The organism is Bacillota bacterium (assembly GCA_030705925.1).
GTDB lineage: Bacteria > Bacillota > Clostridia > Oscillospirales > Feifaniaceae > JAUZPM01.
Map to the genome: position 1 here is coordinate 1 of JAUZPM010000011.1, position 44,126 is coordinate 44,126.

Genomic DNA, 44,126 nt, shown 5'->3' on the forward strand with positions numbered 1-44,126 from the left:
GAGTACGTAGACCCGTTTACGGGTAGCAAGTAACACACTTTTGCAAGTGGCAGACCGTACCAGCGCCTTGAGGCGCCGCCAGAAAAACAGGGCTTTGCCCGCATATGAAGAACCCCCGGCTTTGCCGGGGGGTAACTATTAATTTTTTTGTTCCTAGTTCTGATTCATTATTTTATAGAAAACAAGAAAAAAATACAATATTTTATCCTTATTTCTGCCGTTTTTGTATAAGTCATGTCATAAATGTCAAAAATTATTAATATGCATACCATAGAATAAAAAGCTTGAATAAATTATTTTTTGACAATTTTCGACACAAATTATTTGTATAATAAGAACGTCGGGGTGATGGTAATTTATGGATATTGTTTCTTGCAAAACATTTGATTCAAAAGTTATAGCAGGTCATACCGGAGTTGACATTCTGACGGATGTGGACGATATTTCAAATCTTATGCGTTATAAAAATACGATCAGCGGTGTAATTACTGATGAAAAAGGTCTGCTGTCACACAGTGTAATTTTTTTAAAGCAAATGTGTGCGTCTATTGCTGTCGTTGAAAACGATATATTGTCACGCATAAGAAACAGTGAAAGTCTTATTATAGACGGAAGACGTCATGTTATAATCATAAACCCCGATGAATCGCTGATGAACAGTGTAATTAATAAAGTACGACAACCTTTGGATATAAACAACATAACAACAAGTGACGGTATTAAAATATCCTTATCTGCAAGCGTGCTTACTTATAAGGACATAATAGAGGCAACTGACAAATTTCCAGTTGACATAGGTATGTGGCGCAGCGAAGGTATTTTGATAGGCGGAGAGGATGAAGAAAAGAGTTATAGATCGGCATTTGATCGTTGCCGCAAAATAAACGTGCGCTTATTTGATGTAACAGGTGACAAAACTGAGTTATGCAAAAACATTTCCCAGGATGAACTATGCGAAATGCAGATTAAAAAACTAATAGATGCCGCTCAGGGACGTATGTTTAATATTATTATACCAAATGTAGAAGACGAAAAAGATATACTTAATGTAAAACCAATGTTCCGTGGGAATGTTGGTTTTGGCGCAATGATTGAAACCCCTTCAGCAGTAATACTTTGTGATGATATCATGCGGCATTGTGCCTTTGTTAACATTGGGTTTAATGGATTGATGCGTGAATTTAAGAGCACCAGGGCAGCTGTTAAAGCGGCGCAGAGAGTTGCACTTGCCTCTAGAAAAACTGGTATTCCAGCCGTTGCATGCGGAATAAAGCTTTGTGATCCGGCATTTTTAAAATTGGTAATTGGTGCCGGGATCACTAAGTTTTGCTTACCTGAAACTGACTTTAACGATTTTGCCGCAGCTGCAAAAAGCATATCATATACTGAAGCTGTTATTCAAACTTCTTCATTCTTGGGAAGCTATTATGCCGCTCTTGCATAATTGACATTAGTATCAAACATTTCTATAATATCTCTAAAGGAATCTATTAGAGGGTAAATAAATGAAATTTTATAACTTAGCTGTAAGCAATATAAAAAGGTATATTGAAACAGAACCTGAAATAGGCATAGTATTGGGGTCGGGATGCGGTAATCTCGCAAAAGAGGCTGAAATCGCAGTTGAAATACCATTTGACGATATTCCGGGGTTCAAACCTTCAACAGCTCCCGGACACGAGGGAAAACTGGTATTTGGCAAACTGTCCGGTAAAGATGTTGTTTTAATGAACGGAAGACTTCATTTTTATGAAGGTTATTCCCCTCTTGATATTGTTTTTCCCATAAGAGTAATGAGGCTGCTTGGTGTAAAAACATTAATTTTAACAAACGCGGCAGGCGGGATAAATCCAAGCTTTTCACCCGGTAACCTTATGCTGATTACGGATCATATTAATTTTGCATTTCGCAACCCGCTAATTGGTCCTAATGCCGATGAATTCGGACCACGCTTTCCTGATATGAGTGATATATATACGCCCCGTTTGATTGAATTGTGCAAGGCTACCGCTGATAATTTGGGTATCTCTGTTAAAGAAGGCGTTTATATGTGGTTTTCAGGTCCCAGTTATGAAACACCTGCTGAAATAAAGATGGCACGACTTCTTGGAGCCGATGCCGTAGGCATGTCTACCGTCCCAGAGGCTATAGCAGCACATCATGCAGGTATGGAAATTTTGGCTATATCCTGTATAACGAATATGGGCACAGGAATATCGAAATATAAACTATCTCACAATGATATTACTAAAGCTGCTGAAAAAATTCAAAATGATTTTTCAAATTTAATTAAAAATACGATCAAAAATCTATGATTTTTTATCAAAACACAAAAACAATCGAAAGGCATATACTGTATCGAATGGTCTTTAGAAAGGAAGATAGTATATGCCTTTAATAGGAACTGAAATGTTTACACGGCTGCTGCAAACACGTCACCCCGATGCTGTGGCCGATATCTTGGGTAACCCTGAGTATGAGGATATAAGAGGTCAGGTTGACTTTTACGATGCCGGGAGAGGAACGCTTATAGTCGCTGAAGTATTTAATCTCCCAAAAACAGGAGCTGACGGCAAAGAATTAACAGGGATACATGGCTTTCATATTCACGAGGGCAGCAGTTGTACAGGCACTCCAGAACAGCCTTTTGCGGATACCGGAGGACATTATGACACCGATAGCCGACTTCATCCATTACATACAGGTGATATGCCACCTTTGTTTGCAAGTGACGGATATGCGTACTTAATTTTTTATACGACCAAATTTCGTCCTTTTGATTTACTGGGCAAAACTGTTATAATACATCAAAATCAGGATGACTTAACAACAAATCCTTCGGGGAATTCCGGCGAAAAGATTGCATGCGGTGTTATTAAACAAAATTTAAGGATATAATTATCTATATAAGTAAAGCTGCAGCATTTAAATGCTGCAGCTTTACTTGGTATTTGGGGTGGATAATATGAAAAGTGCTTTCCATATTTATATAATACACTTGGATTCTTAAATTAAAATGAAAAATTTGAAAATAATTTTTTAATATTTATAAAAAGGGCTGTGGTAAAAATTAAACTATTCTTCTAAACCTTTCAGCATTTCAATTTCATTTTTTTCAACATGAATGACTGCGTCTTTAATTACTTTTATATCTTCGCGCGAATAAATTTTAGGCGGCAACTCCGGTGATTTTTCAAGTCCTATCTTAATTACTCCCGTAATAGGATTAGCTTCAACTACAGTCCCGTTCCCATCAGGTGTACTGACAATAGCGCCGGCTTTTGGAGTAATGCGCAACAGTTCGTCGTATGCAGCCTGCTCATATTTAAGACAGCACATAAGTCTTCCGCATGTACCTGAAATTTTAGTAGGATTAAGCGAAAGCCCCTGTTCCTTTGCCATTTTTATTGATACAGGCTGAAATTCCCCAAGATGAGTAGCACAGCAAAATGGCTGACCGCATATTCCTACGCCGCCAAGCATTTTTGCCTCATCCCTAACTCCGATTTGTCTAAGCTCGATACGAGTACGGAACACAGATGCAAGATCTTTAACAAGATCTCTGAAATCAACACGTCCGTCAGCTGTAAAATAGAACAGGATTTTATTATTGTCAAATGTGTATTCTACGTCAACAAGTTTCATATCCAGTTTGTGATGTGCAATCTTTTCGAGACATATCTTAAAGGCTGAATCTTCTTTCTTTTTATTTTCTGAGGCATGTTCCAAGTCTTCTTGAGTGGCAAGCCTTAAAACCTTCTTTATTTCCCGGCTTGGGTCAGGCTCGATATCTTTTGAGGCGATAGCGACCTCACCCATTTCTATTCCACGTATCGTTTCAACGATAACCATATCACCTACGGAAAGAGGAATGCCGGCGGGATCAAAGTAGTAGAGCTTCCCAACCTTTTTAAATCTGACTCCGCATATAATCAATGTATTTCCTCCCAGCATTTTAAAAGCATATTCATTGCAACGACAGATAGCGAGGTATTGGTGTTTTCTGCGGTGTCCCTGCATTTATGAATTATGTCTATTATATTAAACAGATTGGCTCTTGTCAATTTCCTCGAATACTCTGTGAGTATTTGCCTGCTTTCAGGATGAAAAAGGTTACCATTACTCTGGCCCTTGATTTTTATCAGATCACTGCACCCTTTTATGATTGAGTCACAATATTGTAAAAAAGAAGTTCGGTTTTCGGTCATAGAGAGAATTCTCTGCAAAAATGTATATAAGTCACCAGAGACGGCGGCTTTAAAAAACCCAGGTGCAAAACCTGTCACCTTAGTATTCTCTAAAATATTTTCCGCTTCTCCAGGTGCGCCACCCGCAAAGGAGGAGGCATTTGAGATTAACTCTTTTGGATACTTGGATTCATATTTTTTATTAAGGAAAAGTTTTGTATCTTCAATGCTAGGTGATATGAAATTGATTATAGAACCGCGTGATTTTACAGTGGGAAGAAGTTTTTGGAGATTTTCAGTGACGAGAATAAATACGGCAGAAGAGGGCGGCTCTTCAAATATTTTAAGCAGAGCATTCTGAGCAGCAATAGTCATTTTATGTGCATCGCGTATAATAAATATTTTTCTTTTGCCCTCGCTTGGCATAATATATGCCTGAGAGCGAATCGATCGAATTAATTCGACCTTTATTGATTTTACATTATCCCCGGCATCCGTGACTAACATGTCAGGATGATTGCCGCTTGATACTTTTAAACAAGACGGGCAGTGACCGCAGGGCTTATTTTCATTATCGCATAATATCATCTGTGCAAAAAGTAAAGCCGTATTTGATTTGTAAAGTCCTGCCTGTCCGCTGAATATGTAGGCATGAGAAATAGTGTCCGTCCGAACCGCCTGTTCAAGACGGTCACGGACGGATTCGTTGCCAAATACATTTTCTGTCAGGATACTGTTCATTCGAACCCCACAAAGAAATTTTATAACTTCTCGAATCTTTCAACATCGAGCACAAAAACGGTTGCACCGCCAACTGTTACTTCTACAGGAAAAGAAGTGTACATTCCTAGACCATTGCCTGTAACAGCGGTTGGCATCACCTGTTTTCGCTGTTTGCTGTACTTTTCAATAATTTCAAGGGCTTTGTCAACCTTATCCTCTTCAATCCCAATGATAAACGTTGTATTGCCGCTCATTAGAAAACCGCCAGTTGTTGCAAGTTTGGTGACCTGAATGCCTTCCTTAGTCAAATGCTTCTGGACTGCGGAGCTGTCATCATTGTTAACAATAGCCATAATTAATTTCATTTTCAGCCCTCCTCGATAATTGTGATTTTATCTATAGTGCCTTTGCAATACTCAATAAATTCACGGGTAATTTTTTCACCGGGTGATATGAGAGGAATACCGGGGGGGTAAGGTATAACCGCTTTACCACATATTCTATCAAGCGATTCATTTAGCGGGATTTCTTTTTTAATAGGGGAAAAGTATGCAGCCCGAGGCGAAAGCACTTGCTCAAAACGCAAATCCGGGATTTCTTTATTTTTAGGAGATTCGGGAAGTTTATTAAGAATGGTGCATAACTGCCGTCCAAAATACTTTAGGCTTTCTCTATTGGTTTTGGGAGGTATGATTAGCACCATATAACGGTTATCTGCAAATTCTATAGAAATACCTTTTTTTAAGAGAGCGTCTGATGCAGTTTCTGCCGATAATTGTGTCATATTAAAATCAAGGGTTAAACGCCAGGGATCCAAATAAAATGAATTGTTTCTGCTTTCTTTTCCGCCGCATATGACACTGACTTTTGAATGCGACTCAACATATTGTCCTACTTCTTCGATATATGTTTTTACTTCATTAAAATCAACCGTGGCTTTCCCGCTTATTAGATAATCTGTGCAAAGATCAGCCGACATTGATATAAGATAAGAAGGACTTGATGATCCAAATAGAGACATCGCGGATTTAAGTTCTTCTGATGAAAAACGCTGTGAATGAAGCAAGGCTGCCCCCGTAAGGGCTGGTAAAGTTTTATGAAGCGAATCTATTACAATATCAGCGCCATTGAATAATGGATGAAGGTTTTTATCTAAAATTAGGTGTGAACCATGCGCATTGTCAACTACAAGAAGCGAATTATATTTATGACACACTTTTGATATTTCTTTGATATTACTTATTATACCATAATATGTGGGACTTGTAACGATTATGCAGGAAATGTTCGGCTTTTCCTTAAGCAAACTTTCAAGTTTCCCCGGGTCAATATAATTTAATACAGAATTTTTCTCAGCATCAGGGTAAATGTACACTGGCTTTTGATCAAGGAGAACCATTGTATTATAAACCGACTTATGGCATCTTCTGTCTACTGCAATCGTATTTCCCTGACCGCCTGCGAGCATTAGCGCAGTGTTTATGCAAAGCGTTGCCCCCCCGGCGGAAATAACGCTTGCTTTTGTGCCATAAAAATCTGTAATTTTACGTTCGCTTTGTTTTATAAAAGCTTTGGGATCATACAAATTATCCGTTAATGAGGTCTCAGTAACATCAAACGGAAGTATGCTGTCTAATTCTTTTAAAATATCTTTGGAATCGAGTCCGCCGTGTCCGGGCATGTGAAAACGCGTCTGCAAATTTTCATACTCTTTTAATGCATTGTAGATAGACATTTTTCCTCCGAATTCGAGCTATCTGTATTCGCGAGGTATTTCTGAACTGACCAGCATCGGACTGATATGACGGAAAATTGCAATATCTCCGGCGTTGCAGTTTATATCAGTAATATCTAATATTGTCCCGAGCATACATACCCTGCCCAGGGCATAGGCTTTCTTGCCATTTATTTCGCAGCTTAAAATTTCTCTTCGAAGCATCGCACAAACAGCACGGTAAACACCGCGTAAGCCTTCTTTGAAATTAAACGCATCTCCGGCTCTTTTAATATTAAGTCCGTCTGCATATCCGGCATCTGCGAGTGCGGTAACGGTCTCTTTTTTAGTTTTGAAAACATCTCCATATCCGACGTTATGACTGGGGGGCAGTTTTCTAATATTATCAATAGTGCATTCGAGATAGCCTACTGATTGCAATCCATACGTTTCTTTGAGAGGCAATTTGCCAACAAGGGCTGATCCTACTCTTACAGCATCCAATAATTTATCCTGATGTAAAAATACAGCACATGAATTTGCAATATGGCGCATGCCGGGATCTATATGACTCGACTGCAATTTGTTGCATATTTCAGTAAATAAATTATACTGCTTGTCCACAAGCTTAAAGTTTTTGGAGAAAGATGCATACAGATGACTGAATGTTCCAGTGATATTAATATATTTTAAAGATTTTATTAATGATATTACTCTGTCTATGTCTTCGGGCATAAAACCGTCACGACCAAATCCGGTGTCAAACAGCAGGTGGGCGGATATATTGACATTCGCCTCTGAAGCGGCTTTTTCCAGCTTTATAGCGCTGTCCTCATTTCCAATAGCAGCAGTAAGATTATATTTGAGTATACTATTAATCTCATCCTCAAGGCTGGTAGGAGTCAATACTAAAATTTCACACTCTATTCCTGCGTTGCGAATCGCTGCTGCCTCTGCTACTGTTGATACTGCAAGCATGTCGGCCTCTTTCTCAACAATACGAGCAAGTGGGACAAGTCCAAGACCATATCCGTTTCCTTTAACAACGGCTATAAGTTTTGCTCCGCAAGAGTACTTTTTGATTATGTCTATATTACTTTGAATCTTGTCGGTTTCAACGACAAGCCGTTTCATATTTTCTCCTCCCTATGCTGAGCGGAGTTCCTATTCTTAAGTTTATATCTTATTTTCGAAAAACGCTTAAAAGCATGTTCTCCTACGACAGTAAGTTTATTTATAAACGGGTTTAATACCAGATTCATTTCCCCCACAAACTCAGTAAATTCCCCGTTAAACCCTTTTTTAAAACGATATAAACCGTAGAGAGGATGAGTTTCATCTATAATTCCGGCGACGCCCCTAAAATCATAAATATTACATTTTAGTTCTAAAGCCCAATTTATCATTTCCCACTGCATCAGGTAATTAGGCATCACATTTCTATAGGCGTTAGACGAGGCACCATATAGATACCAGACCTTATCACCGTAATGAATCGCGATCGAACCGGATATAGGCTTATTATCGTGCATCATTAAGTAAAGTCTCATGTGCTCACCAAGTGCATCATACATACGCTCAAAGTATGAAAGAGGACGCGTAACGAAATCGTCTCTCATGCCGGTTTCAAGCATAAGGTCGTAAAAAGCCTTTAAATCTTCTCTGGTTCCTATTTTTGAAGTGACCCCATTCTTTATTGCCACTCGAATATTATATCTAGTTTTACTATGAAACTGAGCCATTACTTCGTCAGATGTTTTATCTTTGATATCTAGTCTAAATACGTACCGAGGTTGTATGGCATCAAACGTTTTGCTGTCTTCACGTATCGTAAAGCCCATTTCTTTCATTATATCGCTGAATTCATGATCTGAACTTTTTACATCAGGATCCATCTTGAAAATATAGGCGTGATAACGCTTTGCAAGTTCTTTCACACCTGCGATAAGCGAAGTTAAAACCCTTTTATCATGAACATCACAAACAGGCCCTCTTGGGGCGTACATAATAGAATAATTCATAAATGGTACTTTTCGTATTAAAATGCCCAGCGCACCGATAATTTCGCCATTTTCGTTTCGTTCGACAACAGCTTCAAATGCCCAGGCACTTTTCACTTTTGACCACATAATGCTTTGACAAAAATGCCCCTTGGGTGAAGTGGACACAAAGCTTTCATACTCTGCATATTGGTTTTTATTTAAAATCTCCGTTTAAGACCCCTCCTGCATTAGTAGTATACCAATTATAGCATAAATTTTCCTAACTACATAAATAAATTTAAATTCAAATCCCAGGCCCCCATTTTTTAAAAAAATTATTGACTAAATCTGGAAGTTATATTAAAATACATTCGAACATATGTTCTTAACAAATAGAATTTTGGGGGTGATGCAGTGTTTATGAAAACAAAGTGCATAATTTGTGGTAAGGATTTTGAAAAGAAAAGGTATGATATGATCTGTTGCAGCGTTAAATGTCGAAAAAAATTGTATAGAAACGAAAGCCAGTATAGCAATGTTGCATCACTAAAAAAAGAATGTTTTACAAGTTTATGGACTGCTTTTAAAAAAAGCAGCGGATATATTGCACTTGAAAAAGCACTTCTTATGAAAAAATCAGAATGCAAATGTTGTGTTTGGGGGGCAAGCGGTGTATGCATTCGACCGAAATGCAATAAGAAATAATGTCAAATTTTAATATAACGTGAATAATTACAAATTCAATTGACATAAAACCCTTAAAAATAGTAAAATAAATTATATATTTTTTTCAGTTCGGCATGCCGCCTGCCGTTTTCGCGGTAACCGCGAGTAATTACTTATTTCAATTTCAGCGGTTTTTGGAGTTTTATGAAATATAAAAATAAATGGGCAAAAAGGCCAAGGTTAGTTCGTTTGATTGCAATAATAGTAATCCTGCTTGTTGCAGTAACCGCTTTCGGAATAATAACATATAATTTGCTAAGCGCAGATGAATTTGTTAGAGTTCAGACAGCTAAAGAGACCGATATTGATTCAGAAGTTAAAGAAGAACAAATGGATATGCTGCCTGTTAACAGGCTTGAAAATATAAATAATAATATAACAGGTAAAATCGAATTAAAGGGAATTGTTCAAATTTCAAATGGCACTTCGGCCGCTGTATTAGATACGTCATACGGCGTTATATCAATCAGTGTGGGTGAAACCGTTGGGCAGATCAGTTTAGAAAGCGCAAGTGAAGGAACGGCGGTTTTTACAATAGGCGGTAAAAATGTACAGCTGACTTTAGACAATCCTGCCTATACTATTCCGGCGCAAAAGCAGGAGGCTGATGATGAGAAATAAATATATCTTTCGTTTATGCGCTTTGCTATTAGTCCTTTCTTTTTTATCAGTGACGTCTTATGCACAGTCTCAATATACTATTGAGAAAGGTGATACATTAGGAGGTATAGCGAAAAAGTTCGGGATTAAAGTTCAGGATATTAAAAATGCAAACGGGATTCAAAATGACAGTATTACTGCCGGCAAAATTCTGATCATACCAGATCCGGGAAGTACACCTACACAGGCACCAAGTGGTCAGCCGACAGGAGAGCAGGGCATTACCGCAAGCGCTAATATTAATGTTGAACCAGAGTCAGAGTCACTTGAGGATATTTCGATTGATTTTCGTAATACCGATATAAGAGATATACTAAATGTAATTTCGAATTTCTCCAATAAAAGAATTTTGTACATAGGTCAGCCTCAGAAAATTAGTATAACCGCCTCTGTTGTTTCTTATATAAAGGCATTAAATTTAATTACAGAAAAGGCGAATAATCTTTCCTATTTGGTTGACAATGATGTCGTTATTGTTGGCCCCAAGGACAGGCTTCAAAACACATTTATTTATGAAGAGTTAGCTACAAAACTAAAACTTTCGAACTTAAATGCTCAGCAGTTAATCGAGGTTACTGATTCGCTTGGAATCGAGACAAGAAGTGTTAAGGTTAACAAAAAAGATGCGCATATTTTACTTATAGAAGCTACACCTAGAAATATAGCATATGCAATGCTTGTTTCCAGGATGATCGATAAGAAAGAATACTTCAGTAAAGATGATAAAGGAAATTCTGTTTTAAATAAAGTTGAACTTAGTTTTAAAAATATTAATGCAAATGACTTTGAGGCAGTATTACAAAAATTAAATATTAAGGCAAGTATAGTGACAAAACCTGATGATCTGTCTTATGCAATGGCAGTAGGCAGCAAAGATACTATTACTGATGTTTCAAACATTTTTCAGAATCTTGAAACAACAAAAAATGATTCAGCTGAGTCAATGCTTGAGGTTAGTAAATACAAGCCGGAAAATATAAATGCAAAAGCTGCATATGATGCTGTATCAGCGAATACTTTCGGGGCGCATGTTATTCTTCAGTCGGGGACATCCCCTTCGGAATTATATATTGTGGGTACCCAGGATCAATGTCAAAATTGCATAGATGCATTAAAAGAGGCTGATATTGCAAGTACACCAAAATCATAAATTTTCAATATATTATAGGAGGAGCCTGAATTATCAGGCTTCAGCTTGTCGAAAAACTATGTTTTCGGCAAGCTGGCAGACATTGAAAAAGGACAAGCAGACGAAGAACAGGCGCTCGTCGCTGTATGCAGATACAGCAGGGCGCCTGTTCTGAAGAAAGCAAAAGCGCCCCGGTACGGGGACGCTTGAGCCATTCTTATTACTTATACGTAATCGCTTTTGCGGTGCGCGTACTTTTTCGACAGTCTGGAGCCTGAATTATCAGGCTTTTTTTCTTATTATAAACAAAAAAATAAATTACAATTGATTTTTTTTAATACTAATAATATAATGGAAAATATAATAATTTTTAAGGTGCAATAGCATCAAAATCATGGGGAGGAAAATTTATGAAGAAAAATCTATTAGTATTAACAGCACTAGTACTGGCACTCTCCCTTTTAGCAGGTTGCGCTTCAGGTGCGGCTTCAAAAGGAACTGACACTAATGCTAACAACAGTGCAAATACATCTAAAGCAATAAGCCAGGTTATGGTGGGAATTCTTGCTCCACTGACTGGAAACGTTGCAATTTATGGTACAGCGGCTAAAAACGGGGCTGTCCTGGCTTTTGATGAGATTAATAAGAATGGCGGCATAAACGGCGTACAGATTAAATATGACGTCCTTGATGAAAAGGGTGACGCCACAGAAGCAGTAAACGCTTATAATAAACTTGTAAGTGAAAAGATGGATGTTCTTCTTGGCGATGTAACAAGCAAGCCGACTATTGCAGTTGCAGATAAAGCAGCTACCGACAGAATGCCTATGGTTACAGCAACAGCAACTGCTCCTGATGTAACTACATATGGCGACAATATTTTCCGCGCATGCTTTATCGATCCTTTCCAGGGAAAAGTTATGGCAACATTTGCATCTGATAATCTTAAAGCTAAAAAAGTTGCTATAGTTTATAATGTATCTGATGACTATTCTTCCGGCGCTGCTGCATCATTTAAATCAACAGCAGAATCAAAAGGCATGCAAGTTGTTGCATACGAAGGTTATGGCAACGACGATAAAGATTTTAAGACACAGTTAACAAAAGTTCAGCAGTCTGGTGCAGACGCTTTATTTGTTCCTGATTATTATAATAGAGTCGCTTTAATTGGCGCACAAGCAAGAAGCGTTGGATTTGACAAGCCTCTCCTTGGTACAGATGGTTGGGACGGCGTTTTAAAAGTTCTTGATAAAGACGGTGCAAAAGCATTAGACAACTGCTATTTCAGCAATCATTACTTTAGTAAAGATACTGATCAAAAAGTTGTAAAATTCAACGAAGCTTATCAGGCAAAGTACAATGAAGCTGCAAATTCATTTGCTGCTCTTGGTTATGATGCTGCATACATAATAGCTAATGCAATTAAAACCGCTGGTACTACAGATAAAGAAGCTGTTATTAAAGCCCTTAAGAGCACTAGTTATGACGGCGTCACCGGCACTATTAAATATGGTAATAACGGTGATCCTATTAAAAATGTTACGGTTATAAAGATTCTGAATGACGACTACGTTCTTGAGACCAAAGTAAGCGCGTAATTTAATTACATATGGGCAGGCCTGTTTTGGTCTGCCCATATGTTAAATATTTTGCAAGCAAAGGGACTGTCCCGCCTGCTTGAACAATCAAACGGGGCGGAGAGTCGCTTTGCAAACCGCCGTAAGTAGCGGTTTTTTGATTTATGGTATCATAGGAGGATACAGTATGGGCTTTATTAAGCAACTGTTGAACGGTTTGCAGCTTGGAAGCATATATGCCCTTATCGCTATTGGTTATACCATGGTGTACGGCATTGTTCAGTTAATAAATTTTGCGCACGGCGATATAATTATGGTCGGTGGGTACATATGCATAATGCTTATTCCTATCCTTGCACAGTTTGGAATACCTGCATGGATAAGCGTTTTTGGTGCAGTTGTCTTGTGCGCCATATTAGGCGTTTTGATAGAAATTGTAGCTTATAAACCGCTTCGTAATTCGCCCCGTATGTCTGCTTTAATCACAGCGATCGGCGTAAGCTTATTTCTCGAAAATTTATTTATGCTTTTGTTTTCGCCTGACCCGAGAAATGTTCCCCAAATGTTTAATGTAACTATGCCGTCTATCGGGGGATTTAATTTATCATTTCCAACACTGATAACTATTATTGTCTCTGTTTTAATAATGATAGGGCTGCAGGTATTTATTAAAAAGACAAAAATCGGTAAAGCGATGCGCGCAGTTTCAGAAGATACCGATACGGCGCGTCTTATGGGTGTCAATGTAAATGCTACTATTTCGATAACATTTGCGATCGGTTCCGGACTTGCAGCCGTTGCGACTGTTTTATATGCATCGGCTTATCCGCAGATTGATCCTCTTATGGGTTCGTTTATTGGTATCAAAGCATTTATCGCTGCAGTTCTTGGCGGAATCGGCTTAATACCTGGAGCTATGGTGGGTGGTATCGTACTTGGTGTTGCAGAGAGCCTTGCGAAGGCGTATATATCATCACAGCTTGCTGACGCAGTCGTTTATGGAATTCTGATTATTGTGCTTCTTGTAAAACCGTCAGGTATTTTAGGTAAAAATCGCAGCGAGAAAGTGTAGGTGCAAATATGGATAAAAATAAATTATTTAAAATTGGAAAACCTGCTTCCTACATAATTAACGTGGCAGCGATTTTGCTTGTTTGGTTAATAATGCAGTCTTTAATAAGCGGAGGGCTAATTAACTCATACTATCAAGGCATTTTGCTTGTTATAGGCATTAATATTATTCTTGCAACAAGCTTGAACCTTGCGGTCGGTTTTCTCGGGGAAATGGCTTTGGGTCATGCTGGGTTTATGTCTGTCGGTGCTTATTCCGCAGCCTTATTAGCAAAAAATGCAGCGGCACTAGGCTTTGGGGGGCTTCCCAAGACTTCCTTGTTTTTTATCTCACTGATTTTTGGCGGATTAGTGGCGTCTATTTTCGGCATTCTTGTCGGTATTCCGGCTCTTCGTCTTCATGGAGACTATCTTGCAATCATTACTCTTGGCTTCGGGGAAATAATCAGAGTAATAATTGAAAATATGAAAATTACAGGAGGCGCTCGTGGCTTAAATAGAATCCCAAAGCTTGCGACTCCAAATACTGTATACATAGTTACAGTGGTTACAGTCATTATTCTATATATGATAATAAGGTCACGGCATGGACGGGCCATAATGTCGGTTAGAGATGATGAAATAGCAGCAGAATCGCTTGGCATACCATCGACTTACTTTAAGGTTCTGGCATTTGCGATATCTGCATTTTTCGCAGGAGTTGCGGGAGGCATTTACGCGCAATATATCGGAATTCTCGGAGCAAAGGTATTCGACTATAATAAATCGATTGAGATCCTGGTCACAGTGGTACTTGGCGGAATGGGGAGTTTCACTGGCTCTATTTTAGCAGCGATATTCCTTACGATTTTGCCGGAGGCTTTGCGTGAATTTGCATCGTACAGAATGGTTTTGTATTCTGCGGCTCTCGTGATAATAATGATATTTAAACCAACTGGCCTTCTCGGAACATATGAATTTTCACTTACAAGGTTAATAGAAAAAATAGTAAATTCAGTTAAACACAACAAAGATAATGGAACTCAAAGTAAAAAGGAGACGGACAGAAAATGAGTATTATTCTTGAAGTAAATAATCTGTCCGTGCAATTCGGCGGACTTAAAGCGGTTGAGAATTTTCAAATTGAGATTAATGACGGTGAGCTTGTTGGTTTGATTGGACCTAACGGCGCCGGAAAGACTACAGTATTTAACTTGTTGACAGGTGTTTATCAGGCTACTAACGGAGATATTTTTATTGACGGCAAACTTGTTAGAGGCAAAAAACCTCACCAGATTTCACGTTATGGGCTTGCACGTACTTTCCAGAATATAAGGCTTTTCAAAAAGATGAGTGTAATTGATAACGTTAAAATCGCATTTCATAAAAATATGCATTGTTCTTTGCCAGAAGCAATTCTAAGATTGCCGAGATACTGGAAAGAAGAAAAGCAAATGGATAATAAAGCGAAAGAGCTTCTTGCGGTTTTTGGACTGGAAAATTTATCTGACCAGCTTGCTGACAACCTGCCATATGGGCAGCAGAGAAAACTTGAAATAGCAAGAGCTCTTGCTACACAGCCTAAAATTTTATTGCTGGATGAACCAGCGGCAGGTATGAATCCTACAGAAACGCAGGATTTGATGAATACAATTAAATTTATACGCGATAAATTCGGGGTTTCAGTTTTGCTTATTGAGCATGATATGAATCTTGTAATGGGGATTTGTGAGAGGATAGTTGTGCTTGACTATGGTAATACAATCGCAATGGGCACTCCCGCTCAAATAGCTGCCGATCCTAAGGTTATCGGCGCATACCTAGGCAGTTAGGAAAGGAGAACGCTAATGCTTTCGGTTAAAAATCTAAATGTATATTATGGCGGGATTCATGCTATAAAAGATGTCAGTCTTCATGTAAATGAAGGAGAAATAGTGTCGTTGATTGGTGCGAATGGCGCCGGAAAAACGTCAACGTTACAGGCAATATCAGGTCTAATCAAGCCTAAATCAGGGGAGATTACTCTCCGCGATCATAATTTACTTGCGGTAGATGCTAGTAAAATTATAGGTTTTGGCATGGCACACGTTCCTGAAGGAAGGCGCGTATTTTCACAGCTGACCGTAAAAGAAAATCTTGAGTTAGGCGCCTATATTTTAAAGAATAAAGATGACGTTGAAAAAAATATGCTTGCAGTCTATAGAAAGTTCCCAAGGCTTAAGGAAAGACAGAATCAGCTTGCGGGAACGTTATCCGGCGGAGAACAGCAAATGCTTGCAATGGGTCGCGGGCTTATGGTAAACCCATCAATATTGCTTCTTGATGAACCTTCTATGGGGCTTGCACCTATTATAGTCAAAAATATATTTGATATTATTAAAGAGGTAAATAGCAGCGGGGTTACTGTTCTTCTCGTTGAACAAAATGCTAAAATGGCGTTATCTATAGCAAATAGAGCATATGTGTTGGAAACAGGCAGGATTGTAATGGAAGGCGTTGCAGATGAGTTGATGGAGAATGAAAAAGTTAAAAAGGCTTATCTAGGCGCGTAGTAATATTATTTATAAAAATAGATAATGGCACCGCTAAAACGGTGCCATTAATTTTAAAAAACTATTTAATTGCGACGTCCTGCCTAAGGCATTATAAGGTATTTGTTTAACTCGAGAATCAAGGGGTAATTATTAGAGTGCATTTATATATTTCAATAAAAAAGGTCTCACGCTTTAAACTCGAAGCATGAGACCTTTAGTTTTTTATTTAAGATTCACAATTACTTACTGCTGGGCGCGCTAGAATTGCCTGACGGTGCAGCTGGTGCGGAGCTACTTGCTGTGTTATTTGCATTTGCTGAACTATTAGCTGCAGGCTTATTAGCTGTACTTGATGTGCTATTTGCCGATGATGAAGCAGCCGCAGAATTTGAAGCAGCCGCGGAGCTTGATGAAGCAGGTGCTGAACTGCTTGCAGCCGCTGAGTTTGCACTTGAGGATGAGCTATTACTTGCTGATCCATTTGAATTATTGGCTGAATTTGCTGCTGCTTGCTGCTGAGCTTTATAGTTATCAATTATCTCTTTAAGATATTTTTCTTCAACAGATTTGTTTATAGAAACCTTGGGATTTTTAGCCTGTGATTGAACATATTGTTTTAATTTAAATTTCTGAACTTCACTTTTAACAGTAGCTTTTTGGCTGTCAAAGGTCGTGTCTGCGTCTATCGGGTAACGTTTTATAATGTGAAAACCAAATTGTGTTTTGCATCCTTTGATTTCATTTTCTTTTAAAGACAAGCTTGTCTCTGTAAAAATCGAGTCGTAGTTAGTTGTATATTTACTTAAAAAATAGCCGTCTTTTTGAGATGTACTTCCTGGGTCTTCGCTGTGTGTTGAAACGAGGGAATCAAAATTTTCTCCATTTTGCGCTTTTGTCAGCAGGTCATTATATGTTGCCTCTTTTTGCTTTACGGCAGATTCGTCAAGATCTTTTCCCGTTGTATTATCCTTTGTCTGTAGAAGTATATGTTTTACTCTGTAATAATCGCTTTTGAAAATCTCTTTAAGTTTTGCATCTGTAAGAGCCTCAACTGTACCTTTTTCGCCAAACAAGGAATCGGACAACTTGGTAACTTTTATATTATGTCTGTAGTATTCCTCAAGTTCAGACATTGTTAGCCCCTGCTCTTTTAAGGCAGCATCAAGGTTTGACTGACCCTTATAGTTATCGGCGATATTTGTAGTATATTGTCCAAGCGTTGTTCTATCTTTGTCGTCAAATGTTAAACCTGCAGTATCAAAATAAGTATCCTCAAGTGCATACTCTTTACCTAAATCATTTGCATAGCTGATAATAAAATCCTTATATGGCTTACCATCAACCTTGTCTGAATCAGTCATCTTATCAATAGATTTCAATAGTTTACTCTGTGCAACAGATATGCCTTCACTTAAAAAATTTGAATAAGCGAGTTTATTAATCTTGTAACCGTTGACGGTCATTGCCGGCGCTGAGCTTAATCCACAACCTGATAACAGAGTTGCAGAGACTACAGCAGCTGTTATCATAGAAATTGTTTTACTGGCTTTCATTTAATTTGTTACCTCCTAAAAATGTATAACAAAGTTATTATACGTTTATTTTAAAAGCATGTCTACATATATTTAAAAGAAATTGGGCAAATATACTAAAAAATGTTTATTAAAAGGCTGCTTTATTTATTAAAAGGTATTTTTATATGTCAATAGTTAATAATAAACTTACAACAAAATCTGCAGTAAAGAGGGAATATATGAAAGCAGTGATTATGGCGGGAGGGGAAGGCAGCCGCCTGCGTCCTATAACATGTGACACACCTAAGCCTATGGTTCCTCTGCTTGGGAAACCTGTCATGGAGTATATAATTGCCCTTCTCAAAAACAACGGAATTACAGATATAGCAGCTACTTTACAGTATTTACCACGCGTTATTACAGATTATTTTGATGATGGAAGCCGGTTTGGTGTTAATCTCCGCTATTTTATTGAAGAGAAACCTTTAGGAACAGCTGGAAGCGTTAAAAACTGCGAAACGTTTTTAGATGGAGATTTTCTTGTGATAAGCGGCGATGCAGTTTGTGATTTCGATTTAAAAAGCGCTATAAAATGGCACAAATCGAAAAATGCGGCAGTAACAATTGTACTGACCCATATCCATAATCCTCTTGAATATGGCGTTGTAATGACAGACGATACCGGCAAAGTAACACGGTTTGTAGAAAAACCCGCATGGAATGAGGTTTTTGCTGATACAGTTAATACAGGGATATATATAGTAAACTCTGATGTGCTTAATCTTATTCCTGGGGATACAGTTTTCGATTTTTCAAAAGATCTTTTTCCAAAGCTGATGAATGATGGAGTTTCTATTTATGCATATGACGCTGAAGGTTACTGGTGTGATATAGGCGATATAAACGCGTACACTGCCAGTAATATTGATTCGCTTAATGATAAGTTTAATTTATATACGAAACATGAGAATAATACAAATAAATTTAAGGGATGCAAAATTAATGAACCTGTCTATTTTGGCGATGGAGTCAATATAGGAGAAGGGTCGACAATAGGACCGAATGTCATAATTGGGGATTTCACCTCAGTCGGAAAGAATTGCAGGCTTTCCCATAGTATTATTCATAGTTATTCACGAATTGGAGACAACTGTGAACTACAAGGGGCTGTAACTTGCCACGCGGCAGTCTTAAAAAAGGGTGTTTCTTTACAAGAGGGCAGTGTAATCGGCGCAAACTGTATCATTGGGGATAATGTCCAAATAAATCCTAACGTAAAAATTTGGAATAATAAAACAATTCCTGAACACGCGCATATTACAACAAATGTCGTTTGGGGTAATTCAGGAAATAATTTATTTGATGAAGAGGAGATTGCCGGCGAGGCAGGAATCGATATAACTCCAGAGATGTGCTGTAGGCTTGGCGCTGCCCTAGCATCGCTGAAAAAGGGTTTTAAATGTGGAATTATGTGTGATGGTTCGGCCACCGCCCGTTTGATAGGTTCTGCCCTTGCATCAGGAGCATCATTTTCAGGAGCAAATGTTTTCAGATTGGGAAAAGGGTTTAGCGCGCTGCTTTCTTATAGCATACATGCTTATGGTCTGGATGGCGGGTTTTTTATCTCTGAACGTAACGGTTTATTGCATATTGAGATAAAGGGCGAAGACAGTATTAGTATTCCCAGATATATAGAACGCAAGCTTCAAAATGCTTTTTATAAAGATGACTTCTCAAGGGCATCGTATACAGATATTAAAGCAACGCAAAGTATAGACGGTATAGATTTACTTTATATAAATGCTTTAACAAAGTCGATAAATACACCTCTCGTAGGGGAAGTATATATAGGGTGCAAATCTCAGATTATCCGATCGACAATAGTCAAAGCGCTGACTGCATGTGGAATAATGATCTCTGAAACTGAAAAACTGGGTATTCCTCACTTTTATATTGACAATAGCGGCACGTGGTTGTCCGCAAAAGATGAAGAGCTTGAAGTGCTTTCTTCAGACTTTACGGGAGCATTAACTTTGTTATCTATTATCGAAAAAGGTAAGAAAAAAGTATCTTATTTTTACAATCGTCCTTCTGCTTTCGACAGAATTTGCGAAGAATACGGAGTTAAATATGAAAAAGTGCTAGTTTCACCAGCGGACAACTCCGATAAGAATGCACGGCACCATCTATATGATGAGCCGGCATTATACGATTCTCTATTTGCAGTAATGAGAATAATGGAATCACTTAGCAGAAATAAGATTTCTCTTAAAAAGTTCTCAGAACGTTTGCCGCGTTTCTTTATTAAAAAAGCAGAAGTATGGATTCCTGCAAATCGTAAATCTTATGTTATACGAAAACTGCAAAGTAAACTTGAGGGAAGCGCTGAGTTAATCGAAGGAATCCGATTTGAACAGAAAAATGCCGAGGTTCTTCTTGTACCCAAAAAAAAGGGAGGTTTTAATCTGCGAATTGAGGCTTCCAACACTGAAACGGCTGAGGAACTTTGCAATTTTTATAAACGGGAGATTTATCGTCTTGCAGATAATGCGGAGCCATAAGCTTGATTTAGTGAGGCTTGACAATATATACCGTTGTAGTTATAATTATTATCAATGTATTTGTTCGGATTTATTTTTTGTTTTATTTGATCGGAATCAACTAAACATTAATGGTGTTCTATAGGGGTCTTAAAAAACCCCTATATTTTGCTGCTGTGATTTACATATCATTGTAAATTTATTTTGAACGGGGGATTATATGGCTGAAATTTCGGCAAAAGAAGATATTGTTAAAAAGAAAAAAAATAATTACAGGTATTATAAACGAAAAAAAGTACAAACTGCTGAGACTGATTTAGTTAATGACAATATTAAATCACAAAAAATACAGAATACAGTAAAGCCTGCGCAAAAGCAAAATGCCAAGAATTCTAATGCTTCTAAAGGGCATAATGAGGATGTCACATTTAAAGAGAAACTACGCGTTATACCGCTTGGTGGCCTTGATGAAATAGGGAAAAATACAACTGTTTTGGAATACGGCGACGAAATGATAGTAATAGATGCTGGTTTAGCATTTCCAAGCGGAGATATGCTCGGGATAGATCTTGTTATTCCTGATTACAAATATCTGGTTAGTAATTATGAGAAAATAAAGGCGGTTATATTAACTCATGGACATGAAGATCATATAGGTGGATTGCCCTATCTTCTCAAACAGATAAATGTGCCTGTTTACGGAACAAGGCTTACTTTGGGAATCGTGCGTGCTAAACTTGAGGAGCATAAGCTTAAAAAAATTAAACTGCACGAAGTAAAAGCCGGTTCTACTATTACACTTGGTAAATTTAAAATTGAATTTATTCATACAAATCACTCAATTCCGGATTCAACAGCACTATCAATTACGACTCCTGTAGGAATTGTTATTTTTACAGGTGATTTCAAAATTGATACAACTCCTATAGACGGAGGAATGATCGATCTTGCCCGATTCGGAGAATTAGGTAAGAAAGGTGTACTTGCGCTATTTTCTGATTCAACAAATGCTGAACGGCCTGGCATGGCGATGAGCGAGAAGGTTGTTGGCGAGGCCTTTGACAACTTATTTAAAACTAATACTAAACGGATAATAGTAGCTACATTTGCTTCTAATGTCCACAGAGTTCAACAGGTCATTGACGCTGCAGTCAAATTCGGGCGAAAGGTTGCAGTTTCAGGCAGAAGCATGGTTAATATCATTAAAGTTGCTTCAGAGCTTGGCATGATGAATATTCCAGATGGGACAATGATTGACCTTTCAATGATTTCACGTTATACGGATGATAAATTGGTATTGATCACAACAGGCAGCCAGGGAGAACCTATGTCAGCACTTGCAAGAATGGCTTCCTCTGACCACCGTAACGTTGAAATAGGTCCGAATGACATGGTTATTATCTCAGCCAATCCAATTCCTGGTAACGAAAAAACAGTTTCAAAGGTCGTAAACGAGCTTATTAAACTTGTCGCGGAATTTATATCCGAAAGACTTCGCGAGATACATGTTTCAGGTCATGCTTGTCAAGAAGAGCTGAAGATGATGATATCACTTGTTAGACCGAAATTTTTCGTGCCGATACATGGTGAATATAAGCATATCTATAAGCATGCTCAGCTTGCAAAAAGGCTTGGTTACACCAATGATAATATTATAATGATGGAAACAGGAAAGGTATTGGAATTTACTGAAAGTACAGCAAAAATCAATGGCAGCGTTCCCAGCGGCGCAGTTTTAATTGATGGCCTTGGCGTGGGAGACGTTGGCAATATTGTCTTGCGTGATAGAAAATTATTATCTGAAGACGGATTGATAATAATTGTTGCTTCAATAGATGCGGCAACTGGGCAGCTTTTAGCAGGCCCCGATATTGTATCACGTGGGTTTGTTTATGTGCGTGAAGCTGAAGATATGATAGAAACAGCACGTAAAATAGCAAGAGATATTTTTGAAAAATACGAAAAAAATTATACACGCGATTGGCAGGCACTTAAAAGTGAAGTGAAGGATGAACTATCGCGGTATCTTTATTCGAAAACCAAAAGAAGCCCTATGATTTTACCTGTTATTATGGATATTTAAAAGGTGGCCTAAAGCCATCTTTTATTTAAATTTTGATGTTTTTTCTATTTTTCGAAATTAAAAAAATATTATTTCAATATAATAAATACCATGATATAATACTATATTAATCACACAACGTATTTGGAGAGTGAACATTTGGAAAAGACAGATAACAGATATCAAGGGATTGCAGTATTTGCATCTATTTTTTATATTATTGCCTGCCTTATGATCATAATGCCCGGAACGCAAGTATTCGGGGTCGTGTTTTCTGCTGTATGCGGGGTTACACTCATTGCCGGCGGAAGATATAAAATCCTAACGATTGCGACGGTTGCTTTAACTGCGTACAGTTTTTTTGGCGCAAAGAATTTAGCAGGTGCTCTCTGTATTTTACTGATAATTTTTCCGCTCTCGATTATCATGGGCCTAGGTGCTGTAAAAAAGACTGATATTAAAATACTGACGGTTTTTGGTGCTGAACTTTTAACTGCAGCAGCACTTGGGATAATTGCGTATGTTGTATTTAAAATTAACGGTAAACTTACGATAACTGATTTGCGCTCATTTATAAATAATTTAATCGACGGAATCTCACAGTCGTATGCTGGACTCATGCGCTCTATGCTTACGGGCAATCCATCTGCGGCTCAGCAAAACGAGATAAACAGCATTGCAAAGCTGCTAAAACAAACGCTCGGAATAGAATTTCCAGGAATCATAATTGTAATTGCGACTGTCACATCATTTGCTGCGGCAGTTGTTGCACGCGCGACAGATAAAATAGTAAGCGGCGATAAACGTAAATTACTGGAGGATTTTCGAGTATCACGTGCAGGGGCTGTTTTGGTTATAATCGCTATGATTGCAAGCGTATTTTTGGGAAATTTCGCAAATGTAATGCTGTATAATTTCGTATTTGTCATGACTCCGGCATTTATACTTGAGGGGATTTTATATTTAATCAGGTTATTCAAAAATGGTATGTTAATACGATCACCTTTGATGTTTTATATCATCGTTTTTGGACTGTTTTTTATAGGTGTTATGAAGCTAATCGTATTTTTCGGTCTCTATGATGCACTTCGTATTAATTGGTCAAAGTTAATTAAGCGACCAGATGACGAAGACTTTTGATTTTTTCATATAAGAGAGGGGGATTTATGAGAAAAATTCAAAAGGGGAAGTTAAAAAATAACATTATAATATCTTTATCTTTTTTGATTTTAATAATCATTGGATATTTCTTTGGATTAGTCGCTGGAACAGGTTTTCTTTTTGGAATAATTGCCAGCTTATCAGTTTATATTGTTTTTACAGCTCTTCCTGTGGGAAAATTAAATGCATTTATGAATAAACTTCCCGCAGATATTACTGCCAACGCTGGAAATGCGTTAGTAAAATCTCCTTTTCCTATTGCTGTTGTAAGTGCTGACGGAACCATTGTTTGGGTTAATGACGCTTTTTCGAGAACAATTTCAAAAAAAGCGTTTTTTGGTAAAAAAATTAATGAATTCGAACAGGGTGTAGATATAGCAAAGGTAAAAAAAGATACATTGGCTTCAGGAGTGCATGTCACAGTTGGAGAAAATGATAAAAAGTTTATCATCTTTGGAATACCTGTTTATAATGAAAACAAGGAAAATGTTCCTGACCAGCAGATGTATGTTCTATATTTTGAGGAAGAAACAGAGTTTGTAAACCTAAGCAAGCTCTACAGAGACAGCAGGCCAGTTACTGGACTGGTTTTAATAGATAATTATGATGAGGTTGCCGCTTTTGCTAGAAGCCGTGATAAGTCAGGGGTAATGGCCGAAATAGACAAACAGATAAGCGAATGGGCTGAAGGAGCATGTGCTCTGTTCAGACAGATGGACAATAACAGGTATATAATAGTATTTGAAGAAAAATATCTAGATCAAATTAAAGAGTCCAAATTCGGTATACTTGATTCTATAAGAAAAATAACAATTGACAAAACCCCTGTGACCATATCTATCGGCATTGGCACTGAAGGTGCTACATTTGCCCAAAGCTATGAATTTGCGGCTCAAGCACTTGATATGGCTTTGGGTAGAGGCGGAGATCAGGCGGTAATAAAAACCAAAAATAACTATGAATTTTACGGCGGACGCTCTAAAGGCGTTGAAAAAAGAACAAAGGTCAAATCACGTGTAATAGCGGATTCATTGATGGCGCTTATTGAAAATAGCGATAATGTCCTCGTTATGGGACATAAATACGCAGATTTTGACGCTGTCGGTGCAAGTGTAGGTATTGCGCGCATATCTAAGGTTGCCGGCAAGCGTGTTAACATAGTATGCAACAGGAGCACCAACCTTGCAATGCCTTTAATTGAAAACTTGGAGAAAATGCCTGATTATGAAGGCGTGTTCGTTGATCCGCTTACGGGGCTCGATCTCCTTCGCTTAAAAACATTGCTTGTAGTTTGTGATGTTCACAGCCTTCATTATGTTGAGTTTGCAGATATAGTAAAAAATGCTGCTAATATCGTTGTAATTGATCATCACAGGAAAATGACAGATTATATAGAAAACGCGGTATTGAATTATCACGAACCCTATGCTTCATCAACAAGTGAAATCGTAACCGAGCTAGTTCAATATATTGATGGTGAAGGAACACTTCTCAGTGACGAGGCATCAGCACTTCTTGCAGGAATTGTGCTCGACACCAAAAACTTCTTTTTTAAAACAGGGTTCAGAACTTTTGAAGCTGCAGCCTATCTCAGAAAAGCCGGCGCTGATCCTATGGAGGTCAAAAAGACATTCCAAAGCGATTTCGACAGTTATGTAAGAAAGACAGAATTCATACAAAATGCTGACTTTTATAAGGATAAAATCGCCATTTCAATATGGAATGGAGAACCGTTTGAAGATGCAAAAACTGTTATGGCACAGGCGGCGGATGAGCTTCTTTCCATTGAAGGAGTTGAAGCATCCTTTGTATTATATATGGTCGGCGATAATGTTCATATATCAAGCCGGTCGTTAGGCACCATCAATGTTCAGAGTATTATGGAATATTTAGGCGGCGGCGGGCACATGACTAACGCCGGCGTTCAGGTAAGCGGCACCTTAGACGAAGCAAAAATAAAACTGATCGCGGCAATAGACCGCTATCTGGCAGAGAATAACGGAGGTTAACATGAAAGTAATTTTGCAGGCAGATGTTAAAGGAACGGGTAAAAAAGGTCAGCTAGTCAATGTCAGCGACGGATATGCTCGAAATTTTCTTTTCCCCAAAAAACTTGCTACTGAGGCTAACGACACAAATATAAGCAAGCTGAAAGCACAAGAGGAAGCGGTAAAATTCCGTTTAGAGACAGAAAAGAAAGAGGCAAGAGAACTTGCCGGTAAACTTGAAGGAAAAACTGTTAAAATTGCAGCTAAAGGCGGAGAACAAGGTAAATTATTTGGTTCTGTCACATCCAAAGAGATAAGCGAAGAGCTTTCAAAACAATTTGGACTTGTCATTGACAAAAAGAAGATCGTATTAAATGACGATATCAAGCATTTTGGAACCGTTGAGGTCGAAGCAAAAATATATCCCGAAATATCCGCTAAATTTTTTGTTATGGTTTATGCTGCTTAATAAAAATAGGAGGCTGAAATGGCTGAAGAAATGAATATTTCAAGAGTGCCGTTCAGCCTTGAGGCTGAACAGGCAGTTCTTGGAGCGGTACTTATTGACCCGGACAGCATGAATGATGTTGCCGACATGCTTACGCCGCAGGATTTTTATATAGAGCAGAATGCTCAAATTTATGAAATAATGTACGGCATGTACACAGATAACCAAACGGTGGATGTCGTAACCCTGCTTGAGGGTATGAAAACGGCCGGAGTCTATGAAGAAGGTCAAAGCAAAAAATACGTGCTGCAGCTGGCAGAATTCGTGCCTACAAGCAGTAATATAAAAAAGTATGCACGTATAGTCTGGGAAAAATCACTGATGCGAGGTCTTATTGGAGCAGCTGGAGAAATCATAGATATGTGCTCAGAAGAGAGTGATGAGTTTGCAAGTATCCTCGACGCTTCTGAACAGAAAATCTATGATATTACGAACGGGCGAAAAAGTTATGAGTTCACGCCTATGCTTCAAATCGTATCTGATACATACCAGCGTATCAGTGATGCAGCAAGCGGCAATAATGACAAATATAAAGGCATTTCAACCGGGCTGTCTGATTTGGACGAAATAATATCAGGACTGAACAGGTCCGATTTGATAGTTATTGCGGCTCGTCCTGGTGTCGGAAAAACATCACTTGCTATGAACATTGCTCAATATGCCGCAACGAAAGACGGTAAGAAAGCTGCGGTATTTTCACTTGAAATGTCAAAGGAGCAGCTTGTAGCCCGTATGCTTGCTACACAATCCCGTATTCCGAGCACAAGACTTATGCGAGGCGATATAAGGGGGGACGAATGGGATAGGCTGACTGAGGCCGTTGATATGCTTGTTAAATGCAAACTGAGAATAGATGATAACCCTTCAGTAACAATTGCTGAGATGAAGGCAAAGATCCGACGCGAAAAAAATGTCGATCTTTTAATAATAGACTATTTACAGCTGATGCATTCTTCACGCCGTTCTGAAAACAGGGTAATCGAGGTTGCGGAGATAACGCGAAGCCTTAAAATAATGGCAAAGGAACTAAATATTCCAGTTGTTGTTTTGTCACAGCTTTCACGTGGCTCTGAGTCAAGAAATGAGCCTGTCTTGTCAGACCTTCGCGAATCCGGCGCAATAGAACAGGATGCGGATATAGTACTTATGCTCTATCGTGATGAAAATCCGGCTGATGAACAGGTCAGCATTGCTAAATGTAAAATTGCTAAAAACAGGCATGGCAGAACTGATACAATAGAGTTATACTGGGATGGAGAACTTACCCAGTTCAAAAACGTGGACAAGGTACACAATGAGTAAAAGAAACTTTGAAAAAAATCTGCTTAATATTATTCAAAAAGAAAAACTTGTTTATTCGGGGTGTACTGTTCTTGCTGCTGTTTCAGGAGGCGCTGATTCCACAGCATTGCTGTTAGCGCTGAACTCGGTAAAAGAAGCTGTAGGCTTTACACTTTGTGCAATACATGTCAATCATAATCTTAGAGGCGATGAATCTGACCGGGATGAATTATTTGTAAGGGATTTATGCGAAAAGTTAAAGATACCGCTAAGAGTGGCAAGCTGTAATGTAAAAAGCATAGAAAAGAAATTAAATATTTCAACAGAGCTTGCGGCACGTATAGCAAGATATAATGAATTTATAAATGAAGCCCGGGGATATTCCGGTTGTATCGTTGCAACTGCGCACACTCAGGACGATAACGCTGAAACAATACTTCATAACTTAATACGGGGAACAGGTCTTAAAGGCTTATGCGGAATACCACAGCGAATTGAGAAAGAAAGTATAGTTTTTATCAGGCCATTATTGAAAGTTACACGGAAAGAGATAATTGAGTATCTTGACGCTTATGGGCAAAGTTTTGTAACTGACAGCACAAATGCTGATGAAAAATACACAAGAAACGCAATTAGGCACAATATTAAAGCCTATATCGAGGAACGGCTCAATCCGTCTTTCTCTAGAACGATTTCTAGAATGAGCGAAGGACTGATTGAAGATGAAGAATACCTAAACAGTAAAGCACAAGAGTTTCTAAGCAAGGCACTTATTTATAAAGATGATAATGAAATTATTTTATCCGCTGAAAAAATCAAAGATTTTCATAATGCAATCTCTACCAGGATAATAGCAGTATGTATGAAATCATTAAGCGGCATTGATTATGAAAGATCTCATATTGAAGCGGGTCTGGATATTAGTTCTAAAGAAGGATTTAAAGAAGCCTCCGTTCCGGCAAATCTCAATGTTTATAAAAGCGGAGACAAGCTTGTCTTTAGAAAAGATAATGAAACCCTAGAACCATATTGTAAAGAACTTAAAAAAGGCGAAACATTTATACCTAACATTGGGAAATTTCATGTTTTAAGTCAGGATGATCCAAAAGTTAATTGTTTATTAATAAAAGAAAGAATCAGTTATGATAAAATCAGTAAAAATTTAGTTGTTCGAAGCCGCAGATCCGGGGACAGGATAGTTCTTAACACTTCCGCTGGGGGGAAAACATTAAAAAAATTATTTATTGAACTTAAAATACCAGCTGAGAAAAGAATAAAAATACCGGTTATTTGCGATGGCGATATGCCTATAGCTATTATGGGTTATGGTGTTACACCAATGTACAAACCGGATAAAAACACTAAGGATATAATGATAATTGGGTTGGAGGAGAGCAAACTATGAGTATGATGGACGATATTAAGGAGATTTTGATATCAGAAGAGAAACTTCATGAAAAAATTTCTGAAATGGGTCAAATAATAAGCGAGGATTATAAAGATAAAAATCTTTTGTTGGTTGGGATTTTAAAAGGTTCTGTAATGTTCATGACCGAACTTATGAAAAATATAACTATACCCGCCGCTATCGATTTTATGTCTGTTTCGAGTTATGGGAAAGGTACTAAATCGAGCGGAGTTGTTAAGATAGAAAAGGATCTTGATATAGCACTTGACAAATATGATGTATTAATTGTTGAGGATATTCTTGACAGCGGCATTACTTTGAGTTATATAATGGAAGTACTAAAAAATAAAAACGCAAAAAGCATTGCTCTTGCAACACTGCTCGATAAACCCGACAGACGTAAAATGCCTGTAAAGCTGGATTATGAAGGATTTATAATACCGGACGAATTTGTAGTGGGATATGGACTTGATTATGCAGAGAAATACAGAAATCTTCCCTTTATAGGCATTCTAAAACCATGTGTTTATACAGAGTAACAGGTTGTCCCTGACAGCATTAAAGGAGTGGAATAGTTGAAGATTAATTTAAAAAGTTTCGCATTTTACGCTTTACTTATTTTGGTTATTATTACAGCCATTACATTGCTGGATAGCGCGAATAGCAAAGAAAAACTGAAATATTCTGACATTATTGCTCAGTTTGAAGGTGGCAAAGTACAGGAATTTGTTATTGATGAAAATAACAATCTGACAATGAAGCTGCAGGATAATACCGAGCAGAAATACCGTCTTCCAAGTGCTAACCTATTTTTAAACGATGTTGGCGATTTAATAAAGCAGCAGCGTAGAGACGGAATACTAAAATCATATGATTATGAAGCGGCTCAGCAGCTGCCTGTTTGGGTTTCATTTATACCGTATGCGTTGCTTATATTAGTGTTTGGCGCCATGTGGTATTTTATGATGAGCAATATGAATGGCGGCGGCAGTAAAGCGATGTCTTTTGCCAAGTCTCGCGCAAAGAAAGGCATTGACGAATCACGCAAAAAAACCTTTGACGATGTTGCCGGGGCTGACGAGGAAAAAGAAGAACTTAAGGAAGTAGTCGATTTTCTTAAGAATCCCCGAAAATACATGGAGATAGGCGCGAGGATACCTAAAGGTATATTGCTTGTTGGCCCTCCGGGAACAGGTAAAACTCTTCTTGCACGTGCTGTAGCAGGAGAAGCGGGCGTTCCGTTTTTCTCGATCTCCGGATCTGACTTCGTTGAAATGTTTGTAGGCGTCGGCGCATCACGTGTTCGTGATCTCTTTGAGCAGGCCAAAAAGAATCTGCCATGTATTATTTTTATAGATGAAATTGATGCTGTCGGCAGACATAGAGGAGCCGGACTTGGCGGTGGCCATGATGAACGTGAGCAGACGTTAAATCAGCTGCTTGTTGAAATGGACGGATTCGGAACCAATGAAGGAGTTATAATCATCGCCGCAACAAACCGTCCGGATATCCTTGATCCCGCTTTGCTGCGCCCAGGACGTTTTGACAGACAGATCGTTGTAAATGTCCCTGATATAAAGGGACGTGAGGAGATTTTAAAGGTGCATGCACGCGGGAAGCCGCTTGCACAGGATGTCAATCTCAAAACGATTGCGAAGTCTACTGCCGGATTTACAGGCGCTGACCTAGAAAATTTATTAAATGAAGCTGCTCTGCTGGCAGCCAGGTTGAATACAAAAGTAATTACTGAGAAAAACATTCAGGATGCTACTATTAAGGTAATTGTCGGCCCAGAAAAGAGGTCACGAGTAATTACTGAACGTGAAAACAGACTTACCGCTTATCATGAAGCAGGTCATGCGATCGTAAGCAGATTTCTTGAGACACAGGATCCGGTTCATGAGATTAGTATTATTCCAAGAGGCCGCGCTGGAGGCTATACACTTTCGCTTCCAAAAGAAGATAAGTATTATTCAACACGGCAAGAAATGGAAGATGAAATTGTCGTACTGCTTGGAGGCAGAGCTGCTGAAAAACTGGCACTTACCGATATATCAACCGGTGCGTCAAACGATCTCGAACGTTCTACAAATATCGCACGCCAGATGATTACGAAATACGGTATGAGCGATAAGCTTGGCCCGGTTGTATTCGGCAATCCGCATGAAGAAGTCTTCCTTGGCCGTGATTTCACGACAACAAAAAATATATCAGAATCATTTGCCGCGCAGATAGATAACGAGCTTAAAAACATTATCGACAAGTGCTATGAAAAAGCGATTGGAATTCTTGATAAGTATATGGATAAGCTTCACGTCGTTGCTAAGACACTTCTTGAAAAAGAAAAAATCAGCGGCGAAGAATTTGAAGCGATTTTTAACACTGTTGGTGAACCTGAAGATTCTAACGAAATTTAATAGGCAGAAAATTATTTTCTTGGTATAGAAAGACCTCCTATCGTAAATGATAGGAGGTCTTTATTAGTTTTTAATTTATGCTCCGCAGCATTTTTTATATTTCTTGCCGCTTCCGCAGGGGCAAGGATCATTTCTGCCAACTTTAGGAGTATTGTTTTTCACTGTCTTACTAACCTTTTTTTCATCTCCGGCAAATCCTTCGCCGGTTTCACGAGCAACTTTTTCACGGCGCAACTCTGAATCGCTCTTTATTCTTGCAAGATAAATAAGTCTTACGGTATCTTCTTTGATTGCGTCAGTCATTGCCTCGAACATGTCATAGCTTTCAAATTTATACTCGATGACCGGATCTTGCTGACCATAAGCGCGAAGGCTTACGCCGCTGCGCAAATCGTCCATAGCGTCGATATGATCCATCCAGTTTTTATCGATACATTGCAGAAGTACTACACGCTCAAGCTCTCTCATTACGTCGTTTCCGTATTTCTGTTCCTTTTCGTCGTAAATCTTAAGAGCTTTTTGTTCGAGTTCTTCTATTAAATCATCCTTAGTCAGACCTTCAAGCTGCTCAATGGTATGATAATTTAAGTCTTCAGGCGTAAGGAATAACCCTATAAATGTCTGACGTAATTCATCGATTTTCCAGTCATCCGTGATCTCGCTTCCGCCGGTTGCAAGACTTACGTGGGTAGCAATAACGCTCTTTATCATAGAGATTATATTGTCATGCAGGTTCTCGCCGTCCAGAACTTTTTTACGTTCGCCGTATATTACTTCTCTCTGTTTATTCATGACATCGTCATATTGGAGAACGTTTTTACGGATATCAAAGTTTTTGCCTTCAACTCGTTTTTGAGCTGTTTCTATTGAGTTGGAAAGTATCCCAGCAGCAATAGGAGTTTCGTCGTCCATACCAAGCTTTTCGACTATCGCCTGGACTCTTTCACTTCCGAAAAGACGCATCAGATCGTCTTCAAGTGAAATGTAAAAACGCGATGCACCGGGGTCGCCCTGTCTGCCGGCACGACCGCGAAGCTGGTTATCAATACGTCTGCTTTCGTGCCTCTCGGTTCCGATTATAAATAATCCTCCCGATTCACAGACTTCATCAGCTTCAGCCTTTATTTGCTCTTTGAATTTACTGTTAAGTTCTGAATATTTTTTCCTTGCATCTATAATGTCTGGATTATCAGTCTCACCAAATGAATTAGAAACGTTAATAAGTTCCTCTGTGTATCCTTGTTTTCGCATTTCGTTTTTGGCAAGGAACTCAGCGTTGCCGCCGAGGATTATGTCGGTTCCACGTCCGGCCATGTTAGTTGCAATGGTAACGGCGCCCTTTTTACCAGCCTGTGCAACAATTTCGGCTTCTCTTTCATGCTGTTTAGCATTCAAGACATTATGCTTGATGCCCTGCATACCTAGCAGATGGCTGAGCGTTTCGGATTTTTCAATTGAAATTGTACCCACAAGCACCGGCTGACCTTTTTCATGACAAACCTTTATTTGTTTTACAACTGCATTGAATTTACCGTTTTCTGTTTTGTAAACCTCGTCGTCATAATCTTTTCTGACCATGGGTTTGTTTGTGGGAATTTCAATAACGTCAAGCCCGTAAATTTCTCTGAATTCAGTTTCCTCTGTAAGGGCTGTACCTGTCATACCTGATAACTTATCATAAAGTCTGAAATAATTCTGGAAAGTAATAGTTGCAAGCGTTTTTGATTCATTCTGAACCATTACGTGCTCTTTTGCCTCTATTGCCTGATGAAGACCCTGAGAATACCGGCGGCCGAACATCAAGCGCCCGGTAAATTCATCAACAATTATTATTTCGCCATCTTTTATGACATAATCGACATCACGTTTCATGATACCATGTGCCCTTAATGCCTGATTGATATGGTGAACTAAAGTTGTATTCTCCTGGTCTGACAAAATTTCAACGTTAAAAAACTCTTCCGCTTTTTTAATGCCGGCTTTTGTTAAAGATACATTCTTTCCTTTTTCATCAATAATATAATCGGCGTCAACATCATCCAAAAGTTCTTTTGAATCTTCCTCAAGCACTTTGTAGGGACGGAGACGCTTAACGAAATTATCTGCCTTTTGGTACATTTCAGTTGATTCTTCGCCAACGCCGGAGATAATAAGCGGTGTACGTGCCTCATCGATCAAAATAGAGTCAACCTCGTCGACAATAGCAAAATTGTGACCACGCTGAACCATAAATTCACGGTATGTCACCATGTTGTCACGAAGGTAATCGAATCCAAATTCGTTATTGGTACCATATGTTATGTCAGCATTATATGCGGACTTGCGGTCTTCGACACCATGGATAACGAGTCCGACCGAAAGCCCAAGATATCTGTATACTTTACCCATCCACTCACTGTCACGTTTGGCAAGGTAGTCATTAACTGTTACGATATGAACGCCTTTTCCGGTCAAAGCGTTAAGGTAAGCAGGAAGAGTTGCAACAAGCGTTTTACCTTCACCGGTTTTCATTTCAGAAATACGCCCTTGGTGAAGGACAATACCGCCGATCAGCTGGACTCGAAAGTGCCTCATGCCGAGAACACGCCATGAAGCTTCACGTACGGTTGCAAAAGCAGCCGGAAGTATATCATCAAGTGTTTCTCCTGCTTCAAGACGGCCTTTAAGCCATTCTGTTTTTCCTTTGAGCTCAGATTCTGAAAGCGCCTTATACTGGTCTTCCAATGCCTCTATGCTTTCAACAATATCATCAATACGTTTTAGCTCTCTTGAACTGTGAGAACCAAATATTTTTTCTATAAATTTCAATTTATTCACCTCGTTTTTTAACGCCATAATATTATAATAGTATAACAAAAACAAAATAAATTCAAACAAAATACGTTATTTTATATATTGTTCATATTTTATTCTTGAAGATAAGGGTAAAATCACTTACAATATTATGTGATATTTTTGGCATTTGTGGAGATTTTAATGAAAAAATTAAATATTGTACTATTAGAACCGGAAATTCCTCAAAATACTGGTAACATAGCAAGAACCTGCGCTGCTACCGGAGCATCACTTCACCTTATCAAACCTCTGGGGTTTTCAATAAGCGATAAACAAGTCAAAAGAGCGGGACTCGATTATTGGTATCTTCTTGACCTGCATGTGTATGATAATATTGATGAATTTTATTCTCAGAATAATGTTAAGTATGCATCCTTTTACTATTCTACTACGAAAGCCCCTCATGTATATTCAGATGTTAAGTATGATGGCGTTGTATACTTGATGTTTGGCCGTGAAACGGCTGGACTGCCTGAAAGCCTAATACTTAAAAATATCGATAATGCGATAAGGATACCAATGATAGATGAGGCACGCTCTCTGAACTTGTCGAATTCGGTTGCTGTTGTAACATATGAAGTGCTTAGACAGTGGGGATTTGAAGGTCTTAAGGAAACAGGCAAATTCGCGAATCTTTAATGGCAAAATATACATTGACATTTTTTTAACAAGACTATACAATTATAATGTTATAAAGTGGTTATAAAAAAAGATGAGGTGTTAAAATGTTAAACAAGAAAACTGTTGACGACATCAACGTTAAAGGCAAAAAAGTTCTCGTCCGCTGTGATTTTAACGTGCCGTTAAAAAATGGAGTCATTACTGACGAAAACAGAATAGTAAAGGCACTTCCGACGATTAAAAAACTTATGGCTGACGGTGGACGTATAATCCTTTGCTCACATCTTGGCAAGCCAAAGGGAGAGCCGAAGCCTGAACTCTCACTTGCTCCTGTTGCAAAGAGACTTTCTGAATTACTTGGAGTAAATGTTGTTTTTGCCGCTGACAGCAACGTTGTTGGTGAAAACGCTAAAAAAGCTGTCGCTGCAATGAAAGACGGCGAAGTAATTCTTTTAGAGAACACTCGCTATAGGGTTGAGGAAACTAAGAATGATCCTACGTTCAGCAGTGAACTTGCTTCACTTGCAGAAGTATATGTCAACGACGCTTTCGGTGCAGCACACAGAGCGCATTGCTCAACTGTTGGCGTTACTGAGTTTATAAAAGAAACTGCAGTAGGCTATTTAATGCAGAAGGAAATCGAGTATTTGGGAAATGCCGTAAACAACCCGGTTAGACCTTTTGTTACGATTTTAGGCGGCGCTAAGGTCGCGGATAAACTTAGCGTAATAGATAATCTTCTTGATAAGGCTGATACACTAATCATAGGCGGAGGAATGGCGTTTACTTTCCTCAAGGCTAAGGGTTATGAGATTGGCAACTCACTTTTAGATAATGAGAAATTAGATTACTGCAGAGATATGCTTAAAAAAGCTGAAAAGAACGGCGTTAAGCTGCTTCTTCCAATAGATACCGTAATTGCTGAAAGCTTTCCGAATCCTATAGATGCGGAGATTGCAACAAAAGTTGTTGACGTTGAAAATATGCCTGCAGGCTGGCAGGGCCTTGATATTGGCCCGAAGAGTTGCGAGTTGTTTGCAGAGACAGCTAAAACAGCTAAAACAGTTGTTTGGAACGGACCTATGGGTGTATTCGAGAATCCGACGCTTGCTAAGGGCACAATTGCGGTTGCAAAAGCACTTGCCGAGACGAATGCAACAACTATTATCGGCGGTGGAGACTCTGTTGCAGCAGTCAACCAGCTTGGATTTGGCGATAAAATGTCACACATTTCAACCGGCGGCGGAGCAAGCCTTGAATTCCTCGAGGGCAAGGAACTGCCGGGCGTTGCAGCTATAAACGATAAATAAATTAGGCAAATAGGGAAGGAAAATATATCAATGAATAAAAAATTACGCCGCGCGGTAATCGCAGGCAACTGGAAAATGAATAAAACTCCTGCCGAGGCAGCAACTTTGATAAATGAAATAAAGCCACTTGTTAAGGATGCAGACTGTGATGTTGTAGTAGCAGTGCCATTTGTTTGCATTGCTACAGCTGTTGAAGCTGTTAAGGGCAGCAATATTAAGGTCGGCGCGCAGAATGTTCACTGGGAGAAAAGCGGAGCTTTCACCGGCGAAATTTCAGCAGATATGCTCAAAGCAGTAGGCACTGAATATGTAGTTATCGGGCATAGTGAGCGTCGTCAATATTTCGGTGAAACAGATGTAACTGTAAATAAGAGAACAGTTGCGGCTCTTGCTAATGGCCTTAAAGTTATACTTTGCTTAGGAGAGCGCCTTGAAGAGCGCGAGCAGGGCGTTACATTCGAAGTTGTTGCGAGACAGCTTAAGATTGACCTTGCCGGCATTTCTGCTGAAGATGTTAAAAACAATGTAATTATAGCGTACGAGCCTGTTTGGGCAATTGGAACTGGAAAGACTGCTACCAATGAGCAGGCTGAAGAGGTCAATAAATTTATTCGTGACACACTGGCTTCCATGTATGATAAAGCAACTGCTGATGCTACCGTTATTCAATACGGCGGTTCAATGAATGCAGGCAATGCCGAAAGCCTTCTTGATAAAGAAGATGTTGATGGCGGACTTATCGGTGGCGCTTCACTTAAAGCAGCGGATTTTGCCGTTATTGTCAAAGCGGCAAGCAGATAAGCTGGGTGGTCATTAATGAAAAAACCTTTGATTCTCATTATTATGGATGGTTACGGTATCAACAAGCCCGGATCATTCAATGCGATATATAACGCAAAGAAACCCGTTTTGGATAAATTGTTTGCAACCTGCCCGCATACTAAACTTAATGCCTCTGGAATGGCCGTAGGGCTTCCTGAGGGTCAGATGGGCAACAGTGAAGTCGGTCACACAAATATCGGCGCTGGCAGAATTGTTTATCAGGAGCTTACAAGGATCACAAAAGAAATACGTGACGGAGGATTCTTTAAAGTTTCTGAGCTTGTAAATGCGTTTGAACAGGCAAAAAAGAAAAACAGTGCGGTACATCTTATGGGGCTTTTGTCTGACGGCGGAGTCCATTCTCACAACAGCCATTTGTTTGCGCTTTTGGAAATGGCAAAGAGTCAGGGCGTTTCAAAAGTTTATGTCCATGCGTTTTTGGATGGACGTGATGTTCCGCCACAGTCCGGCGCAGATTATGTTAAAGAACTGCAGGATAAAATGAGCGAAATAGGCGTTGGAAAAATTGCAACGGTTTCAGGCAGATACTACGCAATGGATCGAGACAACCGCTGGGAACGTGTTACTAAAGCTTATTCCGCTCTTGTATACGGCGAAGGCGTTCAAAATAATAACGCGTATGAAGCTGTTCTGGATTCTTATAAAAATGAAGTTACCGATGAATTTGTTGTTCCTGTAGTTTGCGATAAAGAGGGAACGATCAAGCATGATGATTCTGTAATTTTCTATAATTTCAGGCCGGATAGAGCTCGCGAGATAACTAGAACTATTGTAGATCCTGATTTTAAAGGATTTGATAGAAAGAGCGGCTGCATTTCTCCGCTGTTCGTTTGCTTTACACAGTATGATGCTACAATGCCGGGCGTTTCGGTTGCTTTCAAGCCGCAAAGTCTTAGTAATACGTTTGGTGAATATATAAGCAAACTCGGAATGAAGCAGCTTCGCATTGCTGAAACTGAGAAATATGCGCATGTTACGTTCTTCTTTAACGGCGGAGTAGAATCTGTGTATGAAGGTGAAGACCGTGTTCTTATTCCTTCACCTAAGGTTGCAACTTATGATATGAAGCCGGAAATGAGTGCTTATGAGGTAACTGATGCCGTTATTGAACGCATAAATGAAAATAAATATGACGTCATTGTCCTGAATTTCGCCAACTGCGATATGGTTGGGCATACAGGCGTGTTTGAGGCAGCAGTAAAAGCTGTTGAAACTGTAGATACATGTGTAGGTCGCGTAGTCGATGCTATTCGCGCGCATGATGGCATCGCACTTATAACTGCTGACCATGGCAATGCAGACCTAATGATGGAAGAGGACGGCTCTCCGTTTACGGCTCATACTACTAATCCTGTCCCGTTTATTGCCGTGGGAAAAGATGTTGAGCTTAGAGAAGGCGGCTGCCTTGCAGATATAGCGCCTACGATGCTGAAACTTCTAGGTATTCCTCAGCCTGCAGAGATGAATGGAAAAAGTATTGCGGGATAGACTAATAAGTATATAATAAAAGGAAGCGGAAAACCGCTTCCTTTTTAACCTAAATTGCAAATGTTAATCCTATATGATATACTAATTTGGTAATTTGAAAGTGCGAGGAATTTTTATGAAAGTATTACTCGTTGCAGATATTCATCAGCGCATGATAAGTGGAGTATATGTATCCATGATGAATCTTGCGCACGGCCTTAAATCAATGGGTCATGAGGTTAAACTGCTGATTGTCTCTGATAGAGTCAATAATGTAAAAACGCCGGATTCATATCAAATCGCATCGTTTAATGCATCTATGTTTTACCCTAATATACGTCTAATTTTCCCATTTTCAGATATTGTCCACATTCACGATATTATTCGCTGGCACCCCGATGTGATTCACACTCAATCTGAATTTTTTACTATGTCTCGTGCATTCTATATAGCGCGCAGACTTGGTATTCCGGTAATCCATACTTACCATACTCTTTGGGGTGATCCAGAGTACATTAAATATTTTAATAAGTATTTCGGCGGCTTTATAAGTGAAAGTACTGTTGGCATGCTGCTTAGAAACCGTCTGCTTACAGAACGGATTGCCGCGCTTATTGCTCCGACAGAAAAAACACGTGAAATACTGCTCAGTTATGGGATAGATAAACCTATTTATATTATACCGTCGGGAATTTATCTTTCGAAATTTAGCTCATTGCCTGATGAGGAATTTCTGAAAAGAAAACGTGAGGAATTTGGGTTTAAGCCTGATGATAAAGTCATGCTGTTTGTAGGACGGGTTAGTAAAGAAAAACATATTGCCGAACTGATGGAATACTATTTCAAAGCTAAGAACGATATACCCAATTTAAAATTTTTGATCGTTGGCGGGGGACCTGAATCGGAGCACATGAGGGAAATGGCGGATGCTTCTCCTTATAGTAAGGATGTTATTCTCACCGGCCTGGTTTCAACAACGGAAGTGCATAAATATTATTCCTTGGGCGATGTGTTTGCAACAGCCTCAACCAGTGAGACTCAGGGTATAACGTATATTGAGGCTATGGCTAGCGGAACGCCAGTATTATGCCGCGAGGATAAAAGCGTTGAGGAACTCATGAAAAATGGGGTAAACGGTTTAACTTTTGAAGATTACGAGACATTCCGCAAAGGATTGTTAGATTTGATTTATGATCAAAACAAAAGAGAAGAAATAATTAATAATGCCAAACAAACCGCATCTGTGTTTTCTGTTGAACATTTTACCGAAAGTGTTGTAGGAGTGTACAGAGATGCAATAGAGGCTTTTTCGTGACGGAACTCTAAAAAAAGTGTTGCTTTTTTTAGAGTATTATGGTATTATAATATAGCTTGACTGCGATGATGCGGAAGGTTGCCGTTTGAAACGGGTTTTTCCGCGGAGTATGTCCGTTAACCGGGCGCTTTGAAAAGCAAAAAGAATGGCGGCAATGTGCTTGCGGCACACGATGAGCCTGTGTTTTATGTCCGGAATAAAACTGCCGCAGTTTGTTCCGGTTTTTTAATGCAAAGGTATGAAACACACGGATGAGTGTTATCTTTTTGATTTTCTTTTTCGCCGAATATTATACAAAAGGAGAAAGAACATGGCAAGCAATGAAAAAATAAGAATCAGACTTAAATCTTACGATCATAATTTAATTGATCAGTCTGCCGAGCGTATTATCGAAATAGCAAAGAAAAACGGAGCAAAGGTTTCAGGACCGGTTCCGCTGCCTACTAAAAAAGAGGTAGTAACAATTTTACGCGCTGTGCATAAATATAAAGACAGCCGCGAACAGTTTGAAACAAGAACACATAAAAGGCTAATTGATATTATAAAACCGTCTGCAAAATGTGTTGAGGCACTTATGAATTTTGACATTCCCGCAGGCGTTGACATCGAAATAAAGCTTTAAGACCATGGCCCTAAACGCAGAATTGACGCTTAGGGCTGAACGTATGTTTATTAACTTTTTTACACGAACCCGCCGCGAAAGCGGCTGCATACAGCGCCCCTAGGGGTGCGGGTCAAGTTGGCGATGCCAACCAATAACCAAGGAGGAATTAAAATGAAAAAGGGCATTATCGGAAAAAAAGTCGGCATGACACAGATTTTCGATGAATCAGGCAAGGTTATCCCGGTTACCGTTATTGAAGCGGGTCCATGCGTTGTTGTTCAGAAGAAAACTGCTGAAACTGACGGGTATGCCGCAATTCAGCTCGGTTTTAGTGACCTTGCTGAAAATAAGGTTATCAAGCCGCAGAAGGGACATTTTGAGAAGAACAATCTTTCAGTCAAAAAGTACCTTAAAGAGTTTGCGTTTGACGAGGACAAAAATGTTGGAGACATAGTTGCTGCTGATGCTTTTGAAATTGGTGAAACTGTTGATGTCACCGGAGTTTCAAAAGGTAAGGGCTATCAGGGTACTGTCAAGAGATTCGGTCAGAGCCGCGGCAGAGAGACACATGGTGGCGGTCCTGTTCACAGACATGCAGGTTCCATGGGCGCAAACACAGACCCGTCAAGGGTTATGCCTGGTAAAAGGCTTCCTGGACAGATGGGAAATGAGCAGGTAACTATTCAGAACCTCGACGTTGTCAAGGTTGACGCTGAGAAAAACCTGCTGGTTTTAAAAGGTGCTGTACCCGGCCCTAAAGGCGGACTGCTCTTTATAAAGACGTCCGTCAAAGCGTAAGGGAGGAGGAATTTAAATGGCTATAAACGTTAAAGTACTTGATATGACCGGCAAAGAAGTCGGGACGATGGATTTAAATGAAGCAGTATTCGGTGCTCCAATCAACAAAATCGTGTTGCATCAAGCTGTAAAGGCTTATCTCGCTAATCAGAGACAAGGCACACAATCCGCTCTTACACGCGCTGAAGTACGCGGAGGCGGAGCAAAACCCTGGAAGCAGAAGGGTACAGGTCGTGCAAGACAAGGTTCCATTCGTGCACCACAGTGGATACATGGCGGTATTGTGTTTGCTCCAAAGCCGCGTTCCTACAGGATTCTGATGACAAAGAAAACAAAACGTCTTGCTATTGTTTCAGCTCTATCAGCTAAAGTTGCAGATGGCAATCTGATTGTTCTAGATAATATTAGTTTAGAAGATATAAAAACAAAGAAAATAGTCAGTATGTTAAAGGCACTTGAAGCCAATAAAGCGCTTATAATGTCAGGAGATATTGATCATAACTTAGTTTTATCTGCTAGAAACCTGCAGAATGTTTCAACCACAACCGCAAAGTTATTCAGCGTTTACGACATTCTTAAGTATGAGAAGCTGATTCTCACTAAGGATGCAGTTGCGCATCTTGAGGAGGTGTATGCGTAATGAAAACCGCATATGACGTCATCAGAAAGCCCGTTATCAGCGAAAAAAGCATGGATGGGGCTAGAAATAAGATATACACTTTTGAGGTTGCCACTGATGCAACAAAAACGGAAATCAAATATGCTATTGAAGAAATCTTCAAAGTGAAAGTTGACACTGTTAACGTTATGAACATCAAGGGCAAAATCAAAAGAATGGGTGTCCATGTAGGCCCCAGACCCGACAGAAGAAAAGCTATAGTAAAATTATCTGAGCAATCCAAACCCATCGAGTTCTTCGAGGGTATGATGTAATATTACATTAACCAAAAGGAGTGATAAAAATGGCGACAAAGAAATACAACCCAACTTCTCCTGCTCGAAGAACTATGTCAGTCCTCACCTATGAGGAATTATCTAAAGTAGATCCTGAAAAAAGCCTTTTGAGCAGCTTGAAGAATAAAGCCGGCAGAAACAGTTACGGCAAAATAACTGTTAGACATCAGGGCGGCGGTAATAAGAAGAAATACAGAATAATCGATTTTAAACGTGATAAAGTCGATATGCCTGCTAAGGTTATGACAATTGAGTATGACCCGAACAGAACCTGCTTCATATCTCTTCTTCAGTATGAAGACGGAGAGAAAAGATATATCTTAGCACCTGTTGGCCTTACAGTCGGAACGTCTATTGTAAGCAGCGCAACAGCTGATATTAAGCCGGGCAATGCACTGCCGATCAGCAACATCCCAGTAGGTACATTTATCCATAACATCGAGCTCTATCCTGGAAAAGGCGGTCAGCTTGTCCGTGCCGCAGGCAATGCAGCACAGCTGATGAGTAAGGAAAACGGAGTTGCACAAGTACGTCTTCCTTCGGGCGAGGTTCGTATAATCCGTCTTGACTGTCTGGCTACAATAGGTCAGGTAGGCAACATCGATCATGAAAACGTTTCTCTCGGTAAAGCCGGAAAAACAAGACACCTTGGCATTCGTCCTGCAGTCCGCGGCTCTGTCATGAACCCGAACGATCACCCGCACGGCGGCGGCGAAGGCAAATCACCTGTTGGTCAGCCTTCACCAATGACTCCTTGGGGCAAGCCTGCGATGGGTCTTAAGACTCGTTCTAAGAAGGCTAAGAGCAATAAGTATATCATTAAGAGAAGAAACGGTAAATAATAGGAAAGGAGTCGTGTTCAAGTGGGAAGAAGCATTAAGAAGGGCCCTTATGTAGAGTCCGCATTGATGAAAAAAATTCAGAGCATGAATCAGGCCGGCGAGAAAAAAGTGCTTAAAACCTGGTCAAGAGCTTCAACAATATTCCCTGACTTTGTCGGGCATACAATAGCCGTTCATGACGGCAGAAAACACGTTCCGGTGTATGTAACCGAAGATATGGTTGGGCATAAGCTCGGCGAGTTCGCACCGACCCGTACCTTTAAGGGCCACTCGGGTTCAAAGACCTCTAACACCATAAAGTAATGGCGTGTTAAGTTTAGAAGGAGGAAAAAACAAGTGGAAGCGAGAGCAATAGTCAGACATGTCAGAATTGCGCCCCGCAAGGTTAAGATCGTTCTTGACCTTATTAGAAACAAGCCTATAGACTACGCCATTGCGGCTGTAAAGCACACACCCAAAGCTGCATCACCCGTTGTCGAAAAGCTTTTAAAATCTGCGGTTGCCAATGCTGAGAATAATTTTCATATGAATAAAGATAACCTTTATGTATCTGAGACATTCGTCAGCCCCGGCCCCACTCTTAAGAGAGTAATGCCGAGAGCACAGGGAAGAGCATTCAGAATATTAAAAAGAACTTCCCATATCACTGTAGTTCTTAAGGAAAAGGAGGTATAGTCAAATATGGGACAGAAAGTTAATCCACATGGACTGCGTGTTGGCGTTATTAGAAACTGGGATTCAAGATGGCTCGTCGGCGACGATAAATTTGGCGATACACTGGTTGAAGACAGTAAAATAAGAACGTTTTTAAAGAAGACACTTTACGCCGCAGGAGTTCCGAAAATAGAAATTGAGAGAAGCGGCGATAAAATCAAGATTTTTATTCACTGCGCTAAACCTGGAATCGTAATCGGCCGCGGCGGCTCTGAAATCGACAAGATCCGTCAGTCCGTTGAAAAGATCACTAATAAGCCTGTAAATATCAATATTGTTGAAATCAAAAATGTTGATCTTAATGCACAGCTAGTTGCTGAAAACATCGCGGCACAGCTTGAAAAGAGAATATCCTTCAGACGTGCTCTGAAACAGGCGATCAGCAGAACAATGAAAGCTGGAGCGAAAGGTATCAAAACTTCAGTTTCGGGTAGACTTGGCGGAGCTGAAATCGCAAGAACAGAGCATTATCACGAGGGAACAATTCCCCTGCAGACATTAAGAGCTGATATTGATTACGGTTTTGCTGAGGCGAACACAACTTATGGCAGAATCGGAGTTAAGATCTGGATTTATAAAGGAGAGATCCTTCCCGCCGTTAAGAGAGCCGAACCGGCGGAAAAAGAGGAAGGAGGCAGCAAATAATGTTAATGCCTAAAAGA

General features: G+C 39.4%; 42 protein-coding genes. 34 read left to right on the forward strand and 8 right to left on the reverse strand.

Annotated features, from left to right (window positions below; all coding sequences use genetic code 11):
• Positions 1–358: 358 nt before the first annotated feature.
• The 3 genes from Q8865_02965 to Q8865_02975 all read left to right on the forward strand — a co-directional run bounded on the left by Q8865_02965 (position 359) and on the right by Q8865_02975 (position 2,898).
• Positions 359–1,444 (forward strand): putative PEP-binding protein, encoded by a 1,086-nt coding sequence (locus Q8865_02965; protein MDP4152390.1) that lies wholly within the window; start codon positions 359–361, stop codon positions 1,442–1,444.
• A 61-nt stretch (positions 1,445–1,505) separates the two neighbouring features.
• Positions 1,506–2,315, forward strand: coding sequence for a purine-nucleoside phosphorylase (locus tag Q8865_02970; GenBank protein MDP4152391.1), 810 nt, complete (start codon positions 1,506–1,508; stop codon positions 2,313–2,315).
• 73 nt (positions 2,316–2,388) lie between these two features.
• The gene (locus Q8865_02975; GenBank protein ID MDP4152392.1) at positions 2,389–2,898 is read left to right on the forward strand and encodes a superoxide dismutase family protein; all 510 of its coding nucleotides are present in this window, start codon (positions 2,389–2,391) and stop codon (positions 2,896–2,898) included.
• Positions 2,899–3,075: 177 nt separating this feature from the next.
• Here the strand turns inward: Q8865_02975 and Q8865_02980 are convergent, their stop codons facing one another.
• From Q8865_02980 to Q8865_03005, 6 genes are read right to left on the reverse strand one after another with little or no spacing between them, the layout of a single operon-like run.
• Positions 3,076–3,936: a stage 0 sporulation family protein gene (locus tag Q8865_02980; protein MDP4152393.1), complete on the reverse strand. Its 861-nt coding sequence runs from the start codon at positions 3,934–3,936 to the stop codon at positions 3,076–3,078.
• Positions 3,933–4,928, reverse strand: a complete 996-nt coding sequence (locus Q8865_02985; GenBank protein MDP4152394.1) for a DNA polymerase III subunit — start codon at positions 4,926–4,928, stop codon at positions 3,933–3,935. The genes Q8865_02980 and Q8865_02985 overlap by 4 nt, the downstream gene beginning before the upstream one ends.
• A 20-nt stretch (positions 4,929–4,948) precedes the next feature.
• Complete coding sequence (locus Q8865_02990; protein ID MDP4152395.1) at positions 4,949–5,275, reverse strand: cyclic-di-AMP receptor; 327 nt, start codon at positions 5,273–5,275, stop codon at positions 4,949–4,951.
• Between the two features lie 2 nt (positions 5,276–5,277).
• On the reverse strand, positions 5,278–6,645 hold the full coding sequence (locus tag Q8865_02995; GenBank protein ID MDP4152396.1) for an aminotransferase class I/II-fold pyridoxal phosphate-dependent enzyme: 1,368 nt from the start codon (positions 6,643–6,645) through the stop codon (positions 5,278–5,280).
• A gap of 18 nt (positions 6,646–6,663) precedes the next feature.
• Positions 6,664–7,758 (reverse strand): alanine racemase, encoded by a 1,095-nt coding sequence (alr, locus tag Q8865_03000; GenBank protein ID MDP4152397.1) that lies wholly within the window; start codon positions 7,756–7,758, stop codon positions 6,664–6,666.
• Positions 7,755–8,831 (reverse strand): peptidoglycan bridge formation glycyltransferase FemA/FemB family protein, encoded by a 1,077-nt coding sequence (locus Q8865_03005; protein ID MDP4152398.1) that lies wholly within the window; start codon positions 8,829–8,831, stop codon positions 7,755–7,757. The genes alr and Q8865_03005 overlap by 4 nt, the downstream gene beginning before the upstream one ends.
• 645 nt (positions 8,832–9,476) lie before the next feature.
• On the opposite strand from Q8865_03005, the gene Q8865_03010 reads away from it, so the two are divergent.
• The 8 genes from Q8865_03010 to Q8865_03045 all read left to right on the forward strand — a co-directional run bounded on the left by Q8865_03010 (position 9,477) and on the right by Q8865_03045 (position 16,300).
• Positions 9,477–9,953 carry a hypothetical protein gene (locus Q8865_03010; GenBank protein ID MDP4152399.1) on the forward strand — a complete coding sequence of 159 codons (477 nt, stop codon included), beginning with the start codon at positions 9,477–9,479 and terminating at the stop codon, positions 9,951–9,953.
• Entirely contained in the window at positions 9,943–11,142 is a 1,200-nt protein-coding gene (locus tag Q8865_03015; GenBank protein ID MDP4152400.1) for a LysM peptidoglycan-binding domain-containing protein, read from the forward strand. Before Q8865_03010 ends, Q8865_03015 begins: the two co-directional genes overlap by 11 nt.
• Before the next feature lie 45 nt (positions 11,143–11,187).
• A complete protein-coding gene (locus Q8865_03020) occupies positions 11,188–11,331 on the forward strand; it encodes a hypothetical protein (GenBank protein ID MDP4152401.1) in 144 nt (47 codons plus the stop codon).
• A gap of 200 nt (positions 11,332–11,531) precedes the next feature.
• Positions 11,532–12,719 carry an ABC transporter substrate-binding protein gene (locus Q8865_03025; protein ID MDP4152402.1) on the forward strand — a complete coding sequence of 396 codons (1,188 nt, stop codon included), beginning with the start codon at positions 11,532–11,534 and terminating at the stop codon, positions 12,717–12,719.
• Between the two features lie 166 nt (positions 12,720–12,885).
• Entirely contained in the window at positions 12,886–13,770 is an 885-nt protein-coding gene (locus Q8865_03030) for a branched-chain amino acid ABC transporter permease (GenBank protein ID MDP4152403.1), read from the forward strand.
• A gap of 8 nt (positions 13,771–13,778) precedes the next feature.
• Positions 13,779–14,822 (forward strand): branched-chain amino acid ABC transporter permease, encoded by a 1,044-nt coding sequence (locus Q8865_03035; protein ID MDP4152404.1) that lies wholly within the window; start codon positions 13,779–13,781, stop codon positions 14,820–14,822.
• Complete coding sequence (locus Q8865_03040) at positions 14,819–15,580, forward strand: ABC transporter ATP-binding protein (protein ID MDP4152405.1); 762 nt, start codon at positions 14,819–14,821, stop codon at positions 15,578–15,580. Before Q8865_03035 ends, Q8865_03040 begins: the two co-directional genes overlap by 4 nt.
• Positions 15,581–15,595: 15 nt before the next feature.
• Positions 15,596–16,300 (forward strand): ABC transporter ATP-binding protein, encoded by a 705-nt coding sequence (locus tag Q8865_03045; GenBank protein ID MDP4152406.1) that lies wholly within the window; start codon positions 15,596–15,598, stop codon positions 16,298–16,300.
• A 221-nt stretch (positions 16,301–16,521) separates the two neighbouring features.
• Here Q8865_03045 and Q8865_03050 read toward each other — a convergent pair whose 3' ends face one another.
• On the reverse strand, positions 16,522–17,835 hold the full coding sequence (locus Q8865_03050; protein ID MDP4152407.1) for a peptidylprolyl isomerase: 1,314 nt from the start codon (positions 17,833–17,835) through the stop codon (positions 16,522–16,524).
• 200 nt (positions 17,836–18,035) lie between these two features.
• On the opposite strand from Q8865_03050, the gene Q8865_03055 reads away from it, so the two are divergent.
• The 9 genes from Q8865_03055 (at position 18,036) to ftsH (ending at position 31,161) form a co-directional block, all read left to right on the forward strand.
• Positions 18,036–20,357: a sugar phosphate nucleotidyltransferase gene (locus Q8865_03055; protein MDP4152408.1), complete on the forward strand. Its 2,322-nt coding sequence runs from the start codon at positions 18,036–18,038 to the stop codon at positions 20,355–20,357.
• Positions 20,358–20,556: 199 nt separating this feature from the next.
• On the forward strand, positions 20,557–22,419 hold the full coding sequence (locus Q8865_03060; GenBank protein ID MDP4152409.1) for a ribonuclease J: 1,863 nt from the start codon (positions 20,557–20,559) through the stop codon (positions 22,417–22,419).
• 138 nt (positions 22,420–22,557) lie between these two features.
• Positions 22,558–23,538, forward strand: a complete 981-nt coding sequence (locus Q8865_03065) for a hypothetical protein (GenBank protein MDP4152410.1) — start codon at positions 22,558–22,560, stop codon at positions 23,536–23,538.
• A gap of 26 nt (positions 23,539–23,564) precedes the next feature.
• Positions 23,565–25,568 carry a DHH family phosphoesterase gene (locus tag Q8865_03070; protein MDP4152411.1) on the forward strand — a complete coding sequence of 668 codons (2,004 nt, stop codon included), beginning with the start codon at positions 23,565–23,567 and terminating at the stop codon, positions 25,566–25,568.
• Between the two features lies 1 nt (position 25,569).
• Positions 25,570–26,016: a 50S ribosomal protein L9 gene (gene rplI / locus Q8865_03075; protein MDP4152412.1), complete on the forward strand. Its 447-nt coding sequence runs from the start codon at positions 25,570–25,572 to the stop codon at positions 26,014–26,016.
• Between the two features lie 18 nt (positions 26,017–26,034).
• Positions 26,035–27,357: a replicative DNA helicase gene (dnaB, locus tag Q8865_03080; GenBank protein MDP4152413.1), complete on the forward strand. Its 1,323-nt coding sequence runs from the start codon at positions 26,035–26,037 to the stop codon at positions 27,355–27,357.
• Complete coding sequence (gene tilS, locus Q8865_03085; GenBank protein ID MDP4152414.1) at positions 27,350–28,741, forward strand: tRNA lysidine(34) synthetase TilS; 1,392 nt, start codon at positions 27,350–27,352, stop codon at positions 28,739–28,741. The genes dnaB and tilS overlap by 8 nt, the downstream gene beginning before the upstream one ends.
• Positions 28,742–28,743: 2 nt before the next feature.
• Positions 28,744–29,283 carry a hypoxanthine phosphoribosyltransferase gene (gene hpt, locus Q8865_03090; GenBank protein ID MDP4152415.1) on the forward strand — a complete coding sequence of 180 codons (540 nt, stop codon included), beginning with the start codon at positions 28,744–28,746 and terminating at the stop codon, positions 29,281–29,283.
• Positions 29,284–29,319: 36 nt separating this feature from the next.
• Entirely contained in the window at positions 29,320–31,161 is a 1,842-nt protein-coding gene (gene ftsH, locus Q8865_03095) for an ATP-dependent zinc metalloprotease FtsH (protein MDP4152416.1), read from the forward strand.
• Between the two features lie 75 nt (positions 31,162–31,236).
• On the opposite strand, the gene secA is transcribed toward ftsH, so the two are convergent.
• Complete coding sequence (secA, locus tag Q8865_03100) at positions 31,237–33,969, reverse strand: preprotein translocase subunit SecA (GenBank protein ID MDP4152417.1); 2,733 nt, start codon at positions 33,967–33,969, stop codon at positions 31,237–31,239.
• Positions 33,970–34,137: 168 nt separating this feature from the next.
• Between secA and Q8865_03105 the strand changes: the two genes are divergently transcribed.
• The 14 genes from Q8865_03105 to rpsC all read left to right on the forward strand — a co-directional run bounded on the left by Q8865_03105 (position 34,138) and on the right by rpsC (position 44,109).
• Positions 34,138–34,635, forward strand: a complete 498-nt coding sequence (locus Q8865_03105; protein ID MDP4152418.1) for a tRNA (cytidine(34)-2'-O)-methyltransferase — start codon at positions 34,138–34,140, stop codon at positions 34,633–34,635.
• An 86-nt stretch (positions 34,636–34,721) separates the two neighbouring features.
• Positions 34,722–35,927, forward strand: a complete 1,206-nt coding sequence (locus Q8865_03110; protein ID MDP4152419.1) for a phosphoglycerate kinase — start codon at positions 34,722–34,724, stop codon at positions 35,925–35,927.
• Positions 35,928–35,957: 30 nt separating this feature from the next.
• A complete protein-coding gene (gene tpiA, locus Q8865_03115) occupies positions 35,958–36,728 on the forward strand; it encodes a triose-phosphate isomerase (GenBank protein ID MDP4152420.1) in 771 nt (256 codons plus the stop codon).
• A 15-nt stretch (positions 36,729–36,743) separates the two neighbouring features.
• The gene (gene gpmI, locus Q8865_03120) at positions 36,744–38,258 is read left to right on the forward strand and encodes a 2,3-bisphosphoglycerate-independent phosphoglycerate mutase (GenBank protein MDP4152421.1); all 1,515 of its coding nucleotides are present in this window, start codon (positions 36,744–36,746) and stop codon (positions 38,256–38,258) included.
• Positions 38,259–38,373: 115 nt separating this feature from the next.
• On the forward strand, positions 38,374–39,552 hold the full coding sequence (locus Q8865_03125; protein MDP4152422.1) for a glycosyltransferase: 1,179 nt from the start codon (positions 38,374–38,376) through the stop codon (positions 39,550–39,552).
• Between the two features lie 129 nt (positions 39,553–39,681).
• On the forward strand, positions 39,682–39,807 hold the full coding sequence (locus Q8865_03130; GenBank protein ID MDP4152423.1) for a hypothetical protein: 126 nt from the start codon (positions 39,682–39,684) through the stop codon (positions 39,805–39,807).
• Positions 39,808–39,862: 55 nt separating this feature from the next.
• Positions 39,863–40,174 carry a 30S ribosomal protein S10 gene (gene rpsJ / locus Q8865_03135; GenBank protein MDP4152424.1) on the forward strand — a complete coding sequence of 104 codons (312 nt, stop codon included), beginning with the start codon at positions 39,863–39,865 and terminating at the stop codon, positions 40,172–40,174.
• A 153-nt stretch (positions 40,175–40,327) separates the two neighbouring features.
• Entirely contained in the window at positions 40,328–40,954 is a 627-nt protein-coding gene (gene rplC / locus Q8865_03140; GenBank protein ID MDP4152425.1) for a 50S ribosomal protein L3, read from the forward strand.
• Positions 40,955–40,970: 16 nt separating this feature from the next.
• Complete coding sequence (rplD, locus tag Q8865_03145; protein MDP4152426.1) at positions 40,971–41,594, forward strand: 50S ribosomal protein L4; 624 nt, start codon at positions 40,971–40,973, stop codon at positions 41,592–41,594.
• Positions 41,594–41,887 carry a 50S ribosomal protein L23 gene (gene rplW, locus Q8865_03150; protein ID MDP4152427.1) on the forward strand — a complete coding sequence of 98 codons (294 nt, stop codon included), beginning with the start codon at positions 41,594–41,596 and terminating at the stop codon, positions 41,885–41,887. The genes rplD and rplW overlap by 1 nt, the downstream gene beginning before the upstream one ends.
• A 29-nt stretch (positions 41,888–41,916) precedes the next feature.
• Positions 41,917–42,750, forward strand: coding sequence for a 50S ribosomal protein L2 (rplB, locus tag Q8865_03155; GenBank protein MDP4152428.1), 834 nt, complete (start codon positions 41,917–41,919; stop codon positions 42,748–42,750).
• Positions 42,751–42,771: 21 nt separating this feature from the next.
• Positions 42,772–43,053, forward strand: coding sequence for a 30S ribosomal protein S19 (gene rpsS / locus Q8865_03160; GenBank protein MDP4152429.1), 282 nt, complete (start codon positions 42,772–42,774; stop codon positions 43,051–43,053).
• Positions 43,054–43,086: 33 nt separating this feature from the next.
• A complete protein-coding gene (gene rplV, locus Q8865_03165; GenBank protein ID MDP4152430.1) occupies positions 43,087–43,425 on the forward strand; it encodes a 50S ribosomal protein L22 in 339 nt (112 codons plus the stop codon).
• Between the two features lie 6 nt (positions 43,426–43,431).
• Positions 43,432–44,109 carry a 30S ribosomal protein S3 gene (rpsC, locus tag Q8865_03170; protein ID MDP4152431.1) on the forward strand — a complete coding sequence of 226 codons (678 nt, stop codon included), beginning with the start codon at positions 43,432–43,434 and terminating at the stop codon, positions 44,107–44,109.
• The last annotated feature ends 17 nt before the right edge of the window (positions 44,110–44,126 follow it).

What these genes read in the sequence shown, in the direction of transcription:
- Q8865_03050 (MDP4152407.1), bottom strand. Translation starts at nt 17,835, where the DNA reads ATGAAAGCCAGTAAAACAATTTCTATGATAACAGCTGCTGTAGTCTCT.
- Q8865_02995 (MDP4152396.1), bottom strand. Translation starts at nt 6,645, where the DNA reads ATGTCTATCTACAATGCATTAAAAGAGTATGAAAATTTGCAGACGCGT.
- tpiA (MDP4152420.1), top strand. Translation starts at nt 35,958, where the DNA reads ATGAATAAAAAATTACGCCGCGCGGTAATCGCAGGCAACTGGAAAATG.
- rplI (MDP4152412.1), top strand. Translation starts at nt 25,570, where the DNA reads ATGAAAGTAATTTTGCAGGCAGATGTTAAAGGAACGGGTAAAAAAGGT.
- rplW (MDP4152427.1), top strand. Translation starts at nt 41,594, where the DNA reads ATGAAAACCGCATATGACGTCATCAGAAAGCCCGTTATCAGCGAAAAA.
- Q8865_02975 (MDP4152392.1), top strand. Translation starts at nt 2,389, where the DNA reads ATGCCTTTAATAGGAACTGAAATGTTTACACGGCTGCTGCAAACACGT.
- Q8865_03030 (MDP4152403.1), top strand. Translation starts at nt 12,886, where the DNA reads ATGGGCTTTATTAAGCAACTGTTGAACGGTTTGCAGCTTGGAAGCATA.
- Q8865_03035 (MDP4152404.1), top strand. Translation starts at nt 13,779, where the DNA reads ATGGATAAAAATAAATTATTTAAAATTGGAAAACCTGCTTCCTACATA.
- Q8865_03045 (MDP4152406.1), top strand. Translation starts at nt 15,596, where the DNA reads ATGCTTTCGGTTAAAAATCTAAATGTATATTATGGCGGGATTCATGCT.
- gpmI (MDP4152421.1), top strand. Translation starts at nt 36,744, where the DNA reads ATGAAAAAACCTTTGATTCTCATTATTATGGATGGTTACGGTATCAAC.
- rpsJ (MDP4152424.1), top strand. Translation starts at nt 39,863, where the DNA reads ATGGCAAGCAATGAAAAAATAAGAATCAGACTTAAATCTTACGATCAT.
- Q8865_03105 (MDP4152418.1), top strand. Translation starts at nt 34,138, where the DNA reads ATGAAAAAATTAAATATTGTACTATTAGAACCGGAAATTCCTCAAAAT.
- dnaB (MDP4152413.1), top strand. Translation starts at nt 26,035, where the DNA reads ATGGCTGAAGAAATGAATATTTCAAGAGTGCCGTTCAGCCTTGAGGCT.
- Q8865_02985 (MDP4152394.1), bottom strand. Translation starts at nt 4,928, where the DNA reads ATGAACAGTATCCTGACAGAAAATGTATTTGGCAACGAATCCGTCCGT.
- rplC (MDP4152425.1), top strand. Translation starts at nt 40,328, where the DNA reads ATGAAAAAGGGCATTATCGGAAAAAAAGTCGGCATGACACAGATTTTC.
- tilS (MDP4152414.1), top strand. Translation starts at nt 27,350, where the DNA reads ATGAGTAAAAGAAACTTTGAAAAAAATCTGCTTAATATTATTCAAAAA.
- Q8865_03015 (MDP4152400.1), top strand. Translation starts at nt 9,943, where the DNA reads ATGAGAAATAAATATATCTTTCGTTTATGCGCTTTGCTATTAGTCCTT.
- Q8865_02990 (MDP4152395.1), bottom strand. Translation starts at nt 5,275, where the DNA reads ATGAAATTAATTATGGCTATTGTTAACAATGATGACAGCTCCGCAGTC.
- Q8865_03025 (MDP4152402.1), top strand. Translation starts at nt 11,532, where the DNA reads ATGAAGAAAAATCTATTAGTATTAACAGCACTAGTACTGGCACTCTCC.
- alr (MDP4152397.1), bottom strand. Translation starts at nt 7,758, where the DNA reads ATGAAACGGCTTGTCGTTGAAACCGACAAGATTCAAAGTAATATAGAC.
- Q8865_03110 (MDP4152419.1), top strand. Translation starts at nt 34,722, where the DNA reads ATGTTAAACAAGAAAACTGTTGACGACATCAACGTTAAAGGCAAAAAA.
- rpsC (MDP4152431.1), top strand. Translation starts at nt 43,432, where the DNA reads ATGGGACAGAAAGTTAATCCACATGGACTGCGTGTTGGCGTTATTAGA.
- hpt (MDP4152415.1), top strand. Translation starts at nt 28,744, where the DNA reads ATGATGGACGATATTAAGGAGATTTTGATATCAGAAGAGAAACTTCAT.
- Q8865_03060 (MDP4152409.1), top strand. Translation starts at nt 20,557, where the DNA reads ATGGCTGAAATTTCGGCAAAAGAAGATATTGTTAAAAAGAAAAAAAAT.
- Q8865_03125 (MDP4152422.1), top strand. Translation starts at nt 38,374, where the DNA reads ATGAAAGTATTACTCGTTGCAGATATTCATCAGCGCATGATAAGTGGA.
- rplD (MDP4152426.1), top strand. Translation starts at nt 40,971, where the DNA reads ATGGCTATAAACGTTAAAGTACTTGATATGACCGGCAAAGAAGTCGGG.
- Q8865_03070 (MDP4152411.1), top strand. Translation starts at nt 23,565, where the DNA reads ATGAGAAAAATTCAAAAGGGGAAGTTAAAAAATAACATTATAATATCT.
- Q8865_02965 (MDP4152390.1), top strand. Translation starts at nt 359, where the DNA reads ATGGATATTGTTTCTTGCAAAACATTTGATTCAAAAGTTATAGCAGGT.
- Q8865_03010 (MDP4152399.1), top strand. Translation starts at nt 9,477, where the DNA reads ATGAAATATAAAAATAAATGGGCAAAAAGGCCAAGGTTAGTTCGTTTG.
- Q8865_02970 (MDP4152391.1), top strand. Translation starts at nt 1,506, where the DNA reads ATGAAATTTTATAACTTAGCTGTAAGCAATATAAAAAGGTATATTGAA.
- rplB (MDP4152428.1), top strand. Translation starts at nt 41,917, where the DNA reads ATGGCGACAAAGAAATACAACCCAACTTCTCCTGCTCGAAGAACTATG.
- Q8865_03055 (MDP4152408.1), top strand. Translation starts at nt 18,036, where the DNA reads ATGAAAGCAGTGATTATGGCGGGAGGGGAAGGCAGCCGCCTGCGTCCT.
- Q8865_03040 (MDP4152405.1), top strand. Translation starts at nt 14,819, where the DNA reads ATGAGTATTATTCTTGAAGTAAATAATCTGTCCGTGCAATTCGGCGGA.